48 protein-coding genes and 3 tRNA genes (2 of these 51 cut by a window edge) are annotated in these 56,957 nt (G+C 65.7%); 35 read left to right on the top strand and 16 right to left on the bottom strand.

What is annotated here, in order from left to right; translation table 11 throughout:
• From METLW4_RS0105770 to METLW4_RS0105760, 3 genes are all read right to left on the bottom strand, one after another.
• Window positions 1-1,387, bottom strand: the 5' portion of a protein-coding gene (locus METLW4_RS0105770; RefSeq protein WP_018265257.1) for a TadE/TadG family type IV pilus assembly protein. 50 nt of this gene lie to the left of the window's left edge; the window shows 1,387 of its 1,437 coding nt (coding positions 1-1,387); it begins with the start codon at window positions 1,385-1,387; its stop codon lies beyond the left edge, outside the window.
• A gap of 20 nt (window positions 1,388-1,407) precedes the next feature.
• A complete protein-coding gene (locus METLW4_RS0105765) occupies window positions 1,408-1,896 on the bottom strand; it encodes a pilus assembly protein (protein WP_245258413.1) in 489 nt (162 codons plus the stop codon).
• A gap of 95 nt (window positions 1,897-1,991) precedes the next feature.
• Window positions 1,992-2,552 carry a TadE/TadG family type IV pilus assembly protein gene (locus tag METLW4_RS0105760; RefSeq protein ID WP_018265255.1) on the bottom strand — a complete coding sequence of 187 codons (561 nt, stop codon included), beginning with the start codon at window positions 2,550-2,552 and terminating at the stop codon, window positions 1,992-1,994.
• A gap of 195 nt (window positions 2,553-2,747) precedes the next feature.
• Here METLW4_RS0105760 and METLW4_RS0105750 point away from each other — a divergent pair, with 195 nt between their 5' ends.
• The 15 genes from METLW4_RS0105750 (at window position 2,748) to METLW4_RS24095 (ending at window position 20,213) form a co-directional block, all read left to right on the top strand.
• The gene (locus tag METLW4_RS0105750) at window positions 2,748-3,335 is read left to right on the top strand and encodes a polysaccharide biosynthesis/export family protein (protein ID WP_018265253.1); all 588 of its coding nucleotides are present in this window, start codon (window positions 2,748-2,750) and stop codon (window positions 3,333-3,335) included.
• Window positions 3,336-3,431: 96 nt separating this feature from the next.
• Complete coding sequence (locus METLW4_RS0105745; protein WP_018265252.1) at window positions 3,432-4,790, top strand: outer membrane beta-barrel protein; 1,359 nt, start codon at window positions 3,432-3,434, stop codon at window positions 4,788-4,790.
• Window positions 4,791-4,918: 128 nt separating this feature from the next.
• Window positions 4,919-6,409 (top strand): O-antigen ligase family protein, encoded by a 1,491-nt coding sequence (locus METLW4_RS0105740; RefSeq protein ID WP_018265251.1) that lies wholly within the window; start codon window positions 4,919-4,921, stop codon window positions 6,407-6,409.
• 20 nt (window positions 6,410-6,429) lie between these two features.
• A complete protein-coding gene (locus tag METLW4_RS0105735; protein WP_018265250.1) occupies window positions 6,430-8,670 on the top strand; it encodes a GumC family protein in 2,241 nt (746 codons plus the stop codon).
• The gene (locus METLW4_RS0105730; protein ID WP_018265249.1) at window positions 8,667-9,293 is read left to right on the top strand and encodes a hypothetical protein; all 627 of its coding nucleotides are present in this window, start codon (window positions 8,667-8,669) and stop codon (window positions 9,291-9,293) included. Before METLW4_RS0105735 ends, METLW4_RS0105730 begins: the two co-directional genes overlap by 4 nt.
• 5 nt (window positions 9,294-9,298) lie before the next feature.
• Window positions 9,299-10,156, top strand: coding sequence for an ABC transporter permease (locus METLW4_RS0105725; protein ID WP_018265248.1), 858 nt, complete (start codon window positions 9,299-9,301; stop codon window positions 10,154-10,156).
• The gene (locus METLW4_RS26320) at window positions 10,153-11,442 is read left to right on the top strand and encodes an ABC transporter ATP-binding protein (RefSeq protein WP_018265247.1); all 1,290 of its coding nucleotides are present in this window, start codon (window positions 10,153-10,155) and stop codon (window positions 11,440-11,442) included. The genes METLW4_RS0105725 and METLW4_RS26320 overlap by 4 nt, the downstream gene beginning before the upstream one ends.
• Window positions 11,439-12,608 carry a glycosyltransferase gene (locus METLW4_RS0105715; RefSeq protein ID WP_018265246.1) on the top strand — a complete coding sequence of 390 codons (1,170 nt, stop codon included), beginning with the start codon at window positions 11,439-11,441 and terminating at the stop codon, window positions 12,606-12,608. The genes METLW4_RS26320 and METLW4_RS0105715 overlap by 4 nt, the downstream gene beginning before the upstream one ends.
• Window positions 12,602-13,561, top strand: coding sequence for a glycosyltransferase family 2 protein (locus METLW4_RS0105710; protein ID WP_018265245.1), 960 nt, complete (start codon window positions 12,602-12,604; stop codon window positions 13,559-13,561). The genes METLW4_RS0105715 and METLW4_RS0105710 overlap by 7 nt, the downstream gene beginning before the upstream one ends.
• Window positions 13,558-14,430, top strand: a complete 873-nt coding sequence (locus METLW4_RS0105705; protein ID WP_026191285.1) for a glycosyltransferase family 2 protein — start codon at window positions 13,558-13,560, stop codon at window positions 14,428-14,430. The genes METLW4_RS0105710 and METLW4_RS0105705 overlap by 4 nt, the downstream gene beginning before the upstream one ends.
• A gap of 145 nt (window positions 14,431-14,575) precedes the next feature.
• A complete protein-coding gene (locus METLW4_RS24100; RefSeq protein ID WP_018265243.1) occupies window positions 14,576-15,670 on the top strand; it encodes a glycosyltransferase family 4 protein in 1,095 nt (364 codons plus the stop codon).
• Window positions 15,671-15,675: 5 nt separating this feature from the next.
• On the top strand, window positions 15,676-17,130 hold the full coding sequence (locus METLW4_RS0105695) for an O-antigen polymerase (protein ID WP_018265242.1): 1,455 nt from the start codon (window positions 15,676-15,678) through the stop codon (window positions 17,128-17,130).
• Window positions 17,109-18,182 carry a glycosyltransferase family 4 protein gene (locus METLW4_RS0105690; protein ID WP_018265241.1) on the top strand — a complete coding sequence of 358 codons (1,074 nt, stop codon included), beginning with the start codon at window positions 17,109-17,111 and terminating at the stop codon, window positions 18,180-18,182. Before METLW4_RS0105695 ends, METLW4_RS0105690 begins: the two co-directional genes overlap by 22 nt.
• Window positions 18,091-19,380, top strand: a complete 1,290-nt coding sequence (locus METLW4_RS0105685; protein WP_018265240.1) for a glycosyltransferase — start codon at window positions 18,091-18,093, stop codon at window positions 19,378-19,380. Before METLW4_RS0105690 ends, METLW4_RS0105685 begins: the two co-directional genes overlap by 92 nt.
• Window positions 19,380-20,213: a glycosyltransferase family 2 protein gene (locus METLW4_RS24095; RefSeq protein WP_018265239.1), complete on the top strand. Its 834-nt coding sequence runs from the start codon at window positions 19,380-19,382 to the stop codon at window positions 20,211-20,213. Before METLW4_RS0105685 ends, METLW4_RS24095 begins: the two co-directional genes overlap by 1 nt.
• 7 nt (window positions 20,214-20,220) lie before the next feature.
• Here METLW4_RS24095 and METLW4_RS0105675 read toward each other — a convergent pair whose 3' ends face one another.
• Entirely contained in the window at window positions 20,221-21,774 is a 1,554-nt protein-coding gene (locus tag METLW4_RS0105675) for a sugar transferase (RefSeq protein WP_018265238.1), read from the bottom strand.
• Between the two features lie 236 nt (window positions 21,775-22,010).
• On the opposite strand from METLW4_RS0105675, the gene METLW4_RS0105670 reads away from it, so the two are divergent.
• Together METLW4_RS0105670 and METLW4_RS0105665 are read left to right on the top strand one after the other, a co-directional pair.
• Window positions 22,011-22,775, top strand: a complete 765-nt coding sequence (locus tag METLW4_RS0105670; protein WP_018265237.1) for a metallophosphoesterase family protein — start codon at window positions 22,011-22,013, stop codon at window positions 22,773-22,775.
• Between the two features lie 14 nt (window positions 22,776-22,789).
• On the top strand, window positions 22,790-24,814 hold the full coding sequence (locus METLW4_RS0105665; protein WP_018265236.1) for a GumC family protein: 2,025 nt from the start codon (window positions 22,790-22,792) through the stop codon (window positions 24,812-24,814).
• Between the two features lie 37 nt (window positions 24,815-24,851).
• Here METLW4_RS0105665 and METLW4_RS0105660 read toward each other — a convergent pair whose 3' ends face one another.
• Window positions 24,852-25,322, bottom strand: a complete 471-nt coding sequence (locus METLW4_RS0105660) for a MucR family transcriptional regulator (protein ID WP_018265235.1) — start codon at window positions 25,320-25,322, stop codon at window positions 24,852-24,854.
• 273 nt (window positions 25,323-25,595) lie between these two features.
• Window positions 25,596-25,670: transfer RNA gene (locus METLW4_RS0105655), tRNA-Val, on the bottom strand.
• Window positions 25,671-25,936: 266 nt separating this feature from the next.
• Between METLW4_RS0105655 and METLW4_RS26985 the strand changes: the two genes are divergently transcribed.
• The 5 genes from METLW4_RS26985 to METLW4_RS0105625 all read left to right on the top strand — a co-directional run bounded on the left by METLW4_RS26985 (window position 25,937) and on the right by METLW4_RS0105625 (window position 30,242).
• Window positions 25,937-26,116 carry a YdcH family protein gene (locus METLW4_RS26985; RefSeq protein ID WP_083919220.1) on the top strand — a complete coding sequence of 60 codons (180 nt, stop codon included), beginning with the start codon at window positions 25,937-25,939 and terminating at the stop codon, window positions 26,114-26,116.
• A gap of 155 nt (window positions 26,117-26,271) precedes the next feature.
• Window positions 26,272-27,708: a protein adenylyltransferase SelO gene (locus METLW4_RS0105645; RefSeq protein WP_018265233.1), complete on the top strand. Its 1,437-nt coding sequence runs from the start codon at window positions 26,272-26,274 to the stop codon at window positions 27,706-27,708.
• A gap of 10 nt (window positions 27,709-27,718) precedes the next feature.
• Window positions 27,719-28,312, top strand: a complete 594-nt coding sequence (locus tag METLW4_RS0105640) for a hypothetical protein (RefSeq protein WP_157234922.1) — start codon at window positions 27,719-27,721, stop codon at window positions 28,310-28,312.
• A gap of 121 nt (window positions 28,313-28,433) precedes the next feature.
• Window positions 28,434-28,652 (top strand): YdcH family protein, encoded by a 219-nt coding sequence (locus METLW4_RS0105635; RefSeq protein WP_018265231.1) that lies wholly within the window; start codon window positions 28,434-28,436, stop codon window positions 28,650-28,652.
• Window positions 28,653-29,096: 444 nt separating this feature from the next.
• The gene (locus METLW4_RS0105625; RefSeq protein WP_018265228.1) at window positions 29,097-30,242 is read left to right on the top strand and encodes a PepSY-associated TM helix domain-containing protein; all 1,146 of its coding nucleotides are present in this window, start codon (window positions 29,097-29,099) and stop codon (window positions 30,240-30,242) included.
• Between the two features lies 1 nt (window position 30,243).
• Here METLW4_RS0105625 and METLW4_RS0105620 read toward each other — a convergent pair whose 3' ends face one another.
• Together METLW4_RS0105620 and METLW4_RS0105615 are read right to left on the bottom strand one after the other, a co-directional pair.
• Complete coding sequence (locus tag METLW4_RS0105620; protein ID WP_026191283.1) at window positions 30,244-30,813, bottom strand: hypothetical protein; 570 nt, start codon at window positions 30,811-30,813, stop codon at window positions 30,244-30,246.
• A gap of 40 nt (window positions 30,814-30,853) precedes the next feature.
• Window positions 30,854-31,273 (bottom strand): copper resistance CopC family protein, encoded by a 420-nt coding sequence (locus tag METLW4_RS0105615; RefSeq protein WP_018265226.1) that lies wholly within the window; start codon window positions 31,271-31,273, stop codon window positions 30,854-30,856.
• A 217-nt stretch (window positions 31,274-31,490) separates the two neighbouring features.
• On the opposite strand from METLW4_RS0105615, the gene METLW4_RS0105610 reads away from it, so the two are divergent.
• Together METLW4_RS0105610 and METLW4_RS24090 are read left to right on the top strand one after the other, a co-directional pair.
• Window positions 31,491-32,639, top strand: a complete 1,149-nt coding sequence (locus METLW4_RS0105610; RefSeq protein ID WP_018265225.1) for a HupE/UreJ family protein — start codon at window positions 31,491-31,493, stop codon at window positions 32,637-32,639.
• Window positions 32,640-32,804: 165 nt separating this feature from the next.
• Entirely contained in the window at window positions 32,805-34,109 is a 1,305-nt protein-coding gene (locus tag METLW4_RS24090; protein ID WP_018265224.1) for a glycosyltransferase family 2 protein, read from the top strand.
• A 745-nt stretch (window positions 34,110-34,854) separates the two neighbouring features.
• Here METLW4_RS24090 and METLW4_RS0105595 read toward each other — a convergent pair.
• Window positions 34,855-34,930: transfer RNA gene (locus tag METLW4_RS0105595), tRNA-Glu, on the bottom strand.
• Window positions 34,931-35,086: 156 nt separating this feature from the next.
• Between METLW4_RS0105595 and METLW4_RS0105590 the strand changes: the two genes are divergently transcribed.
• Window positions 35,087-36,937 (top strand): ABC-F family ATP-binding cassette domain-containing protein, encoded by a 1,851-nt coding sequence (locus METLW4_RS0105590; protein WP_018265223.1) that lies wholly within the window; start codon window positions 35,087-35,089, stop codon window positions 36,935-36,937.
• Between the two features lie 4 nt (window positions 36,938-36,941).
• Here the strand turns inward: METLW4_RS0105590 and METLW4_RS0105585 are convergent, their stop codons facing one another.
• On the bottom strand, window positions 36,942-37,268 hold the full coding sequence (locus METLW4_RS0105585) for a GNAT family N-acetyltransferase (protein ID WP_018265222.1): 327 nt from the start codon (window positions 37,266-37,268) through the stop codon (window positions 36,942-36,944).
• Between the two features lie 235 nt (window positions 37,269-37,503).
• Here METLW4_RS0105585 and METLW4_RS0105580 point away from each other — a divergent pair, with 235 nt between their 5' ends.
• Together METLW4_RS0105580 and METLW4_RS0105575 are read left to right on the top strand one after the other, a co-directional pair.
• A complete protein-coding gene (locus METLW4_RS0105580; protein ID WP_051079618.1) occupies window positions 37,504-38,805 on the top strand; it encodes a lipoprotein-releasing ABC transporter permease subunit in 1,302 nt (433 codons plus the stop codon).
• 5 nt (window positions 38,806-38,810) lie between these two features.
• Window positions 38,811-39,488, top strand: coding sequence for an ABC transporter ATP-binding protein (locus tag METLW4_RS0105575; RefSeq protein WP_018265220.1), 678 nt, complete (start codon window positions 38,811-38,813; stop codon window positions 39,486-39,488).
• A gap of 50 nt (window positions 39,489-39,538) precedes the next feature.
• On the opposite strand, the gene METLW4_RS0105570 is transcribed toward METLW4_RS0105575, so the two are convergent.
• Complete coding sequence (locus METLW4_RS0105570; RefSeq protein WP_026191280.1) at window positions 39,539-40,108, bottom strand: hypothetical protein; 570 nt, start codon at window positions 40,106-40,108, stop codon at window positions 39,539-39,541.
• A 458-nt stretch (window positions 40,109-40,566) separates the two neighbouring features.
• Here METLW4_RS0105570 and METLW4_RS0105560 point away from each other — a divergent pair, with 458 nt between their 5' ends.
• Window positions 40,567-41,319, top strand: a complete 753-nt coding sequence (locus METLW4_RS0105560) for a hypothetical protein (protein ID WP_018265217.1) — start codon at window positions 40,567-40,569, stop codon at window positions 41,317-41,319.
• Window positions 41,320-41,386: 67 nt separating this feature from the next.
• Here METLW4_RS0105560 and METLW4_RS0105555 read toward each other — a convergent pair whose 3' ends face one another.
• From METLW4_RS0105555 to METLW4_RS0105545, 3 genes are all read right to left on the bottom strand, one after another.
• Window positions 41,387-43,690 carry a putative bifunctional diguanylate cyclase/phosphodiesterase gene (locus METLW4_RS0105555; RefSeq protein ID WP_018265216.1) on the bottom strand — a complete coding sequence of 768 codons (2,304 nt, stop codon included), beginning with the start codon at window positions 43,688-43,690 and terminating at the stop codon, window positions 41,387-41,389.
• A 44-nt stretch (window positions 43,691-43,734) separates the two neighbouring features.
• Complete coding sequence (locus METLW4_RS0105550) at window positions 43,735-44,634, bottom strand: crotonase/enoyl-CoA hydratase family protein (protein WP_018265215.1); 900 nt, start codon at window positions 44,632-44,634, stop codon at window positions 43,735-43,737.
• Between the two features lie 268 nt (window positions 44,635-44,902).
• Window positions 44,903-46,261, bottom strand: coding sequence for a multicopper oxidase family protein (locus METLW4_RS0105545; protein ID WP_018265214.1), 1,359 nt, complete (start codon window positions 46,259-46,261; stop codon window positions 44,903-44,905).
• Window positions 46,262-46,554: 293 nt separating this feature from the next.
• Between METLW4_RS0105545 and METLW4_RS0105540 the strand changes: the two genes are divergently transcribed.
• From METLW4_RS0105540 to METLW4_RS0105510, 6 genes are all read left to right on the top strand, one after another.
• Window positions 46,555-46,639 (top strand) — tRNA-Leu (locus METLW4_RS0105540).
• A 76-nt stretch (window positions 46,640-46,715) separates the two neighbouring features.
• Window positions 46,716-48,080: a trigger factor gene (gene tig / locus METLW4_RS0105535; RefSeq protein ID WP_018265213.1), complete on the top strand. Its 1,365-nt coding sequence runs from the start codon at window positions 46,716-46,718 to the stop codon at window positions 48,078-48,080.
• Between the two features lie 245 nt (window positions 48,081-48,325).
• Window positions 48,326-48,961 (top strand): ATP-dependent Clp protease proteolytic subunit, encoded by a 636-nt coding sequence (locus METLW4_RS0105530; protein ID WP_018265212.1) that lies wholly within the window; start codon window positions 48,326-48,328, stop codon window positions 48,959-48,961.
• Window positions 48,962-49,042: 81 nt separating this feature from the next.
• Entirely contained in the window at window positions 49,043-51,055 is a 2,013-nt protein-coding gene (locus METLW4_RS0105525) for an acetyl-CoA carboxylase biotin carboxylase subunit (protein WP_018265211.1), read from the top strand.
• Between the two features lie 443 nt (window positions 51,056-51,498).
• Window positions 51,499-53,955 carry a TonB-dependent receptor gene (locus METLW4_RS24080; protein WP_018265209.1) on the top strand — a complete coding sequence of 819 codons (2,457 nt, stop codon included), beginning with the start codon at window positions 51,499-51,501 and terminating at the stop codon, window positions 53,953-53,955.
• Window positions 53,956-54,082: 127 nt separating this feature from the next.
• On the top strand, window positions 54,083-54,784 hold the full coding sequence (locus tag METLW4_RS0105510) for an arylesterase (RefSeq protein ID WP_018265208.1): 702 nt from the start codon (window positions 54,083-54,085) through the stop codon (window positions 54,782-54,784).
• A 10-nt stretch (window positions 54,785-54,794) separates the two neighbouring features.
• On the opposite strand, the gene METLW4_RS0105505 is transcribed toward METLW4_RS0105510, so the two are convergent.
• Window positions 54,795-55,883 carry a 5-(carboxyamino)imidazole ribonucleotide synthase gene (locus tag METLW4_RS0105505; RefSeq protein ID WP_026191278.1) on the bottom strand — a complete coding sequence of 363 codons (1,089 nt, stop codon included), beginning with the start codon at window positions 55,881-55,883 and terminating at the stop codon, window positions 54,795-54,797.
• Entirely contained in the window at window positions 55,880-56,353 is a 474-nt protein-coding gene (gene purE / locus METLW4_RS0105500) for a 5-(carboxyamino)imidazole ribonucleotide mutase (protein ID WP_043332243.1), read from the bottom strand. The genes METLW4_RS0105505 and purE overlap by 4 nt, the downstream gene beginning before the upstream one ends.
• Window positions 56,354-56,544: 191 nt before the next feature.
• Between purE and METLW4_RS0105495 the strand changes: the two genes are divergently transcribed.
• On the top strand, window positions 56,545-56,957 hold the 5' portion of the coding sequence (locus METLW4_RS0105495) for a hypothetical protein (protein WP_018265204.1). The gene runs 244 nt beyond the window's last position; only the first 413 of its 657 coding nucleotides appear in the window; its start codon is at window positions 56,545-56,547; its stop codon lies beyond the right edge, outside the window.

Below are 56,957 nucleotides of genomic sequence, written 5' to 3'. Positions count from 1 at the left end.
ACAGCGCCGAGCTGATGTCGCCGCCCGTGTTGACCTCGAAGAAGAGATCGGGGGAAGAGGCGCAGCTCTTCATATTGTCGGCGATCTGCGAGGCGAAGGTAGCGACGGTTCCCTGATAGAAGCCATTGCTCGGCACGGGATAATAGGTCGTATAGAGAACCGCGATCCGAATTCCGCGGTTCTTGATCGTCGTGCAGAAAGATGTGTCCACCGGCTGCAGGCAACGATAAAACGAGCCATAGGCGTTCGAATAGTTCCAATTCAGCGACGTCGTGCAGGTTCCGCTGGAATAATAGCTCGCATCGATAACGCCGTCCGTCACCAGCATCAGCACTTCCAGCGGCTTGTCGCCGGCGACGCGGGCGCCATTGCCGGGCGCAGGCATGGTCGCGTTCAATCTGGTGAGCGCCTGATTGAGATCGGTCATCGCATCATTGGTGTTCAACGCGCCGCCCGTCGTGACCGTGTCGTATGTCGAGTCGCTGGTCGGATAGGTGTAGGGCATATTGGCCGCGAGCACATTATTCGAATCCATCAGCGGCGGCGTCATCGTTCCGATATTGGATTGGATGTGGCTCACATTGCCGCTCGTCGTCGGGACGAGATTCTGCATCATCGTCACGCCGTAATTGAAGCTATAGGCCGCGAGGCGATAGGTCGCGCCATTGGAGGCCATCGTCGATTGCGCAGTCGTGGCGAGGCTCATCGCCGCGTCCCGAACATTGTCGATGCGCAGCTTTATTCCGTTGTTCTCGGCGTAGGAATAGCTGTCGATCGTTCCCCAGCCGGGATAAGGCGTCGAGTATTCATTGTCGCTGACATTCTTCTCATGGCAGGCGAAGGCGCATCCGAAGGCGTTCATCGCCGTCACGCCCGCCTGCGTGGCGGGCAGCTCCATAGACGGCGAATTGTCGAGCAGCAGATAAAAGTCGATATTGCGCGCCGTCGTCGCGCTCGCCGAGGCGGTCACCGTTATGTTCGATGTCCGCAAGCCGTAGAAGGCGCCGAAGGAATTCTGCACCTTCGTCGTATAGGTGACCGACACGTTGCGCGTCATGGAGCCGGACGCAGGAGTGTCGCCGCCGTTGATCGTGAGGCTAGCGGCGTCATAGGTCACTCGCGTGATCTGCGTCATCTGAGCGGCGAACATCGTCGCCGCCGCCGCCTGGGCGACGGTCCAAGACTTCAGCATCATCGGCGGCGTCGTCGCGGCGAGCGCGGCGGCGTCGGCCGCGGCGTAGAGCTGCGTCTTGATGCGCCCCGCGGTCGCATAATCGATCGCGCCGCCGGCGGCGATCATCAGAGGGATCGCCGTCAGCGCGAATATGATCGCGACATTGCCTCGGCGATGCGCGAAGAATCTGCCGAGGGCCCGAAAGATCGTCATGCGTCGCGTGGCCTTTTGGTTCAATTCACCCGTGGCACGGATGAGGTGATGCGGGGGTTGATGTAGAATGTGTAGCGGATCGGCACCACCGGGATCATCTTGGCGCCGAAGGGCGGCGTGTAATCATAGCGCACATAGGCATAGATCAGCGACGTGTTCAGCTGCGCCATGCCGGTCGGAAGCACGAAGGTCGAGCCATTGACGAGACCTGTCGTGTTGAGGGGCTCGTTCCACGTGACGGTCGTATTGTTACTTCCATCGGTCGTGAGCTCGGCGAGGATGATCGTCAGATTGGCGGTCGAAAAAGGCGCAATGACCTGCGTCGAGGCGTTCAATATCGTCGTGAGATCGGCGGTGGACACGCTCGCGCGCCGCGCGACGAGATCGGTCAGCGTGCGGCCGGTGATCGCCACCTTGCGACTGATGGTGATCGCCTCGCCGAGCGTGAACTCGCTGACGAGGATCAGCACAGCGATCGGAATCATCAATGCGAATTCGACCGCGATCATGCCGCGCTCATCGCGCCGAAGCGCGCGCGCCGGACGAAAGAAGACCGAGAGGGGGCGACAAAGGCGACGCATGCTCAAGAAGCCGACTCCGATGCTTACGAGTAGGGCTCCACCTGGAAGACGGCTGTCGCCATCAGCAAGCGCTTGCCATTGGGCAGATTGGCGAGATTGAATCCGAGCGGGCCGCCGACGACGGGGAACTGATAGATGACGCGCAGCACGAGAATGCTGCCGACGCCGCCGGTCTGGAATTTCCAGCTATTGGTGACATTGCCGCTGGAATCGTAAGTGAGAGTCGGCGCCGATGTGTCGACGGAGGAGAAGGCGCTGGCGGATTGAAGATCGACCATCACCTGTGTGCAGGTGAAGAGCGCGGTGAGGCCGCCGCAGACCGTGTTCTTGAATTGCGTCTGGTCGAGCCCGCCCTTCTGGACCGCGCCGGTGAGCAGCGTGCGCGCCGATTTCTCGACGGCGGATTCGAGCTCCTGCTGCGCGAGAAACACCACGCCGACCTGGCAGATCGCGATCAGAATCGCAAACAGCGGCGCCGCGATGAAGGCGAATTCGACGATCGCGCCGCCGCGACGACAGGCGAGCAGCCCCGCGCCACGGGCGCGCGGCTTCGCCGCTCCTTCGTCTATGTCCTCGCCGCGCATGCCTGTTCTCGCTTCCCGCCGCAGCATGACCGGAGCCGCCAAACAAAGAGTTACCAGAGCTCGGCTATTTCCGCCGGCGGCGCGGCGCCGGCCCCCGAGGCGCGAGCGCGACGCGCCTTCGTATTGACGCGCCGCGCGCGGGGCACTTATCTACTGCGGCTTCGCGCCATCTCAGGACGAGGACATTCGAGATCGATGTCGTTTTTCCGTTCCGCCGGCCTCTGCCTCTCGCTCTCTCTCGCACTCATGGGGTGCGACGGCGGCTCCAATCTCGGTCCTGTCTCGGCGGAAGAGCGCGAGGCGCTGATTCGCAATGCGGCGACCACCGCGCCGAATCTGCAGCCCGGCGAGAAAATCCGCGTCACCGTCTTCGGCGAGGACCGCCTCTCCGGCGAATATGAGATCGACCCCGCGGGCTTTATTTCGCTGCCGCTGGCCGGCACGGTGAAGGCGGCCGGCTTCAGCAAGCCGCAGCTCGAACAGGAATTGGCCAAAAAATTCCGCGGCGAATATCTGCGCAATCCCAAGGTGACAGTCGATGTCGCGAGCTTTCGCCCTTTCTACATAATGGGCGAGGTCGGCAAGCCCGGCGAATATTCGTTCAAGAGCGGACTCAATGTGATGAGCGCGATCGCGCTCGCCGGCGGCTCGACCTATCGGGCCAGCCGATCGACCGTTCTCATCCAGCATGTGGGCGAGCAGGGGTTCAAGGAATATCCGCTGGCGCCCACGATTCCCGTGCTGCCGGGCGATCTCGTGCGCGTGCCGGAGCGCTATTTTTGACGGCGCCGCCCCGCGCCGCGCCCCGAGGGACTAAGGGGCGCAGGCTTGACTGCGAGCGCGTTTCACTTACAAGCTGAACGCCTTCGAGAGGGCGTTATGAAGAGCAATTTGCTGCCGAATGGCGTCGCGGCGGGGATCGCGCTCATAATTTCCGGCGGTTCCGTCGCGCGCGGCGAGGAAATTCCGGCCGGCGTCACCGCCATGGGTCCAAGTCCCGAGGAAGGCCTCGCGATCGACGGCTGGATCGTCTATCCGTCCCTCTTCATCGGCTCCGTCTTCAACGACAATATCTACTCCACCGCCACGGATCGGCGCTCGGCCGTCGGCGTGCGCGTGCGGCCGTCGGTCCAGGCGGGCCTCGACAATGGCCTGCACAAGACCACCGCCTATGTGAGCGCCGATGCGCAATTCTATCCGGGGCTCGGCTCGCAATTCCGGCTGTCGCCGACGCCGACGACCGATGTCGACCCCACCAATGTGGCCGGCCGCGCCGGGATCAATCACATTTGGTCGCCTTTCAACGACCTCAACGTGTATCTTTCCGCCGATTACACGCGGCAGAGCGGGCTCTTCGGCTCCAATTTCGGAGCCACGGCGCCCAATGTCACTGTTCCGACCGGCTATACAGTGTCGGCCTCGCAGCAATTCTCCAATCAGATCACCGGCTCCCTCGCCGTCGAGAAGAAGATTGCCGATTGGTTCGTCCGCGCGACAACCGGCGTGCAATATGTGTCCTACGACAGCCGTCCCATCGCCTCGCTCGCCGCGAGCGGCGATGCGCAGAATGGATTGAGCTATCGAGCCTCGCTGCGCGGCGGCCTGTGGCTCTCGCCGATGTTCTACGGCTTCGTCGAGCCGACGCTCGATCTGCGCCGCTATGAGAGCTCGATCTCCGACACCAATGGCTATCGCATCGTCGGCGGTTTCGGCTCGGAGCTCATCAGCCTGTTCCGCGGCGAGGTCTATGGCGGCTATCAGAGCCAGTCCAGCTTGCAGAATTTTTCCGGCGGCGAGGTCGCCAAGCCCGCCTTCGGCGCGCGGCTGCATTATTATCCGACGCCCTATCTGACATTGACCGCGACGGTCGACCAAATGCTCGCCGCCGCCGCCGCGCCGACAGCCCTCGCGGGCAGTCTCGGCCAATGGTCGCCGGCGACGCTCAACACGCAATCCAAGCTGCAGATCGACTACGCCATCTCCCCATTCTGGACCGCTTATGCGCGCGGCGGCTATGGCGAGACGCGCTGGACCAACTCGCCGCGCGCCGACACGATCTGGGCGGCGGGCGTCGGCGTCAGCTACACATTCTGGCGCAATATCGCGATCTCGCTGGACTATCAGCTCCAGAAGACCAGCTCCAATGTCAGCGGCGTCTTCGGCGCCATCGGCTATTCCACGGCGAGCTGGGGATTTGCGCAGAATGTCGTGTCGGCCGGCGTGACCTATCGCTATTGAGCGCGCCGCGCCCGGCAGCCGGCCGCGCATGCGCCGCCCTCGACCCGCCCTCATTCGTGGCGATATGATCTCCCCTCCGCAACCGCGCCATCGGGGTGAAAACGCCGCATTCACCCCTCGGCGGCAGCATGGACAAGCGCCTTTTGCAGAAGCTCGCGCCCTTTTCGCGGGAGTCCTCGCTCCCGACCGAAAACGCCCATGAGCCGGGGCGCGGAGCTTTCGCCGCTCTCAAGGCGGAGGGCGGCTTCGAGGCGCTTCTTCTCCTCGGCCTCGTGCTCGGATTGGCCTTCGCGCCCTTTTGGCTCGGCGGCAATCGCCTGCCGGCCTGGGGCGTGAACGGCCTGTATTTTCCGGCGCTGGCCATTCTCTTCGAGCTCGGCGTCCTCTTCGCCGGACGCCGCCATGCCGTGTCGATCGCGGCCATCGCCGGCCCGGCGGCGCTCTTCGGCGCGGCGCTACTGTGGATTTGCATTCAGGCCCTCCCGCTCGCCGCGGGAGCGCTCGCGCATCCGATCTGGGCAATGGCGAGCGAGGCGCTGGAGCGTCCGATCGACGGCGCGATCTCGGTCGATCGCGGCCAGACGCTCGTCTTCCTGCTCCGCCTCGTGACGGCGGCCAGCGTCTTCTGGCTGGCGCTCCAATTGTCGCGCCGCTCGCATCGCGCGCATGTTCTGTTGCAGGCGATCACCGTCATCGTGGCGGCCTATTCCGCCTATGGGCTATTTCTGTCGGCCTTCTTCTCGGCCGCCATTCCTTTCTTCGACGCGCCCGCCCAAGGCCTTTTCGTGCGCTCCACCTTCGTCAACCGCAACAACTTCGCCACCTATGCGGGCATAGGGCTGGCGACGACGCTCGCGCTCCTCATTCCGCTCGCCGATCGCGACGCTCCGCGCGAAACGGGGGCGCTCGCCGCTCGGCTGGCGCGGCGGCTGCAAGCGGCGGGCCTCGCCGGCTGGCTCCTGCTGGCGGCGGCTTTCGTGATCTTCGTCGCTCTGCTCGGCACAGTGTCGCGCGGCGGCATTCTGGCGACGATGCTCGCCGCCGGCGCCCTGCTCGCCCTCGCCTATTCGCGCGGCCGGCGCGGCGGAGAAAGCGCCGGAGCCGTCGCCCTCGTCGCCGCAGGGCTGGCCGCGACGATTTTCTATTCCGGCGATCTCATCATCCGCCGCGCGCTCGACGCCGGCCTCGACGATGGCGGGCGCCTCGCCGTCTTCTCCATCACGCTTCGCGCCATTCTCGACACGCCGCTGCTGGGCTATGGATACGGCGCCTTCGCCACGCTGTTTCCGCTCTACCGCGACCGCTCGATTCCGACCGCCGATATATGGGACAAGGCGCATAACGCCTATTTGGAGGCATTCTTGGGGCTCGGTCTCGTCTTCGGCGCGGCGCTCATCGGCGCGCTCTTCTGGCTCGCGGCGAAATGCGTCATCGGCGCGGCGACGCGGCGACGAGCCTCGGCTCCCGCCGCGGCGGCCGCCGCCTGCTCGCTGCTCGTCGGCGTCCATTCTCTCGTCGATTTCGGCGTTCAGATAGAGGCCGTGGCGCTCACCTACATGGCCATTCTCGGCGCCGGCGTCGCGCAGGCCGAGAGCTCGCGCATCTCCCTCTCCGACTAGCCCGCTGGAACACGCATTCGATGCTGAAACGTCTCGAGACACAAAGGGAGGCGCCCGCGCCGGCCGAAGCGGAAGCCGGCTTCGACATCCATGGCTATGTCAATTTCGTTTGGCGTCAGTGGAAGCTGATCGCCGGCGTGACCGCGCTTTTCCTGCTCGTCGCCGCCGTCGAGACGGCGCGCACGACGCCGCTCTACACCGCCTCGGCGCAGCTGCTGCTCGATCCGCATAAGGAAAAAGCCGGCGGGCAGGACGCGATCATGACCGACGCCGCGCTCGATCTGCCGACGATCGAGAGCCAGATCGCCATCATCAAATCCAGCGCGCTGCTCCGCCGCGTGGTGGAGAAGGAGCGGCTCGTCGAGGATACGGAATTCGGCGCGCGGACCCGCGTCGGCGGCGGCGGCCTCCTCGACCGCCTGCGTGAGCTGCTCTCTCGCAATGCGCCGCAGCAGGCGCCCGCCAGAACAGTCGCCTCCGCGCTCGGCGGCTCTCCCGAGACCGTCGCCACCGTCGAGAACGTCAAGCAGGCGGTGGCCGTGGCGCGCGCCGGCCAGGCCTATGTGATCAACGTCTCCTTCACCTCCGCGGACAGAGAGAAGGCCGCCAATCTCGCCAATGCGATCGCCGACGCCTATGTGGTCGACAAGCTGGACGCGCGTTTCGAGGCGGCGCGGCGCGCCTCCGCCTGGCTGTCCGATCGCCTCGTCGAGCTGCGTCAGCAGCTGCGCGAATCCGAGGAGGCGGTGGCGCGCTTTCGCGCCGAGAACAATCTCACCGGCGCGACGCCCGGCGCGACGCTCAATCAGGATCAGCTCGCCCAGCTCAACGGCCGTCTCGTGCAGGCGCGGGCGGAGACCGCCGAGAAGAAAGCGCGGCTCGACATGCTGCAAAAGCTCGAGGCGCGCGGAGGCGGCATAGGGCAGCTGCCGGACGTCTCCAGCGGAGCCAGCGCGGAGCTGCGCCGACAGGCGAGCGATCTTTCGCGCCAGGAGGCGGAACTGCTCGCGCGCTATAATCCGAGCCATCCCTCCGTCGTCAATCTGCGCGCGCAGATCGCCGACGTTCATCGCGCCATCGCCGCCGAGTCGCAGCGCCTCGCCGCCAATATTCGCAATGAGCACGAGCTGGCGAAGGCGCGGCAGGAGGCGATCGAGAAGACGCTGCGGGAAGTGACCGGCGCCAATGATCTCGACAATACGAAGGCCATAACGCTGCGCGAGCTGGAACGCACCGCCGTCGTCAACAAGAGCCTCTTCGAGGATTTTCTGCAGCGCGAGCGCGTGACGCAGGAGCAATCGACCTTCGAGGCGCGCGACGCGCGCATCATCACGCCGGCGCTGGCGCCGGTGACGCCGACCTCGCCCAAGCCGCTTCAATCCCTGCTCGCCGCTCTCGTCCTCGGCCTTATGGCGGGCGCGCTCGGCGCCTATGCGCTGGAGATGCTCAACGCCGGCTTCGCGACGCCGCGCGAGATCGAGGATTTTCTCGCTCTGCCGCTGCTCGCCTCCATCTCGCGCATGGACCACCGCGAGCTGTCGGTGAACGGCGCCGTCGTCTCCATTCCCGAATATCCGCTCGCCAAGCCGCTGTCGCGTCTCAGCGAGGCGCTGCGCTCATTGCGCAGCGCCATACAGATGAGCGACGTGGACAATCCGCCCAAGGTGTTGCAATTCACCTCGACCATTCCCGGCGAGGGCAAATCCACGCTGGCCATTGCGCTCGCCGGCTCGGCGGCGCAATCGGGACAAAAAGTGCTCGTCATCGACGGCGATCTGCGCCGTCCCTCGGCCTCGCGCTATTTCGGCGCCGATAAGAAGCTCGGCCTCGTCGATTGCCTCACCGGCGCGGCGGAGCTGCATTCGGCGCTCGTCTACAATGAGACGTTGAAGCTCTGGTTTCTGCCCGCCGGCGGCAAGACGCAGAACCCGCCCGATCTTCTCTTGTCCGAGCGGCTGCGGACGCTGGTCGCGAGCTTGCGCGAGCAATTCGATCTCGTCGTGATCGACACGCCGCCCATGGGTCCGGTCGTCGATCCGCTCATCATCTCCAATCTGGTCGACAAGGTGATCTTCATCGTGCGCTGGTCGTCGACGGCGCGCGAGATGGTGGCGCATTCGATCGAGCGGCTGTCCGGCCACAAGAAGGTCGCCGGAGTGGTGTTCAATCAGGTGATCGACTCCAAAGCGCAGAAATACGGCAAGCACGCCTATTCCTATTATTACGGCGGCCGCTACTACAAGAAATACTACGCCGAATGAGCCGCATCGCGACCGCCGTCGTCGTCATCGCGCTCTGCATGGCCGCCATGGCGGCGGCCGCGCGAGTCCTCTCCTTCGGCCTCGCCGATCTTTCCGCCGAGGCGAGAACAGCGCGAAAAACCCTCGCGCCTTTCCTCGACGATCCTATGGTCGGAACATTGGCGCGCGCGCGGCTGCTCGAGCTCGACGGCAGCGCGAGCGACGAGGAGCGGCGCGAGCGCGCGCGCAATCTGCTGACCCGCGCTCCGCTCTCCGGCGGCGCCTGGCTCGCTTATGCGCAGGCCGGATTCGACACCGACGAGCCGATGGCCAAGGTCGAGCGCGCGCTTCTCATGTCCGCCCTCGTCGGCCGCAATGAGGGCTGGCTGATGGCGCGGCGCGCCGCTTTCGCCATTCCGCTCTGGCCGCAGCTCTCCGCCGCCGCGCGCCGCAGCATCATCGACGATCTGCTCGGCGGATGGGCGGGGGCGGCCGGCGCCGATCGCGAGGCGCTCGTCGCCATCGTCTATCTCTCGCCGGACCAGACAAAGACCGACATGCGCGAGGCGCTGCTGCGCGCCGGCGCCGCGGGCGAGACGGTCATCGTCGAAATCGGCCTCACGCCCGCGGCGAGGGAAAGATGAGCCCTATGGACGAGCGCACAACGGCCTCGATGCGCGACGACGCGCGCAGGCCGATCGCCATCATAGAAGCGCGCTCCGGCTGGCGCCTCTATGATTTTCGCGAGGCCTTCGCCTATCGCGAGCTGCTCTATGTGCTGGCCCTGCGCGATCTCAAATTGCGCTACAAGCAGACCGCGCTCGGCGCCGCCTGGGCGCTGCTGCAGCCGCTGACGATGATGATCGTGCTCTCCATCGTCTTCGGACGCCTCGCCGGACTTCCGTCCGATGGCGCGCCCTACCCCGTCTTCGCGCTGGCGGGCCTATTGCCCTGGACCTTCTTCGCCAATGTCGCGCCGACTGCGGGCGCCTCGCTCGTCGCCTCGTCCAACATCGTCACCAAGGTCTATTTCCCGCGCCTGCTGATCCCGCTGTCCACGGCGGGCGCGCCGCTCGTCGATCTCGCTATCTCCTCGCTGCTGCTCTTCGCCGTCATGGCGTGGAACGGAGTCGGCCTGTTCTGGAGCCAGCTCGCGGCGCCCTTCTTCATGCTCGGCGTCGTCATCGCGGCGCTCGGCGTCGGCGTGCTGCTGTCGGCGCTCACCGTCGCCTATCGCGACTTTCGCCATATCGTGCCCTTTCTCATCCAATTCTGGATGTTCGCCTCGCCGGTCGCCTATCCCGTCTCCCTCGTTCCGGCGGAATGGCGCTGCCTCTATTTTCTCAATCCCATGGCCGGCATGATCGACGGCTTCCGCCACGCGCTCATCGGATCGCCGCCGGACGCCTTCGGCGTCGTCGTTTCCGGCGCCTCGGCGCTCGTGATCTTCTGCCTCGGCGTCGCCTATTTCGCACGCGTCGAGCGCGGCTTCGCGGATATCGTATGATGCGCAGGGGCGTCGCCATCCGCGCCGAAGGCGTGTCCAAGCTCTATCGCATCGGCGCGCCGGCGCGCGCCTATCGCACGCTACGCGAGGCGCTGATGGAGACCGCCGCCGCGCCTTTCGCGCGGCTGCGCGGCCGCGCGCGCGCGGCAGAGGCGGACACGCGCTTCTGGGCGCTGCGCGACGTCTCCTTCGAAATCGCCGAGGGCGAGATCGTCGGCGTCGTCGGCCGCAATGGCGCCGGCAAATCCACTCTGTTGAAGATCCTCTCGCGCATCACCGATCCGACGCAAGGCCGCGTGACGCTCGCGGGCCGCGTCGCCAGCCTGCTGGAGGTCGGCACGGGATTTCACCCCGAGCTGACCGGCCGCGAAAACATTTTTCTCAACGGCGCCATTCTCGGAATGCGCCGCGCCGACATTGCGAAGCGCTTCGACGCCATTGTCGATTTCGCCGAGATCGAGCGCTTCATCGACACGCCGGTGAAGCATTATTCGAGCGGGATGTATGTGCGCCTCGCCTTCGCCGTGGCGGCCCATCTCGAGCCGGACATTCTCGTCGTCGACGAGGTGCTCGCCGTCGGCGACGCGCGCTTTCAGCAAAAATGCCTCGGCAAGATAGACGAGGTCTCGCGCAAAGGCGGCCGCACCGTTCTGCTCGTCAGCCATAATCTCGCGGCGGTGAAGAGTCTCGCGACCAGCGGTCTCGTCTTCGACCGCGGACGGCTCGCGCTGCAGGGCGGCGTGGACGAGGCCATCGCCGCCTATGGCAGGCTGCAGCAGGACGGCGGCGTCGACGAGGCCGAGCGCGACTGGGGCGCCGGCGCGCATACGCGCATACGCTCGGTCGAGCTGATCGGCGACGACGGCCCGACGCGCGTCTATCTGCCGGGGACGCCGCTGCGGCTGCGCATCATTCTCGACACGGATGGAACGCCGGGCCTCTCCGTCGATGTGTTTCTTGCCAATGCGCAGCGCGCGCGCATCGCGCTCTGGTCGTTGAGCCATTTCGACGCCATGTCGCTGCCCGCAGAGCCCGGCTGCTATGAGCTGACGATAGAGGCGGCGCCGATCCACCTCGCCTCGGGACAATATTGCATCGATGTCGCCACGGCGGTGACGATGGTGAATTGGGATCACCAGGTCCATGAGGCGCTCATCTTCGAGACGCCCTTCTCCAATGTCGGCGGCGGCAGCTGGGACTTCACGCAATCCTTCGGCTTCGGCTTCGTCGCTCTGCCCTCGACGACGCCGCCCAAGCTCGCGCGGCTCGGCGAGAGGCGCGCATGAATCTCCTCTATTGCGGCTGCGCGCCGGTCGAGCGCTCCTGTCACGGCTCGCTGTTTCTGTATCGCCTGCTCGAGTCGTGGCCGGCCGAAAATCTGCGGATCGTCGAGGGCTATCTCGGTCCCTCCGACCCGGCGCGCCGCCTGCCGGGCGTGCGCTATGCGGGATTGACGCGCAAGCCGCCGCGCCTGCAATTCACACGCTTCGCGCCCTATTTCGAGGCGGCGGTCGAGCGCTTCGCTCCCTATGACGCGCCGCGCGTGCAGCGGCGCGTCGGCGATTGGCGCGTGGACGCCGTCGTCACTGTGGGGCAGCATCATTCCTGGCGCGCGGCGGCGGCCTTTGCGGCGCGGCGCGGCCTGCCGCTGCATCTCATCATGCATGACGATTGGCCGCGCACCGCTCTGCGCAATGCGGCGCATGAGCGCGCGCGCGATCGCTATTTCGGCGAGGCCTATCGCAACGCGGCGTCGCGGCTCTGCATCTCCGCGCGAATGGCGGAGGACTACGCCGCCCGCTATGGCGCGCCGGGCGATGTGCTGCCGCCGTTCCGCGCGCGCGAGGCGACGCCGCCATCGCCGCAGGCGCGGCCGGAGCGTCCCTTCACGCTCGCTTTCGCGGGCAGCGTTCATTGGCCGGGCCTCGCGGCGGCGCTGCGCGACGCGGCGGCGGCCATGGCCGCCATCGGCGGGCGCCTGCTGATCTTCGGACCGCTCAGCGCGGCGGCGGCGCGATCCATCGGTCTTTGCGACGCCTCGACCATCATCGGCGGCATGATCGCGGGGCAAGATTTCCTCGCCGAGCTGACGGCGCGCGCCGACGCTCTGTTTCTTCCCTTCTCCTTTTTCGAAAACGAGCGGCGCGCCATGCGCCTCTCCTTTCCGAGCAAGCTCGTCGATTACACGCTCACGCGCCTGCCGATTATTCTCTATGGCCCGCCCGACTGCACTGCGGCGGAATGGTCGCGCGCCAATGGCGACGCGCTGCTGCATGTCGAGACGCCGGATGTGGCGGCGCTCGCCGCGGCGCTCGCGGCATTGGCGCGCGATCCGCTGCTACGCCAGCGCCTCGGCGAGACGGCCGGCGCTGCCGGCGACCGCGATTTCTCCTATCGTAGCGCGCAGGCGAAATTCGCTGCGGCGCTCGGGCTCGGAGAGGCGCAATGCTAGAGGCCAGCGACGCCGCGCCGACGATCAGCGTGATCGTGCCGACCTATGGCCGCGCGCAATCGCTGCGACGGCTTCTCGAAACCCTCGCGACGCAGACGCTCGGCGTTTACGAGATCGTCATCGCCGATGGCGGCGGCGATGCGGAGACGCGCGCCGTCGCCGAGGACCCGCTCTGGCGCGCGCGCGGCCTCGTCATCCGTCTCCTCGCCGTCTCGCCGCCCAATGCCGTGCGGCAACGCCGCTCCGCGATCGAGGCGTCGCGGGGAGCGCTGCTGCTGCTGCTCGACGATGATGTCGCGCTCGAGAAAGACTGCGTCGAAGAGCTGGCCCAGGCGCTCGCATCGCGGGCCGACAGCGTCGGCGTGATGGCGAATATGAGCAATGACGGCTGGCCGCCGCCGACGCGCGTCTGGCGCTTCGTGCTGCGCCGCCTGCTCGGCTTTCGCGAGGGCGAATGGCAAGGGCGCGTCATCGGCCCGCTGCTGCGCTACGGTTTCTCGCCGGCGCCCGCGGATATCGCCGAGATCGAATGGATCGGCGGCGCCGCGGCGATGATCCGACGTTCGGCCTATGTGGCCGCAGGGGGCTTTTCCGATTTCTTCCTGCATCGCTGCACCATGAGCGAGGATGTCGATCTCTCCTTGAAGCTTCGCCGCTTCGGCGCGCTCTATTTCGCGCCGCGCGCGCGCATGGCGCATTTTCACGCGCCGGGCGGGCGCGTCTCGGCGCGGATCGCCGCCGAGGACGACATATTCAATCGTTACATGATCCTGCGCCGCACGCTCGGGCGCTCGCGCGCTCATGCGCTCTCGCTCATCGTCGCTTACGCAATTCTCGAATCTCTCGGCTCGACGTTGCGGCTGCTCGGCGCCGCGGGGCCGCTCTCGTGCGAGATTTTGCGCGGGCGCGCGAAAGGCCTCGCCCGCATCGTCGCCGGATGGGCGGAACGATGAGCGAGACGCCGCAGATCACCGCGACCGTGGCCGCCTTCGCGCGCGTCGCGCAGACATTGGACACACTGCGGCGGCTCGAGGCGTGCCGTCCGCCGCCGGCCGAAATCATCGTTCACGTCGACGCCGCGCGGCATGATTGCGCCGATGCGGTGCGCGCGGCTTTTCCGGCGGCGCGCGTCATCGTCAGCGAGACGCGCGTCGGGCCGGGCGGCGGACGCAGCCGGATGACAGAGGCTGCGCGCCACGCGCTCATCGCCGCTTTCGACGATGATTCCTATCCGCTGGACGCGGATTTCTTCGCCCGCGCCGGCGAAATTTTCGCGCGCTTCCCCGACCTCTCTCTGGCGACGTCGCAGATCGTCCATCCCGGCGAGACGCCGGCGCCGGATCGGCGCGCGCTGCGCGAGACCTGCGGCTTCAATGGCGGCGGCGCCGTGTTTCGGCGCAGCCATCTTCTCGAGGCGGGCGGCTATCTGCCATTGCCGCTCGCCTATGGCGTCGAGGAGGAGGATATGGCGCTTCGCCTCATCGAGCGCGGGCGCCGGCTCGTCTTCACGCCCTATCTGCGCGTGTTCCACAATTCCGATCTCGCGCATCACGCCGAGCCGCGCATCAATGCGGCGAGCATCGCCAATATCGCGCTGCTCGCCTTTCTGCGCTATCCGCCGCGCTTCTATCCGCTGGCGGCGCTGCAGATCACCAATCGTGTCTTCTTCTGCCTGCGGATGGGACGCAGGGGCGGCGTCCTCGCCGGACTGGCGATGATCCCGCATCATCTTTGGCGAATGCGCGCGCACAGGCGCCTCGTGTCGAAGGCTGCGGTCGCCGCCAAGCTCGCCTTGCGCAAAGGAGGCTGGAGCGATTTCTGACGCGCATGACTCCACGGATTGGATCGTCTGCCAGATCGGCGCGCGCGAGCATTACGCCCTGCCCGCCGCTCTGCACGAGCGCGGCCTGCTGCGCGCCTTCCTCACCGATATATGGCTGCCGCCCGATCGTCCATGGAGCCGCGCGTTGCGCGGCGCGAGCCCGCGTCTCGCTGCGCGCTATTCGGCGCGGCTCGAAGGCGCGCGCGTCCTCGCCGACACGCTCCCTTCCATCGCCTCGCGGAGCGTCGCGCGGCTGGCGCCGGGCGCGAACTGGTCCGGCCTCCACGCCGATAATCTGCGCTTCGATCGTTTCGCCGCGGCGCGGCTGCAGAGCATGCGCGCACCAACGGGCGGGATCGCGCTCTGCTACGGCTACGCCGCCGCGCAGAGCTTGCGCGCGGCGCGGAGCCGCGGCTTCGCCGCCATACTGAACCAGATCGACGGCGGCCCGCAGGAGGCGGCGCTGATCGCGGCGCTGGCGGAAAGCGAGGGCGCGCGCGCGGAGGCGCCGCCCGAGGCCTATTGGCGCCGCTGGCGCGAGGAATGCGAGACGGCGGATATGATCCTCGTCAATTCCGCCTGGGCGCGCGATTGTCTCGTCGCCGAGGGCGTCCCAAGCGAGAAGCTCGCCGTCGCGCCGCTGATGTATCGCGCCGAGACGCCGAGCGCGGCGCTGCATTACCCGGAGCGTTTCGATGCGGATGATCCGCTGATCGTGCTTTTTCTGGGAGCCTTCTCGCTGCGCAAAGGCGCGCGGACGCTGCTGGAGGCGGCCGCCATGCTGCGCGGCGAGCCGATCCGCTTTCTCGTCGTCGGACGCGATGAGCTGGGCGCCGCCGCGCAAAAGGATTATGCCGATATTCGCTTCCTCGGTGAGGTTCCGCGCGACGAGACCTCAAGCTTCTATCGAAAGGCGCATGTGTTCGTCCTGCCGACGCATTCCGACGGCTTCGCGCTCACCCAGCTCGAGGCGCAGGCGCATGGGCTGCCGGCGATCGTCTCGCGGCGCTGCGGCGACGTCGTGCTCGACGGCGCGAGCGGCCTGCTGCTGCCGGATCAGAGCGCCGCATCGCTCCGCGACGCCCTGCTCTGGGCGCTGCGCCATCCGCAGCGCCTCGCCGCAATGTCGGCCCGCGCCATCTCCCGCGCCGCCGATTTCACGCCCGAGGCGGTGATCGCGCAGCTGCGCGAGATCGGGCGGGAAGCGCTGCGCCGGCGCGCCGCGGCCGCGGGAGCCTAGCGGTCATGCGGCCGCTTCCCGGCGACGCCGGCGTCGCGCTCGCCGGCTCGGCCATCATCGCCGCCGGGGGCGTCCTCGCCGTCGCGCTGACGCCGATCGACTACGCGCCGCAGGGCGCCATGTTCCTGCCGGCGGCGGTTCTGGCGATGAGCCTTCTCGCCATCCCGCTGATGCGCGCGCTGGTCGAGGGGCTGCACGGACTGCTGCATGCGGAGAATCTTCTCCTCGTCGCGATCATCTATTGGGTCCTGCTCGATCTGCTGCAGGGCGCCTATCCGCTGGACGAGCTCGGCCGCGACGATGTGATCGCCGCGCTGGAGACGATCGCCGTCTTCGCCCTCTTCATCCCGCTCGGACGGCTCATCCCAGCGATCGGCGCGCCGAGGCCGATCGCACGCGCCGCGCGAGCCGATCTGCCCGTGCAAAACGCCTTCATCGCGGTCTGCCTCTGCTTCGCCCTTTGCATCTCCTCCTATGGAATTCCGGCGAGATTCGATCCGGCGCGGATGATCGACGGGCTGTTTCAGCCGCGCTTCGCTGCGCCCTGGTCGCGCGGCGATCTCGGCGGCTGGGACGCTTTCATCGATCATCTCGCCTATTTCGGCTATGTGCTGCCGGCGGCGACGGTGCTGGTGGCGACGCGCGCCAAGGCGCGCTGGGCCGATCCGCGCGTCTGGATTTCCGTAACGCTCACCGCCATTGTCTGCGCCTTCATCGCGCAGAGCGGCGGCCGCCGGATCATCGGCATGATGCTGGGCTCCGGCCTGCTGCTGTGGATGATATTGAAGGAGCGCTTCTCCTTCGTGCGAACCGCGGTCGTCGCCGGCGGCGCGGTCGGCGTGCTGAGCCTGCTGCAATTCATTCTGCTCATCCGCAATGTCGGGCTCGACGGCTTTCTGAGCGGCGACGTCGGCCTCGATGATTTCGAGTTCGCCGGCCAGTTTCATGTCGACGACAATTTCCTGCGGCTCGCCCAGATCATCCATTACTTTCCCGATGTCGTCGAATATGTCGGCTGGAAGCAGATTTATTACGTGCTGGTGCGTCCCATTCCGCGCGCGCTCTGGCCGGACAAGCCGATCGACGCCGGCTTCAGCCTGCCGGGGCTCGTCGGCAAATCCGACGTCTCTCTCTCCAGCTCGATCATCGGCGAGCTCTACGCCTCCTATGGGATCGCCGCCGTCGTGCTCGGCGCGCTGCTGCTCGGCTGGGCGGCGGCCTCCTGGACGGCGCTGCTGCGCGAGCGCAGCGAGAACGCCCGCGTTCTCTACTGCCTCGGCCTGATGGTGTTCTTCGTCGGCATGCGCTCGATGCAGGAGATCATTCTGATGACCTACGCCGTGCTCGCATGGACGGTCGTCAGCCTCGTCACCTCGAAGAAAACCGGCGCCCGATCCGGCGCCACGACGCCGTCTGAACGAGACGATAGCGAGCAGAAATGCGAACCATCGTCATCGTGACCAACATGCCCTCGCCCTATCAGGCGCGCCTGTTCGATCTCCTCGCCGCGGACGGGCGGATCGCGCTGCGGGTCATCTATGAGCGCATGCGCGCGCCCGATCGCGAATGGCGCGCGCCGACGCTGGCGCATGAGCACGCTTGCTGCGGCGAGACGCCTTTCGAGCGCCTCGCGCAATGGATGCGCGATAGCGATCTCTGCGTTTTCGGCGCCTATCGCCATCCGATCGTGCAACGGCTGCTGAAGCTGCGCGTTTCCTCCGGCCGTCCTTTCGCCTTCTGGGGGGAGCGCTTCGGCTATCAGGCGCCGCCCCTTCTCGGCGCGCTCTATCGGCGCTGGGCGATGCGCGCCTTTCACGCGAGCGCCGCCGAAATGTGGGGCATGGGCGAGATGGCCGTCGCCTCCTATCGGCGCGAGTTCGGCCCGCGCCGGCGCTATCGAAACTTGCCCTATACCTCCGATCTCTCCGGCTTTCTGGCGATCGAGCGCGGCGACGCCGCGCCGCGCGCGCCGCGCCTCCTGTTCTCCGGCGCGCTGATCGCGCGCAAAGGCGTCGATCTCCTCCTCACGGCTCTCGAGCGAATGCTCGCCGAGGGCGTCGCGCTCGAGGCGATCTTCGTCGGCGACGGACCACTGCGCGCCGATGTGGAGCAGCTGGCGCATCGCTTTCCAGATCGCATCGAGCGCATCGGCTTCGCTCAAATGGAGGCGTTGCCGCAGATCTACGCGCGCGCCGATGTGCTGGTGGCGCCCTCGCGTCACGACGGCTGGGGGCTCATCGTCATCGAGGGCATGGCCGCCGGCATGCCCGTTCTGGGAAGCGATCAGACCGGCGCCGCGGTCGAGCGCGTCACCGCGGAAAATGGATGGCTGATTCCGGCCGCCGACGGCTCCGCGCTCGAACGGGCGCTGCGCGACATCGCACGCACGCCGATCGCGCGGCTGCGCGCCATGGGCGCGAATGGCCGCGCGCAGAGCCGCGACTATCGCGTCGAGACCGGCTGCGAGCGGCTGGTCGAGGCGATGCTCGGCTGCCTCGCCGAGGCGCGCTGAGGGAGGCACGAGACTGCGCATTCTCCATGTCACGCCCACCTATCTGCCGGCGGTCCGCTATGGCGGCACGATCCATGCCGTGCATGGGCTCGCCAAGGCGCAAGCGGCGCTCGGCCATGCGGTCGAGGTCTATACGACCAATGTCGACGGCCCCGGCGTTTCGCCGACGCCGCTCGGCGCGCGCGTCGATCTCGACGGCGTCGGCGTCACCTATTTCGCGACCGGGCTGGGACGGCGCCTCTACCGATCCCCCGCAATGGGCGAGGCGCTGCGGCGCCATGCGGCGGATTTCGATATTCTGCATCTCCATTCCGTCTTTCTGTGGCCGACATTGGCGGCGGCGCGCATCGCGAGGCGCCACGGCGCGCCCTATGTGCTCTCGCCGCATGGAATGCTGGTCGCCTCGCTGGTGCGCGCCAAGAGCGCGCTCATCAAATCCGCCTGGATCGCTCTGTTCGAGCGCCGCACCATTCGCGAGGCGGCGGCGCTCCATCTCGCCTCGCGGCGCGAGGCGGAGGACCTGCGCGCCTTCCGCTTCGATCTGCCGCCTCTGGCCGTCATCGGCCACGGCGTCGACGCCGCCGAATTGCGAGCAGAGCAGACGATCGGCGGCGATATCGCCGCGGCCATCGCCGGCGGCCCTTTCGTCCTCGCCTTCGGACGCATCGACTGGAAGAAAAACCTCGCCGCTCTGATCGAGGCCATCGCTCTGACGCCCGATCTACGCTGCGTCATCGCCGGCAATGACGAGCATGGCCTGGCGGGGGAGCTGGCGCGTCTCGCGGCGCGGCGCGGCGTCAGCGGGCGCGTGACCATCGTCGCGCGACAGATCGGCGAGCCGGATCGATCGGCGCTCTATCGCGCCTGCGCCTGTCTCGCGCTCGTCTCGCTCAATGAGAATTTCGGCAATGTCGCGCTCGAGGCCATGTCGCATAGCCGGCCGGTCGTCGTCTCCCGCACGGCCGGCGTCGCCGAGACGGTCGCGGCCGAGCGCGCAGGCGTCGTCGTCGCGCCGGAGGCCGCCTCTATCGCGCGCGGGCTCGCGATCATAGCGGCAGACGCCCGCGCCGCGGAGGAGATGGGCGCGCGCGGACGCGCCGCTGTCGAGCGGCGATGGAGCTGGACCGCCGTCGCCGCGGAAATGGTCGCGCAGTACGAAGATGTGCTAAAGCAATCTTCCCTGCGAGGCGTCCCGTAATGACCCGCCCTTCCCTGCTGGATCGGATCACCCCGGTTCTCCTCACCTATGACGAGGAGCCGAACATCGCCCGCATTTTGTCGCGGCTGCGCTGGGCGAGATCCATTATCGTCGTCGACAGCGGCAGCGCCGATCGAACGCTGGCGATCCTGCGCGCCGATGCGCGCGTGCGCATCTTCTCGCGGCCTTTCGACAATCATGCGAGCCAATGGCGCTTCGCCATGACGCAGACCAGCGTCGCCACCGAATGGATATTGCGCCTCGACGCCGATTATCGGCTCGGCGACGCGCTCATCGAGGAATTGCGCGCGCTGCGGCCGGGGCCGGATGTCGCGGCCTATGAGATCGGCTTCGATTATGAGATTTTCGGCCGACCGCTGAGCGGCTCGCTCTATCCGCCGAAAACCGTGCTGCTTCGCCAGGGGCGTTTTTCCGTCTATGATCGCGGCCATGCCGAGGGCTGGCGCATCGACGGCCCGGTCCAGACGCTCGCGGGCAAGATCACCCATGACGATCGCAAACCCACGGCGCGCTTCGTCGCCTCGCAAATTCGCTATATGGCGCGCGAGGTCGAGCGGCTGGATGCGGACGAGCCCCCCGCGCTGATCCGCCATCTGCGCAGCGTTCCGCCGCTGGCGCCGATCGTCGTCTTCCTCTACGCCTATTTCGCCAAGGGCCTGTTTCTCGACGGCCGCGCCGGCCTCTATTACGCGCTGCAGCGGCTCGTCGCGGAGTCGATCCTCGCCTTGATGGCGCTGGAGAAGCGGATGACCCCGCCGACCAAGACCGCGCCGGCGCCGCAGCAGGCCGCCGAGCGAGAGCAAGTCCGCTAGCCTCTCCTCAGATCGACCGGCCCGGCGCGAGCGCGGGCGATTTCGCGCGTCCCTGTGGACGCAGGCCCATCGTCTCGGCCCTGCCACGCGCGCCTTCGAACTCGCGCCGATACCAGCCGGTCGCGTGCTCGACCGCGGCGCGATTCAGCCTTTCCCCAGTGAAGGCGATGGCGAGCGTGCCGAAGGCGATGGCCAGATCGAGCCGCCAGGAGGCGTGGCGAATATACCAGACGTCGAGCGCGTTTTTCTCCTCGGGCGTGACCAGCGTTCCGCCCTTGATCTGCGCCCATCCGGTGACGCCCGGCCGCACGCTGAGGCGCCGCCGCGGATCGGCCGGCTGATCGACAGGCAGCAGAGGGCGCGGGCCGATCAACGACATATGGCCGATAATCACATTGTAGAGCTGCGGAATCTCGTCCAGCCGAGCGGCGCGGATGGCGCGGCCGATCCTCGACAGGCGCCGTTCCTTGGGCACGCGGCGGCCACGGCGGTCGAAGGGCGGTCGAAAGGTGCGGAACTTATAGACGAAGAAGCGCTCGCCATTGCGTCCCACCCGCTGCTGCCAGAAGACGATGGGCGCGCCGACGTCGATGAGGATGGCGCAAGCGACGATCAGCGCCATCGGCGCGGCGAAGACGAGCAGCAGGCTCGTCGCCAGAAGATCGATGACGCGCTTGGAGCCGAAATAACCCGGCATGTCGAAACGCCCGTCCGGCGGCCCTCCGAGCCGCGTCTCCGGCCGCGCCTGCCGCGGGGCGAGATTGAGCGCCTCCGCAATGGGGATGCAATCGCGGCCGCGCGCGTCGCATTGCGCGGCGACGTCCTTCAGCAGCTCGGCCGGCAAGGCCTCCTTGTCGTCGGCGAGCCACACTTCGTCGATCTCGACGCCATGCTCGGCATATTCGTCCAGCACCGCGCCAATGTCCTGCGGCAGGGCGACGATCGAGACGCCGCCGACCTTGCGCCCCACAAAGGAAGACCGCGCGTCCAGAGCGGCGACGATCTGCGTCGTCCGCGGCAGCTGATAGTCGATGAGCTCGATCGCCGCCGAGGCGAAGCGATCGACGCCGATCAGGATCACGCGACGCAAGGCCGTGGACGGATCGGCGACGCTGGTCTCTAGCTCCCTGCGCCAGACCTCCCGGTGATGCAGCCGGCTCACCCCCCGGATCGCGACGAGGCCGGCGGCGAGCACGAGGACATAGATCAGCGGCGTGGAGCGCGGCACGCCCTCGAGGCGCGTGAGCGTGAAGAGAACCACGCTGCTCGCGGCGACGGCGCAGGCGGAGGCGACGCAAATGTCGATGGCGTCGCGCAGCGAGAAAAACTGCCCCATGCGGTCGCCGAGGCGGAAGCCCCACATGACCAGCAGCGTGCAGGCGATGGAGAGAAAGGCGTAGCGAAAAGGCGCGGGAATGTCGCGCGTGAGATCGCCCGCCTCGAGCAGCTGAGGGTCGCGCAGGGCGAGGGCGATGAAAGGCGCCGCCGTAGCCCAGCCGATGTCGGCCAGCCGGAGGCGAAAGGCAGTCCCATCCCTCGATGCCGGCGACGCTACCCTCATATTGAAAATATTCCCAGCGCAAACAGATAGTTGCGGCCAAAAGTGGGCGCTCGATCTTGAGCATAGCCGAGATAATATGTCAACAATGGGGCGCCTCCGCTTCCACGCCTGCTTCAGCGCGTGCAGAAAAGCGCGACGAAACGCGGCCCGTCGCGATTTCGTCGACGGACGATATGCTCTAGACTTGCGGCCCGTCGCGGCGGGATTCCCAGCGCGGCGAGGACCGGGCCGGTGAGATGACGATTTCGAGATTGACGCAATTTTTGGCTTTGGAGACCGGGCTTCCGACTGTCCTTCCTCCCGATCTGCGCATTTACGCCGTCGGCGACATTCACGGACGCGCCGATCTTCTCGACACGCTCGCGCGGCGGATCGAGGCGGAGCTCGACGCCGCGCCGGTGGAGACGCTGACCATCTTCCTCGGCGATTACATCGACCGCGGGCTGCAATCCTCGACCGTGGTCGAATGGCTGAGCCGGCGCGATTTTCCGACGCCATTCATCGCGCTGCGCGGCAATCACGAGGAGATTTTCATGCGCTTCCTCGAGGACGAGTCCGTGCTCGAGAACTGGCGCAAGTTCGGCGGCGTGGAGACGCTGCATTCCTATGGGGTGGACGTCTCCTCCATCATGCGCGGCCGCAATTACGAGGAGGCGCGCCGCGCGCTGACGTCCCGACTGCCGGATCACCATCTGCAATTCCTGCAGGAGACGCGGCTGACGGCGAGCTTCGGCGATTATTTCTTCTGCCATGCGGGCGTGAAGCCCGGGGTCCCGCTCGCCCAGCAGAAGGCGGAGGATCTGCTCTGGATCCGCGAGGCGTTTTTGAGCTTCGAAGGCCGCTGGGAGAAAATGATCGTCCACGGCCACACGCCGGTCTCCGAGCCGGATATTCAGCCCAATCGCATCAATGTCGACACGGGGGCTTTCGCGACCTCGGTGCTCACCGCCGTCGTGCTCGAGGGCGACAGCCGCCGCATGCTGTTCGCGGACCGCTTCTGACCGCGCCGCGAGCGATGCGCGAGCACGCGAGGACGGCGTTCTGGCTCGATGCGCGCAGCCGCAAGCTCCGCGCCGCGGCGCAATTCCTCCGCCGGCGCTGGCCGCCGCTGCTCGGCGCGATATTCCTCGCGCTCCTCGCCGGCGCGGCGTTCCTGGCCATGGCGACGCCGCGCTACACGGCCTCCGCGCAATTGCTGATCGAGATGCGGCCGGATCGCTCGATCGGCGCCGATGCGATCTTGGCGCATGCGCCGGTCAATCGGCAGACGATGAAGAGCGACATCGCCGTCATAAGATCGGCCGCGCTGCTGCGGCGCGTCGTGGAGCGGGAGAGGCTCGCCGACGATCCCGAATTCGGCGCCGCCGCGCTCGACCGTTTGCGCAGCGCCCTCTCCGTCGCCCAGCTGCGCTATTCGCCAGTGATAAAAATCGCCGTCACCGCGACCGATCCGGCGAAAGCGGCGCGGCTCGCCGATGCGATCGCCGACGCCTTCGTGGTCGACAGGCTGGACACGCGGCTCGAGGCGGCTCGGCGCGCCTCCGCCTGGCTCGCCGAGCGGCTCGTCGCGCTGCAACGCCAATCGCGCGCCTCCGAGGAGGCGCTGGCGCAATTTCGCGCCGCCGCCGGCCCCTCCACGCCCGCGGAGCAGCAGTCCGCCATCGCGCAGCGCGCGGCGGAGGCGCGGGCGGAGGCGGCCGAGCGAAAGGCCCAAATAGAGCTTAGGCAGTCGCCCGGCCTCGGCGGAGCGCTCGACGAGCTTCGCCAGCGCGCCGACCAACTCTCCCGCCGCGAGGCGGAGCTGCGCGCCCGCTATACGGCGGCGCATCCTTCCGTGATCGCGCTGCGCGCCGAGATCGCCGATGTCCGGCGCGCCATGGACGCCGAGCGACGCCGTCTCGCGGCCGGCGCGCGCCAGGAGCTGGAGCAGGCGGAAAAAAGCAGCGAGGCCGCCGAAGCCGCGCTGCGCGAGATTTCCGAATCCGAGGCGCGCGGCAAGGAGCGGCTGGTGCGGCGAAACGAGCTGGAGCGCGCCGCCGCCGCCGATCGCAAGCTGCTCGACGAGACGATGCGCCGCGCGCGCTTGGTGGAGGAGCAAGCCAAATTCGAGCCGCGCGACGCGCGAATCATATCGCCGGCCCTCGCGCCGAGCGCCCCGTCCTGGCCCGACGCCGAGCAGACGCTGCTGATCGCGCTGGCGCTCGGCGCGATCCTCGGGCTCGGCGCCGCCTATGCCTGCGAATTGAAGGATGCGGGATTCACGACGATCGCGCAGATCGAGACGACGCTCGCCCTGCCCCTGCTCGGCTCCATTCCCAAAATTGCATCGAGCGACCCCGCCCTCGTCGATCTCGTGCGCGCAAAGCCTCTATCGCGCGCCAGCGAGGCGCTCCGGGCTCTGCGCAGCGCCATCGCCATGAGCGATGTGGACGATCCGCCCAGGCTGATTCAGCTCGCCTCCGCCGTCCCTGGCGAAGGAACGACGACGATCGCCGCCGCGCTCGCCGCCTCCGCCGCGCAATCGGGCCTGCGCACGCTGCTGATCGACGCCGATCTGCGCCGCCGCGCCGCGTCGAAGCTCTTCCTCGCCGAGGAGAGGCCCGGCCTCGTCGAGCTGCTCATCGGCTCCGCGAGCCCGATCGCCGCGATCTTCTTCGATGAGACGCGGGGGCTGTGGGTTCTTCCGGCCGGCGGCGAGATACAAGCTCCCGCCGATCTTCTCGCCTCCGAGAAGATGAAAACGCTCCTGGCCGCGCTGCGCGGAAGCTTCGATCTCGTCATCGTCGACACGCCGCCGCTCGGCCCCGTCGTCGATCCGATCGTCGTCGCCGGCCTCGTCGATAAGACAATCATCATCATTCGCTGGGCGGCGACGGCGCGCGAGACGGTCGCCCATGCGATCGAGCGGCTTCCCGATCGCGGCGGAATAGCGGGAGTCGCGCTCAATCTGGTGAGCGAGGCGAAGGCGCGCAAATACGGCCCCTACGCCTATTCGCCCTATGCGGGCGGAGGCGCCTTCGACGCCTATCATATCGAGTGAGACGCGCCGACGAGCGAGCTCCGCGGCGCGGCTTCTGTCAGGCTTCGGCGGCGGCTCTGCCGCGCGCCGGCGCGCCGCGCTTCTTCGCCGCGGCGGCGCCCTTCGCCGACGGCTTGCGGCCGAGACCCAGCGATTTGGCCAGAGCCGAGCGCTGCGCGGCGTAATTGGGCGCGACGATCGGATAATCGCTCTTCAGATCGAAGGCGGCGCGATACTCCTCCGGCGTCAGCTTGTGCTCGGCCTGAAGATGACGCTTCAAGGATTTGAACGGCTCGCCACAACAAAGGCAAGAAATCGCATCCGCGGTGATGGATTTCTTCACAGGAACGGCAGGCCGCCACTGCTTAGCCTCGCCCTCCGTTGCATTCGTCGTCTCGGCGTCGCCACCGCCGAAGGCTTTTTTCACGGCCGCGATGACAGAGGGAAGATCGAGAGGCGCAACAGTATTATTCGAAAGATAGGAAGAGAGTATCTGCGCGACGAGCGCTTTGTCTTCGGCTTCGGACATGGCTTTTTCCTCCGCGGTCGAATCTTATCGATTGGAGCCGATATCGAAGTCGATTGCAATCGGCGACTTCCCGCGCCCAAAGATTCGGCCCCAGTAACAAGCTCAATTTCGATGATATAGGCCGCGGAACGTCGAATTGAAATAGAAACTCCGCCGAATATCGCCGCGGCGCGGCCACGCACTGTAGGGGACGCCAGGCGACCGACAAAAAAATCGCCCGATGAGCTTTCGTCATCGGGCGGCGGAACAGATCGTGCGTAGGGTAGATCAGAATGGTGGGCGCGACAGGGATTGAACCTGTGACCCCTACGATGTCAACGTAGTGCTCTCCCGCTGAGCTACGCGCCCCCGGCGCCGTTCGGATGCTTGCTCCGTCCAGCGCGAGTGACGCCCGTATAATGGCTGTCGGGCCGAGGCGCAAGCGCCCTTCGACAGTTTCCACGCCCTGTCGTAAAACCGCGGCCTCGGCGTCGCCGAACGTTAAGATTTCCTTCCGCACGCAATGGCTTCGGGCGAAATAATTCATTGCCCCGCGACGACTTCGCCCCTTGCGGGCCTTGGAATTCATGTCACACTGACGTCGTCCTTCTGTCATCAACCAAAGGAGGCGCCGTATGTCGCTACAGACCCATCTCGTCGAGCTCGAACGCCGCCATCAGGCGCTCAAGAAAGAGATCGAGCAGGTTCAGCACCATCCCCGATACGATGATTCGAAGCTCCACGAACTGAAACGCAAAAAGCTTCAGCTCAAGGACGAGATCAACAAGCTGCGGCAAGGCGTCAGCCTGCACTGAGCAGATTGCGATAGAGGTCTAGCGTCGAGGCGGAGAGCTGCTCTCCGCCTTTTTTTGTGGCGGGGGACGGCGCCCTGGCCGATGCGGGCGCCCGGCTTGCTTCGCGGCGTCTATGGTCGCAGAATTTTCTGCCATAGCGAGAGCCGAGAATCCCCATGCCCCCTTCCCCGCGCTATCGCGCCGAAACCCTCCACGCCACGCTCGGCGACGGCTTCTTCGACCCTGTGGAGCCCGCGCGCTTTCCGCAGCACATATTGCGCTATCGCAATCAGCGATGGGCGGCGCGCGTCGGCCTGGACACGCTGACGGAAGAGGAATGGATCGCCCATCTCGGCCGTTTCGAGCCGCTGCCCGGCGGCTTTCCGCAGCCGCTGGCGCTGCGCTATCACGGCCATCAGTTCCGCACCTATAATCCCGACATAGGCGACGGCCGCGGCTTTCTGTTCACGCAGCTGCGCGACGCCGAGGACGGACGCCTGCTCGATCTCGGCACGAAGGGCTCGGGCCGCACGCCCTGGTCACGCCAGGGCGACGGCAAGCTCACGCTGAAGGGCGGCGTACGCGAGATTCTCGCCACAGAGATGCTGGAGGCGCAGGGCGTCGACACCTCCAAGAGCTTCAGCCTGATCGAGACCGGCGAGCCGCTCTATCGCGGCGACGAGCCGTCGCCGACGCGCTCCAGCGTGCTGGTGCGGCTCTCCCATTCGCATATTCGCATCGGCACGTTTCAGCGCCTCGCCCATCTCGACGACCAGGAGGGGCTCGGGCGGCTCATCGACTATTGCGTCGCCAATTATTTTCCCGAGCTGGCCGGCGAGCCGGCGGAAAGCCGCGCCGGCGCTTTTCTGGAGCGCGTCGTGGCGCGCGTGGGGCGACTCGGGGCGCGCTATATGGCCGCAGGCTTCGTCCATGGCGTTCTCAACTCGGACAATATCAACGTCACCGGCGAGAGCTTCGACTATGGGCCGTGGCGCTTCGCGCCGCGCTATGATCCGCAATTCACCGCGGCCTATTTCGACGACAGCGGGCTCTATTCCTTCGGCCGTCAGCCGGGCGCGCTCGGCTGGAATCTCACGCGCCTCGCGGAGACCATTCTGCCGCATGTCGGGCTGCAGCGCGCCGAGCAGATTCTCGGCGGCTTTCAGGCCGTCATCCAGCGCGAGTTCCAGCTCGCTCTGCTCGACCGCTTCGGCCTGCTGCCGGCGGAGGATCCCGAGCAGGACGCCGCGCTCGCCAAAGGATTGCTGGAATTTCTCGGCAAGACGCAGGCGCCCTTCGAGCAGACCTTCTTCGATTGGCGCGGCGGCATGGCGAGCCGCGAGCGCGCCGCCGCGAGCCCGGAGGCCGCCGCCTATGACGCGCCGGAATTCCAAGGGCTGCGCGCGGCGCTGGCCGCGCATGCGACATCGCCCGCCGCCAATCTCGACCATCCCTATTTTCGTCGCCCCGTCCCCTGCACTATGCTGATCGAAGAGGTCGAATCGATCTGGGCGCATATCGCGGAGCGCGACGATTGGAGCGCGCTCGCCGACAAGGTCGCGCAGATCGCTTCGATGCGCGAAGCCTATGCGCCGGCGCCTGCCGGGGGATGACATTCGGAAAATGAAGCGCTCGCTATGCGTCTCTCTGTTTCTCGCTCTTTCGAGCGCCGCCGCCGCCAAAAATCTGCTGATCGACAAAGTCCCGCCGAGCGGGGCCTGCTTCTTCCGTCGCTATGACGAAGCGCATTTGCGCGCGCATCCCGGCCAGACCGTCGTCTCCGTGCGGCTGTCGCTGCAGCGCGAACTCGCCACGACGCCGGAGGACGCGCGCGATCTGCGCGTCGAGCTTCGCCACAAGGGCCATGGCAAGCCCTTCTATGTCGTCGGCGGCTGCGTTTGGAGCGAGGAGGCCAATCGCGACGTCTCCGGCTCCCGCCTCGTCCGCTCCTTCCGCAAGGACGCCACCGCCCAATGCATGGCGCGCGGCGGCCTCGGCGGATCGGCCGAGGAAGGCGGCGCGTTTCCCATCGATCTCGCCGAGGATGGCGTTTCGGTCACGCTCTACCTGGACGAGGGCGTGAGCGGCTGGCGCGGCCCGGACCAGAAGAAGAAATCCGTCTATCTGGAGCTGACGCGCCAAAACCGCGTCTTCGAGCTGGAGCGCGTCGATCCGGCCGCCTGCGTGGAGCTGGACAAGTCGATCGCGGTCGATTGAGACGGAAGATTAACGGGAAGGCGTCGCCGCCTTCTCATTAGGACTTGAAGATGAACATGATGCGAGGCGATAATCCTCGCGTCACGACTCGCCGCCGAGCGGCGCTCGGGCAGGTTGGCGAATGGTGGATGAGCTGAACGAAGCCGAACGCGATGCGATCCGGCAAGAAGTCGAGCGGCTGAGGCTCGAGCACAAGGACCTCGAGGATGCGATCGACGCCCTTCTCGCGGTCGGCGCCGTGGACCAGCTGCAAATTCAGCGGCTGAAGAAAAGAAAATTGCTGCTGCGCGATCGCTTGGCGTTTCTAGAGGATCAGCTCACGCCCGACATCATCGCCTGATGCGGGCGAAAGCGGCGCTACTTCCACATTCTGAGGCCGATCGCCACGGCGAGCGAGACAATGGCGACGATCGCGAGGACCGCCACGAGCCTTACGGTTTCCTTGCTGTCTTGGGCGCTCCCCATACGGTCCTCCGCCGTTATTTTTTCAATTTTGGCGAGCCTATGCCTGTCCTAGAGAGATACAATATGCCGAGATGCGGCGGAACAGCGCAGCAGGTTCCCGACTCGGACAGCATTTTAGCCGCCCGAGGCTTCAATCATCCTATCTTACACGTTTAGCGCCGGACGGCCAAAACCTCCCGCCGCCGGCGGGCGATTTTTCTTTTTGAAATCTCCGCCGCTCCACCGCCGTTGACACGCGCGGCGGAAGAGGCTCCCCTCTCCGCGGCGACGCCGAGCACGAGCGACATCTCGATCTTTCGGCGGATCGGAGGCGCGCATCATGGGTCGTAACGAGCGGGGCCGCAAAATATTTCTGGCGGCCCATCGCTACATCGGCCTTTTCGCCGGCGCGGTTTTCGTCCTCATCGGGCTCAGCGGCGGCCTGCTCGCCTTTCGCGAAGACATAGACGAATGGCTGAACGCTCCGCTCATGCGCGTCGAGCCGCCGACGCCGGCCGTCATGCGTCCGCTCGACGAAATTCTCGCGGCGGCGACCGCGGCCATGCCGGCGGAGAGCCGTCCCGAGCGCATCACTCTGCCGCGTCATGCGAAAGCTGCGGCGATCATCGCCTATATGGTCGAGACCGACGATCTCGACAGCTCGTTCCGCCAGATTTTCGTCGATCCGTACCGCGCCGAAGTGACCGGCGACCGCTTGCTCGCGCATGGCGACGATGTTTTCGCGCAGCCGCTCGTGCAGATCGTCATGGCCTTTCATTGGACGCTGCTGCTCGGCGTGAACAACGCCTATCTCATCGGCTGTCTCGGAATTGCGCTTTTCGTCTCGATCATGCTCGGACTCTCTCTCTGGCCGCCGCGCAATGGCGATTGGCGGATGGGACTGACGATCAAATGGGGCGCGAGCCGCGAGCGCATCGTCTATGACGCGCATCGCAGCGTCGGCGCCTATTTCGCCATTCTGCTGCTGGCGACGCTCGCCACCGGAATCGCGATGATCTTCAAGCCGGCGACGCATTCGCTGGCGACGCTGATCTCGCCCGTGCGGCCCGAGCCGGACTTTGGACGATCGACGCCGATCGACGGCCGCGCGCCCATCGGCCTCGACGCGGCCGTCGCCAGCGCGGACAAGATTTTCCCGAAAGGTCGGCTGCATTGGGTGCTGCTGCCGAGCGGCGACGATGGCGTCTATGTCGTCGGCAAGCAGTCGGAACGCGAGCCCAACCGCGCCAAGACATTCCGCAATGTCAGCGTCGATCGTTACAGCGGAAGCGTGCTGCAGATTCAGGACCGCGACGATTTCACCACGGGCGAGAGGCTGCTCGAATGGCTGTTCCCGCTGCATTGCGGCGAGGCTTTCGGCGTTCCGGGCCGCGCGCTGGTCGCGCTGACCGGCCTCACGCCGCTCGCCCTCTATGTGACCGGACTATTGCGATGGCGGCAGAAGCGCCGCGCTCGGCGTAAATAGATCACTGACCGACCGAGATCGGCATGGCGATCTTGTCCTCCTCGCCCTTGCCTTCGCCGAAAGCGAGCTCGAGGAGATATTTGCCCTTGTGATCGACCGAGGATTCCAAGGTCACGAAGCCGGCCGGATGCGGCTTCGAAGGGACAGAGGTCAATAGCTCGAGGCCGCCTTTGGCGTCGCTCTTGTAGAAGGCGAGCGCGACGGATTGGCTCCGCACATCCTTCTCCATCAGCGTGACGGAGAAGATCACCTTGCCGGTGCCCGGCACACGATCGCAATATTCGTCATATTTGCTGAGGTCGGTGATGGGGCCGCCGGCGCTGCTGTCCGAATCCCCGAGGAAATAAGTGGTCAGCCGCGCCGAATAGAAATCGCTGACCTTGAGACAGTTGGCCATGGTGCGATCACCCGCCTTGACCGCCGGCCGATAGAGATGCGCGTCAAGAAGATCATTCCAATAGAGGCTGAAGGACGGTCCCCAGAGCGAATAGGTGAAAGCGGCCGCATTGCCGGCGGCGATCGCCACGACGGCGAGGAACAACAACAAATTCATCCGGCCGTTGGGACTCATCGCGGCGGCTTCCTTTCCCTTAAGCTGCGCTCGATCGGCGCTATTGCGGCCGCACCTCGAACTCCCAGGCGCCGCTGACGAGATGGCCGTCGGCCGATAGCGCGCGGTAGCGGACCGTATATTTTCCGGGGCCGAGCGGATTGACGCCGACCGAGACATGGGCCGGATCGGCGCGATCGATCGCGGCGTCGCGCTTGTCGACCCGCTCGCCGGAGGCGGCGATCACCGCCAGCGCCGCGAAAGCGTCCCTTATGCCGGCGTCATACCAGACATCGACCTTGCCGATGTTTCCGGGCGCGACGCCATCCTGCGCCGGCGAAGTGCGCACGACGATGGCGTGAGCCCATGCGCGCGGCGAGGCGAGACAGACAGCGAGGCCGAGCAGGAGAAGCGCCGCGCAGCGCGGCGCGACGGCTGTTCGACGAGGAGCGCGATGAGGAGCGGCGGCGGGAAGGTTCATGGTTTCCGTTTGTCGTGCGTCCCGTGATGCTAAGCGCCCTCTCGCGCGTGAGCAAGGCGCTCGCGCCGCCAGCGATTGTGCGACGCAGCGAGCGCGCCGGCCCGCCTCGACCCTATCCGCTTCGGCCTTGTCTCGGCCGGGCTGATATGCACTATTTCAGCTTCTTGCATACGTCGCCGTGTCACGAAGCGTCAAGAGAGACGATGGCGAGGGAGAGATGATGAGAATAACGCCTTCGCCCTTCGCCCTGCTCCTCGCCATTCTCGTCCTTCTCGGCGGCGGGGCGGCCGCGCGGGCGCATACGGCGGACATTTCCAGCAGCCGCATCGTGCCGGAAGGAGGCGGCCGCTATCGCCTCGACGTCGGTTTTCTCGGCGCCGATATCGAGCGCATGTTCGCCGAGAGCAAGCCGAGCGCCGCCGATGTCGATCTCACCGAGCCCGGCGTGATCGAGGCGATGATCGGCAAATTCATTCAGAGCCGCGTCGCCCTGCGGAACGAGGCTGGCGAAACCTGCCCGAGCGAGATCGTCTCGGTAGGCTCGGACCCCGCCAATCCGCGCGATTCGAAGGTCGTGCTGCGCCTCGATTGCAGCGCCGTCGCGGGACAGATCTTCTATGACCCCTATCGGCTGCTGGAGGCGCAGGGACGCCGCGCGAAGCATCTCGTCGGCATAGGCGAGCGCGACGCCGACGAGCGCCTCACCGAGGCGCAGCGTCTCGGCGCGGAGCCGGCGCCCGGCGAGGCGATGGTCTTCCCCGGCGACGCGCCGATCGATCTCTCCAAGCCGCTGCTGACGCCCTGGCAGCTGGCGCCGAAATTCTTCGCCGCCGGGATCGAGCACATAATGACCGGCTACGATCATTTGTGCTTCCTCATCGCGGTGATGCTGTGGGCGACGCGCGTCTGGCCGGTCGTGAAGCTGGTGACGGCCTTCACCGTCTCGCATTCGGTGACGCTGTCGCTGGCGGCGCTCGGCCTCGTCGATCTGCCGAGCCGCTGGGTGGAGATCGCGATCGCTCTGTCGATCATTTACGTCGCCGTCGAGAATTTCTTCACCTGCAAGGTGGAAGGCCGCTGGCGCGACACTTTCGTCTTCGGCTTCATCCATGGATTCGGCTTTGCGAGCGGGCTCATCGAGATCGGCGTGCCGCAGCGCGCCCTCGTGCCGGCGCTGGCGAGCTTCAATCTCGGCGTCGAGGCGGGGCAGATCGGCGTGGTGCTGGTCGCGCTGCCGCTGCTTTTGGCGATCGATCGATTTTTCTCCCATGGACTGCGCGATCTGCGCCTCGTGCGCGCCGTCTCCGCCGTCATCGCCTGCTTCGGCGCCTATTGGCTGGCCGAGCGCATTTTCGGCGTCGGCTGAGGCCCCGCGACCAATGCGCGCATGAATTGCGACACGCACCCTTTTCAATAGGGACATCTACGTATATAGCGTTACGTAACGGCTTGCCGTGACAGCGCTTGCCGCGATCGAGCGCCTTCCGCGCGAGCGCGGCAAGCAAAGCGTTTTTAGACAGTAGAGCCGATTATGCTAGAAAATTTCACCCAATTTCGAGAGGCCGACGATAAGGACGTAGATTTCGTCGAGCCGCATCCTGGCCGCGCTTTCGGCGGCCGCCTCGCCTATGAGCTGCCGCTCGTGAGCGTCGTCATCACCAATTACAATTATGGCCACTTCCTGCTCGAGGCGCTCAATTCGGCGCTCACGCAAACCTATCCGCGCATCGAATGCATCATCGTCGACGACGCCTCGACAGACGAGAGCGATCTCGTCCTTCGCGCCATTCGCGCCCGCCATCCGCAAGTCGCGATCGTCGCGCATGCCGAAAACCTCGGCCAGACGGCCGCCTTCCATACCGGCTTCGCCGCCAGCTCCGGCGCTTATGTGGTGTTTCTCGACGCCGACGACATGCTCCTCCCCAATTTCGTCGAGACGCATATCTTCGTGCATTTCTCGCTGCGGACGGCGGTCGGCTTCACCTCCTCGGACATGCTGCAATCCACCAATGAGGGCGTCGTCCGAACCTCCTGGAGCGCGTTCGGCGATTTCATCGCCTCGGGACGCGGCGTCCGCAAGGAGCGCCTGCGCCCCTTCCATCTTTGCGGCGATCTCTGGCCCTTCGCGCATGCGCCGCTGGACGATGTGAGCGCCCGCGTGCATTTCATCGACGCGCATGAGCTGGGCGATTGGGTCTATGCGCCGACCTCGGGCAATTGCTTTCGGCGTGACGCGCTGACCTTGCTGCTCGGCGGAGGCGGCTCTATGCCGCTCCGGCTCCATGGCGACACTTATCTCAACAAAGGCGTGCGGCTGCTCAGCGGCGTCGCGCTCATCGACGCCCCGCTGACCATCTATCGCATTCACGGCGGCAATGGATTCGCCGGCCACGCCGAGCTCTGCGGCGTTCACAACGCCGATCCGACAAAGGCGTTCAAGGCGGAGTATTTCGCCTGGCGCGCGGTCGTCGATCGGCTGATCGACGATGTCGGCGCGCTGACCGATCGCCTCGGCGTCGACCGCTATGTCAGCGCGCTGATCTGCCTGCAGAAATCCCACATCGTTCACCCGGACTTTCGGGAAAACGAGAGCCTCTCGCGCTATATCGAGACGCGATTGGCGGCGCAGGCGGATCGAATTCGCGCCAGCCTCGGCGCGGACGCATTCGCCGAGCTGTCGAGACGCGTGACGCGCGCCCGCAAGCGCCATATCGGCGCGAAGAGACGCGCCCCGCGCGCCTGGGTGAGGCCCATTGCCGAGTTTTGTCTGACCTTCGGACGCTTGCTCAGTCTCCCGGGGCTGAGCAAAATCGGCGATCAGCTCTGGCATTACTGAGGAGCGCATCGCCGAGAGCGGCGAAGCGCGAGACTCGGCGCCCACGCTTGCATCACAGGACTCGACCGCCTACTCTGTGAGCAAGCCGAAGGTTTCCCGGAACCAGACGCAACAGCGAGACGCCCCGACGCCGGATGTAAGCGCGGGGCGTTTTTGCATTTGGCTCTATGTCGGCTCGGGCGGCTCGACGATAGACGCATCAGTAATAGCGATAGTGGCGATGCCGGTGAGCGTGGCGACGCCAACCGTAACGCCGGGGCGCGGTGACTGCGCCGATGATCGCGCCTCCTGCCGCCCCGACTGCCGCGCCAGCGAGCGTAGGGCCGGCAAGGCCTCCAGACGCCAGAGCGCCGATGCCCGCGCCACCGAGTCCGCCGATGATCGCGCCGCCTGTGGCGCGTTGTCCGGGAGTGTAACAGCCCGAGAGAGACAGCGCAGTGACGAGCGTGACTATGAGAATCAAAGCCTTCCGCGGCAGCTGTCCATTCGCGAGAGCAATCATCGCAACAACCTTCCACTCTCTGCGAGCCGTCGCCTTATGGCCATTCCGGCTTCGCTGCTCGTCTCAGCCCAGGCCAAGCTTCTGATCGAATTGCGCCGATTACGTGGAGTCGCGCGTTGACGCTTCAGGCTCGAGGAGTGCGCCTGCAGCCAGCGGCATATTATCGACGTCTCGGAGCGCGGACGTGCGCAGCCGTTCGCGGGCATATATTCGACGCTACCGACCTTAAGGCGTTGAAGTTATTGGCGCGCCCAACGGGAATCGAACCCGTGTTTTCGCCGTGAAAGGGCGACGTCCTAGGCCTCTAGACGATGGGCGCGGGCTGCGCCGACCGGAGGGCGGCGCGAAGCGGGCGCAGATATAGAGGGCTGCGCTCGGGCTGACAAGCGCCAAGACGGCCTTCTCACAAGCCGAGCGCGAGGCTTCGACGGCGCCGACGTTGCACATCGCCGGCAAAGGCCCTAGAGGCGAGGCCATGCTCTCCATAGACGATCTCACTTACAGGCTCGGCGAGAGGCTGCTCTTCGACAAGGCCTCGGTCTTCGTGCCGCCGCGGACGCGCGCGGGCTTCGTCGGCCGCAATGGCGCGGGCAAGACGACGCTCTTCCGAATCATCTGCGGCGAGATCGCCGGCGAGAGCGGAACCATCTCCCTCCCCGCCAGGCTGAAGATCGGCCGCGTCGAGCAGGAGGCCCCGGGCGGACCAACGGCGCTCGTCGATTTCGTGCTGGCCGCCGACACCGAGCGCGCGACCCTGCTGGAGCGCGCCGAGACCGAGACCGACCCGCATGAGATCGCTGAAATCCAGACGCGCCTCGTCGATATAGACGCCCATGCGGCGCCGGCGCGGGCGGCGGCGATCCTCTCCGGCCTCGGCTTCGACGCGGAGGCGCAGCGGCGCCCGCTCTCGGAATTTTCGGGCGGCTGGCGCATGCGCGTCGCCCTCGCCGCCGTGCTGTTCTCGCAGCCGGAGCTGCTGCTGCTCGACGAGCCGACCAATTATCTCGATCTCGAGGGCACGCTCTGGCTCGTCGATTATCTCGCGCATTATCCGGCCAATGTCGTCGTCATCAGCCATGATCGCGATCTGCTCGATGCGGTCGCGACGCATATTCTGCATCTCGATCGCGGCAAGCTGACGATCTACAAGGGCAATTACAGCTCCTTCGAGACGCAACGGCTGGAGGCGCGCGCGCTCGCCGCCAAGGCCGGCAAAAAGCAGGAAGAGCGCCGCCGCGAGCTGCAGGCCTTCGTCGATCGTTTCCGCGCCAAGGCGACCAAGGCGCGTCAGGCGCAATCGCGCCTCAAAATGCTGGCGAAGCTGGGGCCGGCCACGGCGGTCGTCGACGACGAGGTGCTGCCGATCTATCTGCCCTCGCCGGAAAAGCCGCTGTCGCCGCCGATCATCGCTTTCGAGAATGTGAGCGTCGGCTATGGCGAGCGCACCGTGCTGTCGCGCCTGTCGCTCAGCCTCTCCAATGACGATCGCATCGGATTGCTGGGCTCCAACGGAAACGGCAAATCGACCTTCGCCAAGCTGCTGGCGGGACGGCTCGAGCCCAAGAGCGGCAATATGGTGCGCGCCGCCAAGCTGGAGGCGGGATTTTTCGCTCAGCATCAGGTCGATGACCTCAACGAAAAGGACTCGCCCTACTCCGTCTTCGCCGCGCTGATGCCCGGCGCGCCCGAGGCGCGCATTCGCGCGCGGGCGGCGCAGACGGGCTTTTCCGGCGCGCGGGCGGACACCAAGGTGGAGCGCCTCTCCGGCGGCGAGAAGGCGCGGCTGCTGCTCGGCGTCGCCTCCTTTTATGGACCGCATCTGCTCATTCTCGACGAGCCGACCAACCATCTCGACATCGACAGCCGCGCCGCGCTGGTCGAGGCGATCAACGCCCATGAGGGCGCGATCGTGCTGGTCTCGCATGACCGCTATCTTCTGGAGGCCTGCGCCGATCGCCTTTGGCTCGTCGAAGGCGGCACGGTGAAGGCCTTCGACGGCGATGTCGACGAATATGCGCGTTACGTTCTGGCGCGCGCCAATGGCGACGCCCGCGAGCAGCGCAAGGAGGAGGAGCCGCGCGAGGCCCCTCGCCCGCTCAAAGGCAAGCGCGACGCCGGTCAGTCGCGCCGCAAGCTGGCGGCGGCGGAAGAGCGCATGAAAAAGCTGGCCGAGCTATTGGCGCGCGTCGACGCCGCGCTCGCTGATCCGAGCGCGTTTTCGCGCAATCCGCAGGAGGCCAATCGCCTCGCCCAGCAGCGCGCCGATCTCGCCTCGGCGCTCGCCGAGGCGGAAGATCAATGGCTCTCGCTCTCGGACGAGGGGTAGGGATTCAGGCCGATTTGCGCAGGACCAGATCGGCGAATTCCTGGTGGCGCGCGATATAATCGGCCACGAAGGAGCATTCGGGAACGACCTTCAACCCGCGCGCCCGCGCCCATTGCAGCGCGCCGCGGATCAGCTCCGTGGCGGCGCCTTTGCCGCGCAGCGCCGGCGGCGTCTCTGTATGGGTGAAGACGATGGCGCCGGGCGCCATGCGGTAATAGGCGACGGCCGTTCCGTCTTCGAGATCGAGCTCGAAACGATCGAGCTCGACATTGTCGTGGACAGCGCCATGCGCCTTGCGCGGCGCGCTCTTCAGCTGGGCGATCGAACCCATTTCTCGTCTCCTCGATTGCCCACCGCCGATGTCGAGGTGGTGAATGCAGTGCAGCAAATTAAGGGCCAGACGTTAATTTTTCTGGCCTCGGCGGGCTCGGCTCTCGCCTCGCTGTCGGTTTTCCGCCACGCCGGCGACGGCCCACGCCCTCGCCTTCGATTCGCCTCTCTCACATGAGAAACGCCCATTTCTGTGGCGCGCTTGAAAGGCTCGAGCGGATGGGCACAATGCCGAAATGAGCGAATCTACTTTGTCTACCGTGGTCGAGACCGAGCCGCCGCCGCGCTTGCGCGCCTTCGCGCCCTTCGAATGGATGGTCGCCTTCCGCTATGTGCGGACGCGGCGCGCCAATGGCTTCGTCTCGGTGATCGCCGGCTTCTCCTTTCTCGGCATCATGCTGGGCGTGGCGACGCTCATCGTCGTAATGTCGGTGATGAACGGCTTTCACCGCGAGCTGATGGACAAGATCGTCGGCATTGACGGCCACGCTTTCGTCCAGGCGGCCGAGCGGCCGCTGAACGATTGGGCCGAGGTCACGGCGCGGCTGCAGCGCCTGCCGGGCGTCAAGCTCGTCGCCCCCATGGTGGAGGGCGCAGCCGGCGTCTCCTCCCCCTATGGGCAGTCAGGCGCGCTGGTGCGCGGCATACGCGAGCAGGACATTCTGCGTCTGCCGGGCCTCGCCGGCAATGTGAAGGACGGGACCTTCCAGGGCTTCGACAGCGCCGGCGGCGTCGCCATCGGCCAGCGCCTCGCCGAGTCGCTCGGCGTCCGCGTCGGCGACAATATCAGCATCCTCATCGCCAAGGGCGCCTCCACCCCCTTCGGCGTGGCGCCGCGCATAAAAGCCTATCCGGTGACGGCGATCTTCCAGATCGGCATGTCGGAATATGACCGCGTCTTCGTCTACATGCCATTCGCCGAGTCGCAGCTCTTCTTCAATCACGAGAATGAGGCGACGGTGATCGAGGTCTTTCTCGACGCGCCCGACGCCGTGGACAAGTTCCGCGCCGACATAGACGCCAATATCGATCGGCCGATGATGCTCACCGACTGGCGGCAGCGCAACAAGACCTTCTTCGACACGCTGCAGGTCGAGAGCAATGTGATGTTCATCATATTGACGCTAATCGTGCTGGTGGCGGCGCTCAACATCATCTCCGGCCTCACCATGCTGGTGAAGGACAAATCCTCGGACATCGCCATTCTACGCACCATGGGCGCGACGCGCGGCGCGGTGCTGCGCATCTTCCTCATCATCGGCGCGTCCATCGGCGTCGTCGGCGACATCGCCGGTTTTCTGCTGGGCCTGACGCTCGCCAAAAACCTCGACGCGATCCGGCTGCTACTCAACAAGCTCATGCACGCCAATCTGTTTCCGGCGGAGCTTTATTTTCTGTCGCGCCTGCCCTCTATCGTCGAGCCGCGCGAGGTGGCGCTCGTCGTCGTCATGACGCTCGCGCTCGCCATTCTCGCCTCCATCTATCCAGCCTGGAAAGCGGCGAGCCTCGATCCGATCGACGCCCTGCGCCACGAGTGAGGCCCATGACAGTTCTCGAGCTTTCCGGCGTCGCCCGCCATTATCGCGAAGGCGACGGGCGTCTGGACATTCTCATCGGAGCCGATCTCACGCTCGCAGCCGGCGAGACAGTGGCGCTGATCGCGCCTTCGGGCGCCGGCAAATCCACTCTGCTGCATATCGCCGGCCTGCTGGAGCGCGCCGACGACGGCGAGGTGCTCATCGCCGGGCTGGCGACCTCCGACATGAGCGACAATGAGCGCACCAGCCTGCGCCGCTCGACGATCGGCTTCGTCTATCAGTTCCACCATCTGCTGCCGGAGTTCACCGCGCTCGAGAATGTCGCGCTGCCGCAGGCGATCAACGGGCTGGATCGCCGCGAAGCGGAGCGGCGCGCCGCGGAATTGCTCGATTATCTAAGGCTCGGAGCCCGGGCGAAGCACTTGCCCTCGCAGCTGTCGGGCGGCGAGCAGCAGCGCGTCGCCATCGCTCGCGCGGTCGCCAATGCGCCGCATGTTCTGCTCGCCGACGAGCCGACAGGCAATCTCGATCCGCGCACCGCGGAGCATGTCTTCGCGACATTGATGACGCTGGCGCGCAACACCGGCCTCGCCGCGCTGGTGGCGACGCATAATCTCGATCTCGCCGCTCAGATGGATCGCCGCGTCACGCTCAGCGACGGCCGTCTCGTCGAGCTCGCTTGACGCGTTCCGGCCGGACGCACGCCCGGCCGGAGCATTCATGACCAAAAAGATCAGGCCGACTTCTTTTTCTTGTCGATGAAGCTGTTCTTATACCAGAGGCCGAAGCCGACGAGGCCGAGCGCGGCGAAGAACACGGCGATAATGGTGTTCTTGTCTTCCGTGGTGCCGACCGCGAAGGGGAAGCGCGAGACATATTCGCGTCCATCGTCGGCCTTCGCCTTCACGAGACCGATGAAGTTGCCCTTCTTGGTGAAATTATATTCGAAGTTGAGCGTGCCGGTGCGGTATTTCTTCGGCGGCAGATAAACCTCGGTGTTCTGCTCGAGATTCTCATTGTCGTCGCTCTGGCCGACATTGCGGAGAATGCGGATCTCCAGCGCCATGTCGCGCAGCTCGTCCTGCACCGCGTCCAGCACGATGATCGTCGGGCCGACATCGGGAATGTCGTCGCAGAAAATCTCGCGCGACTTCAGCGGCTGATAGCCGGTGAAGTTCATCGTGTCGGGGCCGATCTTCATGATGCATTGGCCGGTGTCGGAGCTCACGCCGCCATGCGCATGGGCCTCGCCGACCAGTCCGGCCGTCGCCATGGCAAGAGCGACCAGAAGTCGAAGATTCATCTTTTCTCTCCCTATCCATGTTTGTCGCCGCTTCTCATGAGCGGCTGCAGCACTCTCGCCGACCGTGGCGTCGATGACCGCGATGCGACTCGGCCTCTCGGGCCGATCTCCGCTCCCGGCTTTTAGCACACACTCCTATCGACATAGGGACGAAGTTTTCGCCCGCAAACGAGCCGGCGCGGAAATGCCGCGGCCCTCGGCCGCCGGCGAATGAGGCCCCGATCGCCCGCAGCTCGTGCTCCAGCGCTGGCTTCCACACTTTCGGGCGGTCGGCTCCAGACCTTCAAAATCCGCCAGCGGCAAAAAGTCGCAACCCGTCCAGCCGGCCTGAATCGGGAGATTACGTACGTAAATTTTGTTGCGGGAATTAACCATGAGCGAAGACGCGGCCGAAATTTCTTTAAAAATTTAAGTAACTCGGTAAGAATTGTGAAACCATTCGAGATAGGAGACGAAACATGAATGCGGTAGTTTCGAAGAACGACATCACCTCCGCTGTCGCCGCTGAGACTTATGTTTCCCCTTCCGACTTTTCGGATCCGCTGGATTTCATCCGTCAGCGTTCGTCGCTGGAGATCCATCGCATGGATGATCTGGATACGATCCTGGTGAGCAAGCTCGCCTGCGGTTTCGATCGCGACAGCATCGAGGGCCTGACCTTGTTGCTGCGCAAAATTTCGGAAGGCCATCTGCCCGGTCTCAAATATCTGGTTTTCGACTTCGCGCACTGCGACGATTCGACGGCGGTCGCCGCGGAAGGCTTCGACGAGCTGGCGTCCGCGACCGCGCGGCTCATTCTCGACGCGCCGGTCATATCGATCGCATGGGCGAGGACCTATCTGAACGGAGCGGATCTCGACTTCGCCCTCTCCTGCTCCATGATGGTGGCCGACCGCTATGCGCGCTTCTGCTTCGAGGCCGACCTCGCCTCGGCCATCGGCGTCTATGGCGCGCTGGCGCAAAAGCTCGGCTTCGTGAAAGCCGAGCGGCTGATGGAAAATGGCGAGATCCTCACCGCCGAGCAGATGCAGGAACTCTGCCTCGTCAAGCATATCGTCGAGAATGGCGAAGGCCTGGTGGGCGCGGAGAGCTATGTGCGGCAATGCGGGCGCCGCTACAACGCCTCCTACAGCATGTTCCGCGCACAGCGCATCAGCGCCCCGCCGGTGCGTCGGGTGGAGACGGCCCCCGCCGCGAGCCGGCGCGTCTGAAAGGGCATTATATCGCGAGACGAAATTTCACCCGGCGCCCGCGGAAGGTGGGCGCCGGGCGCTTCTTTCAGGCGACGACCTTCAGCTTGCCGCCGCGCGCGACGCCGGAAAACATCTGCGCCAGCTCCTCCTGCGGCTTCGCCGTGCTGTAGAGAAAGCCCTGCATCAAATGCACATTCTTCGCGAGCAGCAAGGCGCGCTGCTCATGCGTCTCGACGCCCTCCGCGACGAGATCTATGCCGAGCTCGGCGGTCAGCAGCGACACCGCGCCGACGATCGCCTGCGTTTTGCTGGAGACGCTGAGCTCCGAGACGAAGCTGCGATCGAGCTTCACCTTGTCGACAGGAAAACGATTTAGATAGCCGAGGCTGCTGAAGCCCGTTCCGAAATCATCGAGCGACAGGCGGACGCCGATCGCGCGCAGGCCGGCGATCTTGGCGGCGGCGTCCTCCGTGTCCTGCATGAGCGTCGATTCGGTGATCTCGATCTCGAGCCGGCTCGGCTCCAGCCCCGCGGCGTCGAGCGCGCTGCGAACCCGATCGATCATGTCCGGCTGCTGGAACTGCCGCGAGGAGAAATTCACGGCGACCCGCGCCGCCGAAGGCCACAGATGCGCGTCGCGGCAGGCGCGGCGCAGCACCCATTCGCCCAGCTCGACGATCATCCCCGTCTCTTCGGCGATCGGGATGAAGGAGGAAGGCGGCACATAGCCCAATTGCGGATGGCGCCAGCGCGTCAGCGCCTCGCAGGTCGAGATGGATTGGTCGCGCGCGTCGTAGATGGGCTGGTAATGAACCTCGAGCGTCTCGGTCCTGAGCGCCTCGCGCAGCTCGCGCTCGATGCGCCGCTTGCTGACCAGCGCATCCTCCATCGACGTCTCGAACCATATGGCCTGCCGGCGGCCGGCGGCCTTGGAATGATACATTGCGAGATCGCCGCATTTCAGCAGCCCCTCGACGGAGACCGCGTCCCGCGGCGCGATGCAGAGGCCGACGCTCGCGCCGATGACGATCGTATGGCCCTCCACCACATAAGGACGGCCGATCGCCTCGATGACGCGGCGCGCCAGCGCGTCGGCCGGCGGCGTCTCGATCGTCGGATGCATCAATATGCAGAACTCGTCGCCGCCGAAGCGCGCCACCATATCGACCGAGCGCACGCATTCGCGCAGGCGCTCGGCGACGGCGCAGAGAAGCCGGTCACCGATCGTATGTCCGAGCGTGTCATTGACCTCCTTGAACTGATCGAGGTCGATGCACAAAAGCGCGAGACTAAGCCCGCGCTTGCGAATGTGCCGCAGATCGCGCTCCAGCCGCTGCTGGAACTGGAATCGATTGGCGAGGCTGGTCAAAGTGTCGAAATGCGCGATCCGCTCGATCTCGCGCGCCGCGCGTCTCTGCTCGGTCACATCCTCGACGACGGTGACGAAGGCGCCATTGTCGGCCGGCTCGCAGCGAAAATCGAAGATGCGATCGCCGATCTCGCGAGAGAAGACGCTGGTGCGCGGCAGCGCGGAATGCGATTCCCATTGATCGGCGAAACCGCGCCATTCGGATTCCGGCATGGCCGCTTTGTCGGCGATCCGCCGCGCCAGCCCTGCGAGAGTGGTCGGCGCGCCCTCCTCGTTTATCTCGAAAAACTCGAGCAGGCGGCGATTGACGACCGTCAGCCTCTTGTCACAATTGCCCATGCAGAGCCCATGGCTCATGCTGTTCAGCGCCGATTTGAAGCGCCGGCGCTGTATGTTGGCGTCACGACCGTTGCGCAGCGCCGATTCGAGATTTCCATGCAGGAATTTCGTCGTCGAGCGCAACGAGACCATGACGAGAACGAATATGGAGGCGAGGCCCCAATAGCGCAGATCGTCATGCAACAGCGCAGCAACAGTCAGCGGCGTGCAGAGACCCAGCATTTGCGCATAGACGATTCTGGGGCTTCCCGCATTGCGTCCGGCGAGCATGCCGACGCCGCTCATCATGATGACGATGCCGTAATAGCCGCCGATCTCGTCGTGATGCTCCGAGAAGAGGATCGCGACGCTGAAACCAACCGCGGTCATGAAGCCGACGCCGCCGACCGCGTAGCGGATTTCCCATTTTCGCGCGTCGCGCCGGCGCTCCTCGAGCGGCGTCATTGTGTGGGCATAGAGAACGTAGAGGCGATAGGCGGCGAAGCAGGCCATCACCGCCGTCAGGAGGAGATAGATGTCGTGCCGCGTCATCATCCAAGCGCTCAGCGGCGCGATCATCCCGCCGACGAGTCCAGCGGCGAAGGATCCGGGTGTGCCGAACAGCGTCTCGACGAGATCGCGATAAATCTCCTCGCGGATCTCGCTATCCTCGATTTCGCTCGCATTGACGTTCGACGACATGGAACGGTCTTTCCAGTTCGCTGCCGCCGGCCGGCGCAGCATAGTCACGCCGATCTCGGCCGTTGGCCAGAAAGCCGCCCCTGAGCGGCGACCAGCCTCTCCATATGACGCAAGTCGGGCTCGCCGATCGAAAACGAGCAATCCACCCACAGCTCGACGACGCGCAGCAGCTCCTCGCGCGTGATCGGAAAGCAATTGCGACGCAAATCGGCGAGCGCGCGCCGCCGCTCCCAACGCTCCTCGCCGCCCTCGCACATCCATTCGAGCGCGGTTTCACGCAGACGGCCATCGGGGGCCAATACATCCACGACGCCGAGCTCGTGCATTTTCGATCCCGAATGGGCGGCGCCCGTTGCGATGATCTGCTCCGCGAGCGCCACGCCCAAGCGGCGCTTGAGAAAGGTGACGGCGCCCATGCCAGGAAAAGTGTTGAAGGCGACCTCTGGAACGCCGAGCTTGGCGCTCTCCTCGGCGATCAGGAAATCGGTCGCCATGGCCCCCTCGAAGCCTCCGCCGAAGCATTGGCCTCGGACAGTCGAGACAGTGATGAGCGGCAGGCCGAACGCTGAAGTGAGGCCAAACATCACATCGATGCAGACATGAGCGTAAGTCAGCAGGCTGTCCCTGTCCCGATTGCGGACCGAGGACGAAAACGTCGCCAGATCGCCGCCCAGGCTGAACACGCCCTGCTTGTTCGAGTTCATGACGAAATAACGGATCGGCCAGCGCTCGGCGTAGGGCGACTGCGCGAGCGCCTTCAGCGATTCGCGCATCTCGACCGCCTCCAGCAGCATGGCGAGACTATAATGATGCGGAGCGCCGATCTTATAATTCATCCATACCGAACGGCTCTCGGCGTCGTAGGCGACTTCGAGATTCTGGAATTCCCAATCAGGAAATTCATTCGGTTTTTGAAGCTTATGCTCCAAGGCTACCGTCGCCATGGCCACTCCGGGAGTCGATGCCACAAGTCGATCTCGCAAGTCGATGTCAGCGCGCCCCGGCTGGAGCCCATGTCGCAAAACTAGCCCGAAATCGATGCGATTACATACTATTATTCTACCTCGGTTATCGTAGAGTTACCCGGACCGCCGAGAGTCTCATGCAACGGCGCGCGCTGATCGGGTCATGTCGTACGACGACAAATCTCGCGAATATTGCACGCAGCCGCCGCAGCGCGCAACTGCGGGCCAGAATCGCGCGCCGCCTCCGTCACTTCACCTCGAACCACGCAGCGAGCCCCGCGGCCTCGTGCTCGAGGATATCGTCATGCACGGCCCATTTGCCGGGGCTGTCGGCGACGAAGGCGACATGCTTGGTCTTGCCCGGCGGCACCACGACGCCATTACGCCAATAGGGCTCCCAGCCGTCGTCGAGGTCGTGCAGAAGCCGCACGCAATGTCCGTGGACATGCATCACGGCGACGACATCGGAACGATTGACGAAGCCGAGCGTCACCGGCGCGCCGCGCTTCACCTGGAACAGAGGCGGCCCGCCATAGGCCTTGCTCGGCGCGCCATTGATGCGCCAAGGCGCGCCGGGAGCGGCGGGCGGCTCCAATGTGAGATCGACCTTCTTGGCCGCCTGCAGCTTTATCTCTATGGGTAAAAGGGGATTTTGCGCCGCCGACGCGATCGGCGGGCGCGACGCCGCCTTGCCGCCGTGGGTGGTGAAGATCGCCAGCTCGCGGTCGGGCTCGCCGTCCATGCCGCGCAGAATCAGCTTTGCGGCGGCGTTCTCGGCCCGCGGCAGATCGAACAGCAGTTCGAATCGCGCGCCGGGCGCGGCGGGAATGGTGCGGCGCACGGGCTCGAAGGCGTCGCAGGGCTGGCTGTCCACCGCGACGACGAAGGGCTGAATATTGTCGAAGCCGACGAACATGATTCGCGCATTGGCGAGATTGGCGAGGCGCAGGCGAATGCGCGCGCCCGGCGCGAAATCGCGGCGCGCCGGAGCCGGGGCGCCGTCCACCGCCACCAGCGTTCCGATGCGCCCCGCCCCGGCGGCCGCGGCCGGCGAGGCGAAATCGGCTTCGATCGCGCCATTCTTGTCCAGCCGCCAATCGTCGAGCGCGAGCAGAAGATCGGCGTCGGCCTCCAGCGGCTTGGGCTCGTCGACGACGACGAGGCCCTTCAGCCCGCGGCCGCAGAGTTCCGGCGTCGCCCCGAAAACAGAGGGCCGATAGCAGAAGAGGCCGGCGTCGACCAATTTGCGGCGATAGTCGAATCGCCCGCCCGGCCCGACCTCCGCCTGGGTCAGCGGCGCGACGCCATCCATGGCGTTGTCGCCGCGCATTCCGTGCCAATGGATGGAGAGCGGCTTGTCGAGGCCATTGGCGAGGCCGACCGCCAGCTCGTCGCCCAGGGCGTAGCGCAGCAGCGGTCCCGGAGCCCTCCCCTCGAATCCCCAAATCTCGGTCGCATGCCCCGGCTCCGGCAGCAGATTCGCCGTCCCCTTGCGCGCCGTCAGCGTTTTGGGGCCGGCGGCCGGCGGCTCGGCGCGGGCGTCGAGAGAGACGAGGGTCGCAGCGACTCCGCGCACGAAAGCGCGGCGTGAGCAGTTGAACGGCATGATGGCTCCGGTTTCTCCTCGCCGCCGCATATGGCCCGAGCGGAGCCCGGCTTTCAACAGGGCGCGAACCTACATCCCCACAGGTGACATTTTCTTTAGCGCCGGCGGCGCGTCGTGCTATAGAGCCCCCCGCCCGAGCCGGCGCGCGGCGGCGTTCGCGCGTCGACGCTGGCGTTTCGAAGCCGGCGTTTCGATTGTCGCCGCGACGTTTCGACGCCGGTTGGCTCGTGGCTTCGGTCCTTTGGCGTTTCGCCCGCGAGCCGGCGGCTCGTCGGGCGTTTGCGCGTCGGGGCGCGGGCGTGGCGGAACTGGTAGACGCGCCGGATTTAGGTTCCGGTGACGCAAGTCGTGGGGGTTCGACTCCCTCCGCCCGCACCATCCGACGCGCGCCGGCGGCAGAGATATTTTCCCGGCGCACGCCGGACTGGTCGAGATTCGAGAAGGCGAAAACGACATGCAGGTGACGCAGACCCTGTCGCAGGGCTTGAAACACGAGTTCAAAGTGGTGCTTCCGGCCGGCGACCTCGCCGCCAAGCTCGAGTCGCAGCTCGTCGAGCTGCGCGGCAAGGCGCAGATCAAGGGCTTCCGCCCCGGCAAGGCGCCCATCTCCTATCTCAAGAAGATCTACGGCAAAGGCATAATGAGCGAGGTCCTGCAGGAGGCCGTCAACGAGGCCAATCGCAAGATCGTCGAGGACAATAGCCTGCGCGTCGCCATGGAGCCGCGCCTCGACTTCCCGACCGATCAGTCCGAGGTCGAGAAGGCGCTGGAGGCCGAGGGCGACTTCTCCTATTCCGTCGCCTTCGAGGTGCTGCCGGCGATCGAGCTCGGCGCTTTCGACGACATCGCCATCGAGCGTCCCATCGCCGAGGTCTCGGAGGAAGAGGTCCAGAAGGCGATCTCCGATCTCGCCGACCGCATCCGCGAATTTGAGGATAAGGAAGGCGCCGCCGCCAAGGGCGACCGCGTCACCATAGACTTCACCGGCAAGCTCGACGGCGAGCCCTTCGAGGGCGGAACGGGCGGCGACGTCAATCTCGTGCTCGGCTCGGGCTCTTTCATCCCCGGCTTCGAGGAGCAGCTCGAGGGCGCCGCCAAGGACGAGCAGCGCGTCGTCAAGGTGAAGTTCCCGGACGATTACGGCGTGCCGACGCTCGCCGGCCGCGACGCCGAGTTCGACGTGACCGTCAAGGCGGTCGCCGGCCCGAAGGAGCTGCCGATCGACGACGCTTTCGCCACCAAATACGGCTTCGAATCGCTCGCCGAGCTGACCTTCGCCGTGCGCGGCAATCTCGAGGCCGATTACGCCAAGGCCTCGCGCGCCAAGCTGAAGCGCTCGCTTCTCGACGCTCTCGACAAGAAATACAGCTTCGAGCTGCCCGAGGGCCTCGTCGCCCAGGAGTTCGACACGATCTGGTCGCAGCTCGAGGCCGAGCGCAAGCGCTCCGGCAAGAGCTTCGAGGACGAGAACACGACGGAAGAGGCGGCGCGCGAGGAATATCGCAAGATCGCCGAGCGCCGCGTGCGTCTCGGCCTGGTGCTGGCCGAGATCGGCCAGGGCGCCGGCGTCACCGTCGAGGACAAGGACGTGACCGACGCGCTGGTCGAGCGCGTGCGCGCCTTCCCGGGCCGCGAGAAGCAGGTTTGGGACTATTACCGCAACAATCCCCAGGCGCTCGCCCAGATTCGCGCCCCCCTCTATGAGGAGCGGGTCGTCGACCATCTGGTCGCCAAGATCAGCGTCACCGACAAGACCGTGACCAAGGAAGAGCTGCTCGCCGCCGAGGAAGACGACGATCTGGCCCAGCCCGCGGCCTGATCCGGCGCGCCGACCCGGGGCCGATTAAGGGCGGCCCCGGGGTTTCCGCTCGCCCCTTTTGCGGTTTCTGTCTGGACGGCTTGCCGCAATATGCTACCAACGAGCCAAAAGCTGGCTCGTGGCTTTCACTCCATGCGGGGGAAAGACGGCGGGTCGAAGAGGCCGCCGCGAAGCCGGGAGCGCAGAGCCCCGCTGCGCGGAGCCTCGGTCGCAGGCCAGTCAAATCTAAAAAAGGCGCAAAACAGATGCGTGATCCGATCGACGTCTACAACCAATATCTGATCCCCCAGGTGATCGAGAACACGAGCCGCGGCGAGCGCGGCTTCGATATCTATTCGCGCCTGCTGCGCGAGCGAATCATCTTCATGACCGGCCAGGTCGAGGACCATATGGCCTCGGTCATCATCGCTCAGCTCCTCTTCCTCGAGGCGGAAAATCCCAAGCGCGAGATTTTTCTCTACATCAACTCGCCGGGCGGCGTCGTGACCTCCGGTCTCGCCATCTACGACACGATGCAATACATCAAGCCCAAGGTGGCGACGCTCTGCATCGGCCAGGCGGCCTCCATGGGCTCGCTGCTGCTCTGCGCCGGCGAGGCCGGCAACCGCATCGCGCTGCCCAACGCCCGCATCATGGTCCATCAGCCCTCCGGCGGCTTCCAGGGCCAGGCGTCGGACATCCTCCGCCATGCGGAGGACATTATGAAGATCAAGCGGCGTCTCAACGAAATCTACGTCAAGCACACCGGCCAGGACTATGACACGATCGAGAAGACCCTCGATCGCGATCATTTCATGTCCGCCGAGGAGGCCAAGGCGTTCGGCATCGTCGACCGGGTGGAGATCAACCATCCCGACGATCCGGCCGAGGCCAAGGCCTGAGCGAGATCAAATCCCGGCGCGCCCGCTTTTCTCGCTGGTCGAGCGAGGCGGGCGCGCCGTTCCGCATGTATCGGGGCGCGCATGTTTCGTAAAATTCTGATCGCCAATCGTGGCGAGATCGCTTGCCGCATCATCAAGACCGCCCGCCGCATGGGCATAAAGACGGTCGCAGTCTATTCAGACGCCGACGCCGACGCGCTTCATGTCGAAATGGCCGACGAGGCCATTCATCTCGGCCCGCCCCCTGCCGCGCAATCCTATCTGCTCATCGACAAGATCGTCGCGGCCTGCAAGGAGACCGGCGCCGAGGCCGTGCATCCGGGCTATGGCTTTCTCTCCGAGCGCGCCGCCTTCGCCAAGGCGCTGGCCGAGGCCGGAATCGTCTTCATCGGCCCCAATCCCCGCGCGATCGAGGCGATGGGCGACAAGATCGAGTCGAAGAAATTCGCCTCCGCCGCCAAGGTGAATGTCGTTCCCGGCTATCTCGGCGTCATTCAGGACGGCGAAGAGGCGGTCCGCATCGCCAATGAGATCGGCTATCCGGTCATGCTGAAGGCCTCCGCCGGCGGCGGCGGCAAGGGCATGCGCGTCGCCTTCAAGGCCGAGGAAGTGGTCGAGGGCTTCAATCGCGCCCGTTCCGAGGCCGCGTCCTCCTTCGGCGACGATCGCGTCTTCATCGAGAAATTCATCGTCAACCCGCGCCATATCGAAATTCAGGTGCTGGGCGACAAGCATGGCAACGTCATTCACCTCAACGAACGCGAGTGCTCCATTCAGCGCCGCAATCAGAAGGTGATAGAGGAAGCCCCCTCGCCGCTCCTCGACGAGGAGACCCGCGCCGCCATGGGCGCGCAGGCCGTCGCGCTCGCCAAGGCGGTGGATTACGACTCCGCCGGCACGGTGGAGTTCGTCGCCGGCCAGGATAAGAGCTTCTACTTCCTCGAGATGAACACCCGCCTGCAGGTGGAGCATCCGGTCACGGAGCTCATCACCGGCATCGATCTCGTCGAGCAGATGATTCGCGTCGCCGCCGGCGAGCCTCTGTCGCTGCGCCAGGAGAAGGTGACGATCAACGGCTGGGCGGTGGAGAGCCGCATCTACGCCGAGGATCCGACCCGCAACTTCCTGCCCTCCATCGGCCGTCTGGTGAAATATCGCCCGCCGGAGGAGAAGCGCGAGGGCGCGATCACCGTGCGCAACGACACGGGCGTCGCGGAAGGCCGCGAGATTTCCATCCATTACGATCCGATGATCGCCAAGCTCGTCACCCATGGCCCCGACCGCCTCGCGGCGATCGACGCCCAGGGCAGCGCGCTGGATCGTTTCGTGATCGACGGCATTCGCCACAATATCCCCTTCCTCGCCTCGCTGATGCAGCATGAGCGCTGGCGCTCCGGCCAGCTCTCCACCGGCTTCATCGCGGAGGAATATGCGGGCGGCTTCGCCGCACCGCAGCCGGATGGCGAGGTCGCCCATGTGCTGGCGACCGTCGCCGCGCTGGTCGATCACATTGGCAACGAACGCAAGCGATTGATCAGCGGACAGCTCGGCCACGGCCGGCCGTTCGAGTTCGAGCGCGAGCGCGTCTGCGCGCTCGGCGAGCAGTCGTTCCATGTCTCGCTGGACACGCAGGGCGAGGCGCTGATCGTCCATTTCGAGGAGGAGGACGGCCGCACGCGCCGCATCTCCTCGCATTGGCGGCCGGGCGATCCCGTCTTCGAGGGGACCATAGACGGGGCCTCCATCTATGTGCAGATTCGGCCGATCCTCAACGGCTTCCAGCTCTCGCACCAAGGCGTGGCGGTGGACGCGCGCGTCTTCACCAAGCGCGAGGCCGAGCTCAACGCGCTGATGCCGAAGAAAAAGAATGTCGGCGTCTCCAAGCATCTGCTCTGCCCCATGCCCGGCCTCGTCAAGACGGTAGACGTCGTCGAGGGCCAGGAGGTGAAGGCCGGCGAGCCGCTCTGCATGGTGGAAGCCATGAAGATGGAAAATGTGCTGCGCGCCGAGCGCGACGTGACGATCAAGAAGATCGCCGCCAAGCCGGGCGACAGCCTCGCCGTCGATGCGGTGATCATGGAGTTCGCCGAGTAGCGCCCCAGCGCCGCGAGAGCGCCCACGGGCGCGGCTCGCGGCCCTGCGACTGAAAAGCCTCGGGGCTCACCGAGCGCGATGTCCCTATGACGACCGATCGGCTCCGCTCCACAAAAGGAGGCGGAGCCGACGCCGTCTCTCGCTCCGCCGTCGAGCGCTCCGCCCATCCTCAGCCCATCATCGAAGCGAACGAACGCATCGCGCGCGGGCGATAACGCCCGGCGCCAAAGCGCGCGCGCGGATGCGCTTTTCCATGCGCTCTCGACTGTTCGCCGGCGCCTCGCCTCGAGCTCGGCTTGACAAGCGCATCGAGATAATACTCTATATTTTTGATAGGATTAATACACAAAGAAGGTTCGTCCATGTTCCGCTCAGAGCCTCGAGGCGCATCAAAGACAAGGTTTTATCTTCTATCCAGCGCTTCGTGCGTCGCCTATTTGGCCATGACGGCAATCACACTGTCTACTCGAATAGGCGAGTCTTTCGCCCAGGACGCGCCGGCTCCGGGCTCTGTCAATGTCCAGGTCGGCGATGTCGTGGTCCCCGGCGAGGAGGATAATGGGGGCGAAACCTCGCGTCCTGTCCTGGAGGCGCAGAAAAAGGCGCGCTCCGTCATCGTGGTCGAAGAGAAGACCATCGAGCGGGAGAACATCAACCGCGCCGACGAATTGCAGCAGAAGATCCCGAATTATCGCGCCAATAACGGCGGCACGCAGCAGTCCTCGCGCCAAACCATGCGATGGGTCGGCATCGGCGCCGGCACCGGCGTCGGCACAGAGTCGCCGACAGGCTATGTCGTCGACAATGTCTTCTGGAGATATTGGGGCTTCCAGTGGATGGACCTCTTCGATCTCAAATCATTCGAGATCGCCTATGGGCCGCAAGGCACGGCGGGCGGAAAGAACGCTGCGGTCGGCAATCTGATCATCAACACGAGACTGCCGTCCTTCACCCAAGGAGCGACGGTCGAGACCAATTTCGCGAATTACAACCGCGTCATCGAGAAAGTCTCGGTCACGGGTCCGATCGTCGACGACGCGCTCGCCTATCGCGTGAGCTTCTTCATGGACAAGGGCGACGGCTGGATTCGCGATCAGGTGAGCGGCGCCGGATATAAGAACACCGACCGTTGGGGCGTCCGCGGGCAGCTTCTCTATGTCGGCGACGAGATCACCGACCGGCTCATTTTCAATTACAGCACGTCTCACGAATATAATGGTTACAACAGCGCGCCCTACGCCGACACCACCCTCGTCTACGCCAATGGCACGCGTCCGAGCTCGACCTGGGTCCAGAACGTATGGAAGAAGCTCGGCAAGCCGATCCTTTCCTTGGATCCCTATAAGCCGTCCATCTCGCGCATGGGCGTCGACCCGGTGAGAACCATCACCGCCACCAATGAGCTCAACATAGGGATCGGCGACAATATCTTCACGTCGATCTCGGCCTATGGGTTCAACCGAAACGAGCAGCGCTATTTCGAAGAGACGCAATTGCTGGAGCTCTGGCGCGACGGCATGGACACTTATGTCGGTCAGGCGTCGCAAGAGTTCCGTCTGACCTCGCCAAAGGATCAGGAGCTGGCGTGGACGACCGGCCTCTATTTCCTCAACGACGACTCCGCCAACCAGATGCACCATGTCGAGTTCGGCTCCGACGCCGCGAAATGGCTGAACATGCCGGGCGCGCTGCCCGGCGTGCAGGATTGGTGGTACACCAAGGCGCGCGACATTCAGTTCGCCGCCTATGGGCAGGCGACCTGGCATTATGACGAGCAGCTGGCGCTCACCCTCGGCGTTCGCAACAGCTACGAAATTCGCCAGGGCTCGGTGAGCCATCTCAACCGATATTATCCGACCGTCTCGATCGTCGATCAGGATCAGGCGATCATCGCGGCGAGCGGCTTCGGCCTTTCCGACCGCGGCGGCGCGACCACGCGCTCCAACCATGTGACGGCGATCTTCAATCCGCAATATCGATGGGACGAGAACATCCTCTTCTATGGAATCGTCGGTCGCGCCGAGAAGGCGGCCGCCGTCAACACGAGCGGCAATCCGACCTATTCGACCAATGCGACCGGGCAGAAAATCTTCAGCGCCTGGACGCCGCTCTTCACCAAGCCCGAGGTCTCCTGGGATTATGAGCTCGGAGTCAAGACGAACTGGCTGGACAACAAGCTCCAGCTCAACGCCAATTTCTATTGGAACGACTTCTATAATTTTCAGACCACGACCGTCGACTCCTCGCGCGTCGACGCGCTCGGCGCGCCGATCTCGGTGTCGTCGCTCGGCAACGCCGACCATGCGCGTCTGCGGGGAATAGAGCTGGATGGCCGCTGGAGCCCGATCGACAGGCTGTGGATCAGCGTCAACGCGGCCTTCTCCGATGCGCGATGGGTTTCCTATCCCGACGCCGCCCCGCCGACCGATTGGCAATGGACGTCGGGAACGCCGAAGGCGCCCCAATATCTCTCGCTCTCCAACACGCGCTGGCAGGGCGTTCCGATGTGGACATTCAACATCGGCGCGAATTACGAGCAGCCGCTCGGGGCCGTCTTCGCCGATCTCGGCGGCTTCGGAAAGTTCGCCGGCCTCGACGACTGGACCTCCAAGCCGATCACCGCCTTCGGCTATTTCAACGTCAACTGGCAGGACAAGACGCAGCTGACCAATCCATGGTCCATTCTGCAATATTGGCAGGGAAGCTATGCGATCGTGAACGTCGGCGTCGGCATCCGCACCGACGACGACAAATACAGCCTCAGCTTCTGGGCCAAGAATATCGGCGACGAGAGACCCTACACCGCGTGGGACACGGGCTCCGCCTCCAATCCTGCGAGAGTCTCGCTCACGCGCTGGCCGGCGACCTTCGGCGGGGCGTTTCGCGTCAAGCTCATGTAGAGCGGCGACAGATGAAGGCCGCGGATTCGGCGACGCGTCGAATCCGACGGGATTTCTTCACGTCGATCATACGCGCCGCTGCCTATCCTGCGCCTCGACATTTCATCTGGTATTGTCGAGGTGCGTCTTGCGAGCTTATCCTTTCGACGCGACGCGGCGCCGCCGTGGCCGCAGCATCATCATGCTGGCCTCGGCGCTGTCCTTGCTCGCGGTAACAGAGGCTGTGGCGCAGCCTTCTCCTGCGCTCAAGCTGCTCATTCTCGGGGACAGCCTCAGCTCCGGTCTCGGCGTGCCGGAGGGCTATGGCTTCGGCCCGGCGCTGGCGCGCCGCCTGCGCGCCGACGGCTATCGCAATGTCGATGTCGTCAATGGCTCGATGGCCGGCGACACCACCGCCGACGCCGCCACGCGCCTCGCCTCGACGCCGCAGGACTATGACGCCGACGTCGTCATCGTCGAGCTCGGCGGCAATGACATGCTGACGCAGACCGACCCGCCGGTCGTGGCGCGCAATCTCGATTGGATTCTCGATGGCTATAAGAAGCGTGGAACCCGCATCGTCATCGGCGGGATGCTGTCCAAGCCAGAGCTCGGCTTCGTCTATAATGTGACCTTCGATCAGATCTATCCGAAGCTCGCGGCGCGTTGGGGCGCCTCGCTCTATCCCTTCTTTCTCGCCGGCGTCTTCGGCCATCCGGCGCTGATGCAGGAGGATCACATCCATCCCAATGCGGCGGGCGTCGCCCGCATCGTCGCGGGAATCGCGCCGCTGGTGGAGCGCAATCTCGACGCGGCGGCGGGCAGGCGCAGAGTGGCGGAGGCGCGGTGAGCCGCTCGCGCTAATCGCGACCTTCGAACACCCGCGTCACATGCCCCATCTTGCGGCCGGGACGCGTCTCCTTCTTGCCGTAGAGGTGGAGCGAGGCCTCCTCCTCCGCCAGCAGCTCCGGCCATTTGTCGACCTCATCGCCGATCAGATTGCGCATCTCGACGCGCGCGCCATGGCGGCGCGTCGCGCCGAGGGGCCAGCCGGCGACGGCGCGCATATGCTGCTCGAATTGCGAGGTCACGGCGCCGTCCAGCGTCCAATGGCCGGAATTATGCACGCGCGGCGCGATCTCATTGACGACGAGAAGCTCGCCGCCCCCCGTCTCGACGACGAACATCTCCACCGCGATCACGCCGACATAATCGGACGCCTCGGCGATCTTGCGGGCCATTTCGACGGCCGCCGCCGCCGTCTGCGGCGAAATCCGCGCCGGCGCGACGGTCAGCGCGAGAATATGATGCTCATGGACATTCTCGCAGACGTCATAGGCGCGAAAGACGCCGTCCGCGCCGCGCGCCGCCACCACGGAGACCTCGCGCGCGAAGGGCACGAAGCCCTCGAGGACGCAAGGCGCGCGGCCGAGTTGCTCGAAAGCGTCGGAAAGATCGGCGCCCTCGCGCAGCATGATCTGGCCCTTGCCGTCATAGCCGAAGCGCCGCGTCTTCAAAATGGCGGGCGAGCCGAGGCGCGATGCGGCGGCGGCCAGCATGTCGGCGCTCTCGACATTCTCGAAAGGCGCGGTCTCGATGCCGAGGCCGCGGACGAAATTCTTCTCGGTGAGCCGGTCCTGCGTCAACGCCAGCACGCGCGGATTGGGCCGCACCAGCGAATGCGCCTCGAGAAACGCCGCCGTCTGCGACGGCACATTCTCGAATTCATAAGTCACCACATCGACGGCCGCGGCGAAGCCGGCGAGCGCCGTCTCGTCCTCGAAAGCGGCGATGGTGCGCGCGGCGCAGACGTCGAAGGCGGGGTCATCCGCCACGGGCGAATAGACATGGGCGCGCAAGCCGAGCCGCGCGCCGGCCTTGGCCAGCATGCGGGCGAGCTGGCCGCCGCCCAATATTCCAATAGTGGAGCCGGGGCGCAGACTGGTCATTTGGCTCCCGCATCGTCGCTCGGCGTTTCGGCGACCTGCTCGGTCTGTCGGCGCCGCCATTCCTTCACGCGCGCGTCGAGATCGGCGTCGCCGCGGGCGAGAATCGACGCAGCGAGCAGAGCGGCGTTGATCGCGCCGGCCTTGCCGATGGCCAGAGTGCCCACCGGCACGCCCCCCGGCATCTGCACGATGGAGAGCAGCGAATCCATGCCGGAGAGCGCGGCGCTCTCGATCGGCACGCCGAGCACGGGAAGCGTCGTATGCGCCGCCGTCATGCCGGGCAGATGCGCCGCGCCGCCGGCCCCGGCGACGATGACCTCGAATCCCTCCGCCTCGGCGCCTTTGGCGAAGGCGCTGAGCCGGTCCGGCGTGCGATGGGCGGATATGATGCGCGCCTCATAGCCGACGCCGAGCGCATCGAGCGTCTCGGCGCCATGCCGCATGGTGGCCCAATCGGATTGGGACCCCATGATGATCGCGACAGGCTTCTTGGACTGCGCCACGGCTCTTCCGGCGGGCTGGAGTGCATGAAGCACAGCCCCTTAGCCGAACCGGCGGCGGGGCGCAAGCGAATGCGCGCCTCCGCGCCGACGCGCCGAATGGCGGAGCCCGCCGGCCTCCGCTATCATCGCGCAATATTGCGGGCGGTTGCGGGGGCGAAATGGATATCAAAGGCATGCAGGAGGCGCTCGCGGCGCTGAAGAGCTTGATCGGAACTTTCGGCCTCGTTCTGGCGATCGGCTTCGCCATCGTCAACGCCAACGCCATCGGCGACGGCCTCGCGGCTCTCGCGGATCGCTTCGGCGGCCTGCGCGGAGCGGAGATCGCCGGCGTCAAGCTGGATTTCGGCGAGGCGACGATCGAGCAGCGCGTGCCGCCCGTGCTGTTCGAGCGGCTGGACGCCAAGGACCGCCGCCGCGTCGCCCGCGATTTGAACGCGCTGGAGCCGCGCATGGCGCTGCGGCTGCTGCAGGTCGGCCTGCTGGCCAATCTCTGCGAGTTCGACAGGCCGACGACCTCGATGATCGACGATTTCAGCACCGATCATCATCTGCAGGATCGCGGCCTCGCGAC

It is taken from the genome of Methylosinus sp. LW4, assembly GCF_000379125.1.
Taxonomy (GTDB): domain Bacteria; phylum Pseudomonadota; class Alphaproteobacteria; order Rhizobiales; family Beijerinckiaceae; genus Methylosinus.
This window is presented reverse-complemented; position numbering and strand designations above follow the sequence as displayed.

Coding starts and splice junctions, on each gene's coding strand:
- METLW4_RS0105705 (WP_026191285.1), top strand. CDS start 13,558: ATGAGCGAGACGCCGCAGATCACCGCGACCGTGGCCGCCTTCGCGCGC.
- METLW4_RS0105645 (WP_018265233.1), top strand. CDS start 26,272: ATGCCCCCTTCCCCGCGCTATCGCGCCGAAACCCTCCACGCCACGCTC.
- METLW4_RS0105560 (WP_018265217.1), top strand. CDS start 40,567: ATGAATGCGGTAGTTTCGAAGAACGACATCACCTCCGCTGTCGCCGCT.
- METLW4_RS0105765 (WP_245258413.1), bottom strand. CDS start 1,896: ATGATCGCGGTCGAATTCGCATTGATGATTCCGATCGCTGTGCTGATC.
- METLW4_RS24095 (WP_018265239.1), top strand. CDS start 19,380: ATGACCCGCCCTTCCCTGCTGGATCGGATCACCCCGGTTCTCCTCACC.
- METLW4_RS0105525 (WP_018265211.1), top strand. CDS start 49,043: ATGTTTCGTAAAATTCTGATCGCCAATCGTGGCGAGATCGCTTGCCGC.
- METLW4_RS0105505 (WP_026191278.1), bottom strand. CDS start 55,883: ATGACCAGTCTGCGCCCCGGCTCCACTATTGGAATATTGGGCGGCGGC.
- METLW4_RS0105635 (WP_018265231.1), top strand. CDS start 28,434: ATGGTGGATGAGCTGAACGAAGCCGAACGCGATGCGATCCGGCAAGAA.
- METLW4_RS0105760 (WP_018265255.1), bottom strand. CDS start 2,552: ATGCGCGGCGAGGACATAGACGAAGGAGCGGCGAAGCCGCGCGCCCGT.
- METLW4_RS0105735 (WP_018265250.1), top strand. CDS start 6,430: ATGCTGAAACGTCTCGAGACACAAAGGGAGGCGCCCGCGCCGGCCGAA.
- METLW4_RS0105570 (WP_026191280.1), bottom strand. CDS start 40,108: ATGAATCTTCGACTTCTGGTCGCTCTTGCCATGGCGACGGCCGGACTG.
- METLW4_RS0105665 (WP_018265236.1), top strand. CDS start 22,790: ATGCGCGAGCACGCGAGGACGGCGTTCTGGCTCGATGCGCGCAGCCGC.
- tig (WP_018265213.1), top strand. CDS start 46,716: ATGCAGGTGACGCAGACCCTGTCGCAGGGCTTGAAACACGAGTTCAAA.
- METLW4_RS0105730 (WP_018265249.1), top strand. CDS start 8,667: ATGAGCCGCATCGCGACCGCCGTCGTCGTCATCGCGCTCTGCATGGCC.
- METLW4_RS0105615 (WP_018265226.1), bottom strand. CDS start 31,273: ATGAACCTTCCCGCCGCCGCTCCTCATCGCGCTCCTCGTCGAACAGCC.
- METLW4_RS0105670 (WP_018265237.1), top strand. CDS start 22,011: ATGACGATTTCGAGATTGACGCAATTTTTGGCTTTGGAGACCGGGCTT.
- METLW4_RS0105610 (WP_018265225.1), top strand. CDS start 31,491: ATGATGAGAATAACGCCTTCGCCCTTCGCCCTGCTCCTCGCCATTCTC.
- METLW4_RS24080 (WP_018265209.1), top strand. CDS start 51,499: ATGACGGCAATCACACTGTCTACTCGAATAGGCGAGTCTTTCGCCCAG.
- METLW4_RS0105545 (WP_018265214.1), bottom strand. CDS start 46,261: ATGCCGTTCAACTGCTCACGCCGCGCTTTCGTGCGCGGAGTCGCTGCG.
- METLW4_RS0105625 (WP_018265228.1), top strand. CDS start 29,097: ATGGGTCGTAACGAGCGGGGCCGCAAAATATTTCTGGCGGCCCATCGC.
- METLW4_RS0105725 (WP_018265248.1), top strand. CDS start 9,299: ATGGACGAGCGCACAACGGCCTCGATGCGCGACGACGCGCGCAGGCCG.
- METLW4_RS0105530 (WP_018265212.1), top strand. CDS start 48,326: ATGCGTGATCCGATCGACGTCTACAACCAATATCTGATCCCCCAGGTG.
- METLW4_RS0105660 (WP_018265235.1), bottom strand. CDS start 25,322: ATGTCCGAAGCCGAAGACAAAGCGCTCGTCGCGCAGATACTCTCTTCC.
- METLW4_RS0105745 (WP_018265252.1), top strand. CDS start 3,432: ATGAAGAGCAATTTGCTGCCGAATGGCGTCGCGGCGGGGATCGCGCTC.
- METLW4_RS24090 (WP_018265224.1), top strand. CDS start 32,805: ATGCTAGAAAATTTCACCCAATTTCGAGAGGCCGACGATAAGGACGTA.
- METLW4_RS26985 (WP_083919220.1), top strand. CDS start 25,937: ATGTCGCTACAGACCCATCTCGTCGAGCTCGAACGCCGCCATCAGGCG.
- METLW4_RS0105675 (WP_018265238.1), bottom strand. CDS start 21,774: ATGAGGGTAGCGTCGCCGGCATCGAGGGATGGGACTGCCTTTCGCCTC.
- METLW4_RS0105690 (WP_018265241.1), top strand. CDS start 17,109: ATGCGAACCATCGTCATCGTGACCAACATGCCCTCGCCCTATCAGGCG.
- METLW4_RS0105555 (WP_018265216.1), bottom strand. CDS start 43,690: ATGTCGTCGAACGTCAATGCGAGCGAAATCGAGGATAGCGAGATCCGC.
- METLW4_RS26320 (WP_018265247.1), top strand. CDS start 10,153: ATGATGCGCAGGGGCGTCGCCATCCGCGCCGAAGGCGTGTCCAAGCTC.
- purE (WP_043332243.1), bottom strand. CDS start 56,353: ATGGGGTCCCAATCCGATTGGGCCACCATGCGGCATGGCGCCGAGACG.
- METLW4_RS0105550 (WP_018265215.1), bottom strand. CDS start 44,634: ATGGCGACGGTAGCCTTGGAGCATAAGCTTCAAAAACCGAATGAATTT.
- METLW4_RS0105585 (WP_018265222.1), bottom strand. CDS start 37,268: ATGGGTTCGATCGCCCAGCTGAAGAGCGCGCCGCGCAAGGCGCATGGC.
- METLW4_RS0105580 (WP_051079618.1), top strand. CDS start 37,504: ATGAGCGAATCTACTTTGTCTACCGTGGTCGAGACCGAGCCGCCGCCG.
- METLW4_RS0105590 (WP_018265223.1), top strand. CDS start 35,087: ATGCTCTCCATAGACGATCTCACTTACAGGCTCGGCGAGAGGCTGCTC.
- METLW4_RS0105620 (WP_026191283.1), bottom strand. CDS start 30,813: ATGAGTCCCAACGGCCGGATGAATTTGTTGTTGTTCCTCGCCGTCGTG.
- METLW4_RS0105685 (WP_018265240.1), top strand. CDS start 18,091: ATGGCCGCGCGCAGAGCCGCGACTATCGCGTCGAGACCGGCTGCGAGC.
- METLW4_RS0105575 (WP_018265220.1), top strand. CDS start 38,811: ATGACAGTTCTCGAGCTTTCCGGCGTCGCCCGCCATTATCGCGAAGGC.
- METLW4_RS0105715 (WP_018265246.1), top strand. CDS start 11,439: ATGAATCTCCTCTATTGCGGCTGCGCGCCGGTCGAGCGCTCCTGTCAC.
- METLW4_RS0105710 (WP_018265245.1), top strand. CDS start 12,602: ATGCTAGAGGCCAGCGACGCCGCGCCGACGATCAGCGTGATCGTGCCG.
- METLW4_RS0105640 (WP_157234922.1), top strand. CDS start 27,719: ATGAAGCGCTCGCTATGCGTCTCTCTGTTTCTCGCTCTTTCGAGCGCC.
- METLW4_RS0105740 (WP_018265251.1), top strand. CDS start 4,919: ATGGACAAGCGCCTTTTGCAGAAGCTCGCGCCCTTTTCGCGGGAGTCC.
- METLW4_RS0105695 (WP_018265242.1), top strand. CDS start 15,676: ATGCGGCCGCTTCCCGGCGACGCCGGCGTCGCGCTCGCCGGCTCGGCC.
- METLW4_RS0105750 (WP_018265253.1), top strand. CDS start 2,748: ATGTCGTTTTTCCGTTCCGCCGGCCTCTGCCTCTCGCTCTCTCTCGCA.